Raw genomic sequence first — 57,671 nt, 5'->3', positions numbered from 1 at the left:
GGCCGCCGACGGCACCTTGTGCCGCTTGCGCTCCTGCCGCTTGACGTCCCGGCCGGTCTTCATGTCGGCGATCTCCCGGCGGAGCTTCGCCATCTTCTCGCGGATGCGCCGCCGGTCCGTCTCGATCTTCGTCTCACCGGGACCGCGGGTGGCCATGCCGCCGCCCGCCGAGCCCGAGCCGCCGCCGCCCATCTGCCGGGACAGCGACTGACCCCAGCCGCGCAGCCGCGGCAGCATGTACTGCATCTGCGCGAGCGCGACCTGCGCCTTGCCCTCGCGGGACTTGGCGTGCTGGGCGAAGATGTCGAGGATCAGCGCGGTGCGGTCCACGACCTTGACCTTGACGACGTCTTCGAGGTGGATGAGCTGGCCGGGGCTCAGCTCACCGTCGCAGACGACCGTGTCGGCCGCGGTCTCGACCACGATGTCGCGCAGCTCCAGCGCCTTGCCGGAGCCGATGTACGTCGCGGGGTCGGGCTTGTCGCGGCGCTGCACCACGCCGTCGAGCACGACCGCACCGGCCGTCTCGGCGAGCGCGGCCAGCTCCGCCAGCGAGTTCTCGGCCTCCCGGGCCGTACCGGAGGTCCACACGCCGACGAGCACGACCCGCTCCAGTCGGAGCTGCCGGTACTCGACCTCGGTGACGTCCTCCAGCTCGGTCGACAGACCGGCGACGCGGCGCAGCGCTGCACGGTCCTCGCGGTCGAACTGATCGCCGTCGCGATCGGCGTCGGATCCGGGACTCCACGCGGCTTCGGCTTCCATGAGGGCGTCGGCACGCAGGCCTTCCGGGAGACGCTGATCGTCCTGGGGAAGGTGGGTGGGAGAAGTCATCGGATCCTTGTCTGTGAGATCGGTTCTCTGCCTCTACGACAACGCCCCGCACACCGGGAGGATTCCCCGCACGGCGGGCGTCGTGGCATCCACGATGGTCGCACGCTGCCGCACGGGCGTCACCCGCTTTACCGCCCGCGGGGCCCGCCGGAACGCCCCGGCGGGCCCCGCGGGTCCTGCGGCTCAGCGCGCCGGCTCGGCGGCCTTCCCGGGCTCGGCGGGCTTGGCGGGCGCGGCTGCCTTCCCGGCCTTCCCGGCCTTCCCGGCCTTCCCGGGCTTCCAGCCTGGGCGGCCCGGCATCGGCGGGGTGCGCTCGTCGTACAGCCAGGCGTGCAGGAAGCCCTCCAGGTCCCGGCCGGCGACCTCGGAGGCGAGCGCGACGAAGTCGGCGGTGCCGGCGGTGCCGTCCCGGTGGCGCGTCACCCACGCCCGCTCCAGCTCCTCGAAGGCCGGCGCACCGATCTCCTGGCGCAGCGCGTACAGCACCAGCGCGCTGCCGTCGTAGACGACCGGGCGGAACAGCTCCAGTTGGCCGCCGTCCGCGGGCCGCCGCGGCGCGGCCGGCGGGCCGCCTGCCCGCCGCCACCCGTCGGACTGCTCGTACGCCGTGCGCATCCGGCGCACCAGGCTGCCGCGGTCGTGCAGCTCGTCGGTGAACAGCGCCTCGTACCAGGTGGCGTGGCCCTCGTTCAGCCACAGATCCGACCACCTCCGCGGCGTCACGCTGTTGCCGAACCACTGGTGCGCCAGCTCGTGCACGAGGACGCCCTCGGCGCGCTTCGGGTACTGGGCGACGGCGCGCAGGAAATCCCGGCCGAAGACCGACAGGGTCTGCGTCTCCAGCGCGAAGTTCAGCGGCGCGTCCACGGACAGCACGCCGTACGACTCCAGCGGGAAGCGGCCCACGTGCCGCTCCATCCAGGCGATCTGCGCGGGCGTGCGGTCGACGACGGGGCGGGCGGTGCGCCGGTCGCGCTGGGGGACGACGTGGCGCAGCGGCAGCCCGTGCGGTCCGGTGCCGTGCAGCACCGCGGAGCGGCCGATGGAGACCTGTGCCAGCTCGGTGGCCATGGGGTGCGCGGTGCGGTACGTCCACGTGGTGCGCGCGCCGGCGCGCACGCGGGCCTGGCGCAGGCCGTTGGCGACGACCGTGAGGTCCTTGGGCGCGGTGACGCGGAAGGTGAAGCGGGCCTTGTCCGCGGGGTGGTCGTTGCCGGGGAAGACGCGGTGGGCGGCGTCGGCCTGGTTGGCCATCGCCAGCCCGTCCTTCGTACGGATCCAGCCGCCGCCGTGGCCGCGGGGGTCGCTGGTGTGCCGTACGGCGATGCGCAGCCGCTCACCGGGGTACAGCGTGCGCTCGGGGGTGACGACGAGGTCCTCGCCCGCGCGCGCGTGGGCGGCGGGGCGGCCGTTGACGGTGACGTCGCGGACGGTGCCGTGGGAGAAGTCGAGGTTGATGCGGGGCAGCCGCCCGGTGACGCGGGCCGTGATCTCGGTACGGGCGGTCAGAGGGGCGTCGTTGCGGCCGGGGTAGGTGAGGGCGATGTCGTAGCCGAGGACGTCGTAGCCGGGGTTGCCGAGGTGCGGGAAGAGCGGGTCGCCGATGCCGGCGGGGCGGGGCCGCGGGGCGTCCTGCGCGGTGGAGGCGGCCGGTACGGCGGGGGTCGCCGGGGCGGCGGCCAGGGTGGCGAGGACGGCGGCGGCGAGCACGGCGTGGCGCAGCGGACGGCGCGGGCGGGCGGAGCGGAGCATGCGCTACCGCTATCAGCGGGCGGCCCCCGCGTGCCGCCGGCGCGGCAGCGGTGCACTCTAACGAGTGCGGGCGCCCGGCCCGGGTGACTGCCCGTCCGCGCCCGCGGGGTGCTGGGCGCGGGAGACGTCGTACACCCCGGGCACCTTGCGCATCGCGCGCATCAGCCCCGGCAGCTCCGCCGGGTCGGGGAGCTGCAGCGTGTACGTGTGCCGGACGCGCTGCTCGTGCGGCGGCTCGACGTCGGCGGCGACGATGGCGACGCCCTCGGCGGCGATGGCCTCGGTGAGGTCGGCGAGCAGATGGGCCCGTACGAACGCCTCCGCCTTGAGCGTCACCCGCAGGTCGGCGGGCGGTGCGCCCTCGCCCGTACGCCAGTGGACCCGCAGCTCGCGGCGGCCGGCGGCGGCCATCCGGGCCACGGTGGCGCACTGCGCCCGGTGCACGGCGACGACGGTCCCGCCGCGGATGACGAAGCCGGTGACGGCGTCGGGGGGTACGGGCGTACAGCAGCGGGCGAGGCGTGGCGTGGCGTCCGGCAGCTCCGCCACGGCGGGCTCGGCGGCGCGCGGGATGCCGTCGGCCGGGGCGTCGCCGGCGGGTACCTCGCCCGCGGATACCTCGCCCGCGGGTACGTCGTCCGCCGGTACGCCGGCGGGGGTGTCGGCATCGTCGGCGGCAAGAGAGGCGGGGGCGGCCGGGACGTAGTCGGCCGGGAGGGGGATCGCCGCGTCGGCGGGCTGCGCCGCCGGGTGGTCCCCCAGCCAGCGGGTGATCGCGATGCGCGCCGCCGGCGTCTGCGCGTGGTCCAGCCACTCCGGCGCGGGCCCCGACGCCTCCGGCGCCAGCAGCAGCGTCACCGCGTCACCGTCCCGCAGCCGGGTCCCGAGGCCGGCGAGGCGCCCGTTGACGCGCGCGCCCACCAGCGTGTGCGCCGTCTCCCCGTGGCGCGCGTACGCCGCGTCCACGCAACTGGCGCCCGCGGGCAGCACCAACGGCCCGCCCGGGTCGCAGAAGACCGTGATCTCCTGGTCGGGGGCGAGGTCTTCGCGTAAGGCGGACCAGAAGGCGTCGGGGTCGGGCGTCGCGCGCTGCCACTCCAGCAGCCGCTTCAGCCAGTCGCCCACCTGCCCGGCCGCGGGCCGCGCCAGCGGGCTGGCCAGCGCCACCACCCCGGCCTCGGCGACGCGGTGCATCTGCCGGCTGCGTACCAGCGTCTCGACGATGTACCCGCGCTGGTCGGCGACGGCCGTGTGCAGCGACTGGTACAGGTTGAACTTCGGTACCGCGATGAAGTCCTTGAACTCCGCGGGCACCGGCTTGAAACACGTGTGCAACTCGCCCAGCACCGCATAGCAGTCGGCCGCCTCCGGCACCATCACCAGCAGCCGGCCGAAGTCCGTCCCGCGCAGCTCGCCGCGCTTCTGCAGCACCCGGTGCACCGAGACGATGTGCCGCGGCCGGATGGCGACTTCAGCGGTGATGCCGGCGGCGTGCAGGACGTCGCGCATCTCGGCCGCGGTCTCCTCCAGCGGGTCCGGCCGCCCCGCGTTCGCGAGCAGCAACTCACGGCTGCGCGCGTAGTCCTCGGGGTGCAGGACCGCGAAGACGAGATCCTCCAGCTCGGTCTTGATCGCCTGCACGCCGAGCCGTTCGGCGAGCGGGATCAGCACGTCGTGCGTCACGCGCGCGATGCGCACCTGTTTCTCCCGGCGCATCACGCCCAGCGTGCGCATGTTGTGCAGCCGGTCCGCGAGTTTGATCGACATCACCCGCACGTCGCTGCCGGTCGCCACCAGCATCTTGCGGAACGTCTCGGGCTCCGCGGCGGCCCCGTAGTCGACCTTCTCCAGCTTGGTGACACCGTCCACGAGGTACGCCACCTCCTCGCCGAAACCCGACCGCACCTGATCGAGCGTCACCTCAGTGTCCTCGACCGTGTCGTGGAGCAGCGAGGCCGTCAACGTCGTGGTCTCGGCGCCGAGTTCGGCCAGGATCAGGGTGACGGCCAGCGGATGCGTGATGTACGGGTCGCCGCTCTTGCGCATCTGTCCCCGGTGCGCGTCCTCGGCGAGCAGATAGGCCGTACGCAGCGTGGGGATGTCGGCGTCGGGATAGAACCCGCGGTGCGCCTTGGCCACATGCTCCAGGGCGTGCGGCAGACCGTCCCGCGAGGAGGTGCCGCCCAGCAGGGCCACCCGGCCGAGCCGGCGGAGATCGAGGCGGGCCCTGCCGCGTCGGCGGGGGCCGCCCGCCGGATTGCCCGGACTGTGGACCTCTGCGCTCAATCGGCACCTCCGGCAGCTCACCGGCTCCCGTGCCGGTACTTGATGCTACCGAGCCCATCACGCAGTGCCGTACGGCTCTCGCCCAGCGTGGTCCAGATCACCCATTCGAGCGATCGGACCTTGCGGTGGCGTCGATCGCGGCCAGCGAACGACGTACCTGGTTGCGGTCGGTCGTATACCAGAAGTCCGGCATGGAGGCGCGGAGATAGCTGCCGTAACGGGCCGTCGCCAGCCGCGGGTCGAGCACCGCGACGACGCCGCGGTCGCCCGTGGCGCGTACGAGCCGGCCTGCGCCCTGCGCCATGAGCAGGGCCGCGTGCGTCGCCGCGACGGCCATGAAGCCGTTGCCGCCGTTCTTCTCCACCGCCTCCTGCCGCGCGGTGGCCAGCGGGTCGTCGGGGCGCGGGAAGGGGATGCGGTCCATCACCACCAACTGGCAGCCGGCGCCCGGGACATCGACGCCCTGCCACAGCGACAGACTGCCGAACAGGCACGTCGCCTCGTCCGCCGCGAAGCGCTTGATCAGCTCGCCGAGCGTCTCCTCGCCCTGCAGCAGCACCGGGACGTCGAGCCGGCCGCGCAGCTCCGTGGCCGCCGCCTCGGCGGCCCGCTTCGAGGAGAACAGGCCCAGCGTGCGCCCGCCGGCCGCCTCCACCAGCTCCGTCAGCTCGTCGAGCATGTCCTTGCGCGTGCCGTCCCGGCCCGGCCGCTCCAGATGCTTGGCGACGTAGAGGATGCCCTGCTTGCGGTACTCGAAGGGGGAGCCGACGTCGAGCCCCTTCCAGACCGGGGCGCCCTCGTCGCTGCTGCCCTCCGGCGGCAGCCCCAGCGAGGCGCCGATCCCCGCGAAGTCGCCGCCCAGCTTGAGCGTCGCCGACGTGAGCGTCACCGACCGGTCGCTGAACACCTTCTCGCGCACCAGCCCCGACACCGACAGCGGCGCCACCCGCAGCGACGCCCCGAACCTGTCGTGCCGCTCGAACCACACCACGTCGAACTCCGAGCCCTGCGTGATCCGCTCGGCGACCTCCTGCACGTTCTCCACCGAGGCGAGCGCGAGCCGGCGCACCACGTCCTCGTCCTGCACGGAGGAGTCCCGGGTCCTGCCCAGCGCAGAGATGACCGTACGGGAGGCGTCCCGCAGCGCCAGCAGCGCGTACCCCAGGTCCTCGGGGACCGGCTCCAGGCGGCCCGGCAGCGCCAGCTCCATCAGCCGCTCGAAGCTCTCCGCGGCCGTCTGCAGGGCGTCCGCCACCTTCTCGTCGACGAGCTTCGCCGACAGCCGCACCGCGCGGTTGACCCGCCCCGGCGTCAGCTCGCCGGTGGCCACGCCGGTCACCCGGGAGACCAGCTCGTGCGCCTCGTCGACGATCAGCACCTCGTGCGACGGGAGCACCGGGGCGCCCTCCAGGGCGTCGATGGCCAGCAGCGCGTGGTTCGTGACCACCACCTCCGCCAGCTTCGCCCGCTCCCGCGCCGCCTCCGCGAAGCACTCAGGGCCGTACGCGCAGCGCGCCGCGCCCAGGCACTCCCGGGCCGACACCGACACCTGCGACCAGGCGCGGTCCGAGACGCCCGGCGTCAGGGAGTCCCGGTCGCCGCTCTCCGTCTCGTCCGCCCAGTCGCGCAGCCGCAGCAGATCATGGCCGAGCTTGCTCGACGGCTGCGACGACGCGCTCTCGAACGGGTCGAAGAGCCCGGCGCCCAGGTCGGGGTCGTCCTGCGGCACACCCTCGTGCACCCGGTGCAGACAGAGGTAGTTCGACCGCCCCTTCAGCGTGGCGAACTCGGGGCGGCGGCGCAGCCGCGGGTGCAGCGCGTCCACCGTCCGCGGCAGATCGCGCTCGACGAGCTGGCGCTGGAGCGCCAGCGTCGCCGTCGCGATCACGACCCGCTCGCCGTGCGCCAGGGCCGGCACCAGATAGCCCAGCGACTTGCCCGTCCCCGTCCCGGCCTGCGCCAGCAGGTGCGAGCCGTCCGCGATGGCCTCCGCGACCGCCTCGGCCATCGCCACCTGGCCCTCCCGCTCGACGCCGCCGACCGCGGCCACGGCCGCATGGAGCAGTTCACGCAGCTCGCTGCGGTCGTCGGAGCCGTCGTGCGTGGGGGAGCCGGCGCCTTCGTCGGGCGCGAGGACGTTCTGGTCTGCCATGGCACGCAACCCTAAGGGGCAGCACTGACAGTGACGGCCGTCACGTCGAGTGAAGAGGGTTGGGTACGGTGCCGTCGACGGCGGCGTGCGGGCGCCGGGCCCGGTCGCGGTAGCCGTCGAGGTAGAGCCGGTTCCGGTTCAGGCAGAGCCGGTCGATGCGCGGCGCCAGCAGGTCGAAGAGCGCGAAGCGCTCCTTCAGCTCCGGGAACCGCCGCTGGTAGCGCAGGATCTCCGCCCGTACGAGGCCGAAGAACTCCGCTTCCGGCACGCCCAGTTCGTCCGCGCACAGCGGCGCCAGATAGCGGAAGACGCCGACGAAGAGACCGGAGTGGATGAACTGCGGCAGGAACTCCGGCGGCTCCGTCAGCAGCGTGCGGCGCACGTCGCCCGGCATCCCGGCGTGCTCCGGCAGCGGCTTGGAGCTGACGTTGACGTCGTCGACGAAGTCCTTCACCGCCAGCCGCACCGGCACGTCCGCGCCGTCGAAGACCACGACGGCGTTCTCGCCGTGCGGCGAGAAGACGGTGCCGTAGCGGTACAGGAAGTGCAGCAGCGGCGGCAGCAGGGCGGCGAAGAGCCGCGCCAGCCACGCCCGGGGTGCGAGCCCCGAGCGGCGTACCAGCTCGGCCGTCAGCGAACGCCCGTCGGCGTCCGTCCACAGCAGGGCCGCCAGCGTCCTGGCCCGCTCCCCGGGGTCCAGCAGCGGGCCGACGGGCTCCCGCCAGATGCAGCCCAGCAGCTCGCGGTACTGGTACGGGACGCCCGGCAGGGAGTCGTAGAGCGGATGGCGCACCGTCACGCTCGCGGTCTCGCCGAGCAGCACGACGCGCGTCTCCTCGGCGAGGAAGGGGTCGGCGTCCCGCATGCCGTGCACCCAGCGGGTGACGGCGGGGGCGGCCAGGGTGCGCTCGGTGGGCAGGCCGCGCCAGACCAGGGTGTTGAGCACGGACAGCGGCAGCTTGACGGAACGTGCCTGCGGGCGGGTGAGGTTGAGGAACGTACGCACCGACTGCTGCGGCAGCCACATGTCGGCGGGGCCGGCGTCCGGCGGCAGCGGGATCACGAGCCCGGCGGCGACCTGCGGCGCGTAGAGCGTGGCGACGGTCTCGTCCCACTGCCACGGGTGCACGGGCAGCCACAGGTACGCGTCCGGGTCCCGGCCGGCCGCGGCGACCGCGGCGGCGAACCCCGCGCGCGTGCTGTCACCCAGCTCCTGCGCGTACAGGTCCTCGGGGCGGGCGAGGGCGGGCACGCCGCGGTACTCGGCGAGCGAGCGGTGCACCGCCAGCCACGGCAACCGCCGCGGGAGGCGGGCCTCCGGGGCGTACGCGGCGGCGTCGGCGGCGGAGAAGCCGATGCGTCCCTTGTTGGCCACCAGCCACGGGTGGCCGGTCTGGTGGCCCTCCAGCTCGGCGTACCCGAGGTCGGCGAGGCGGGCGGCGGACGGGGCGCCGCGGGCGAGGCGGACGTCGGCGGCGAGGGTGGCGGTCAGCTCGCGGATCAGGTGGCCGGTGGTGTCGCCGGCGAGCCGCAGGAGGCCGTCGTGCGCCTGCGCGAGGAAGCGCAGCGGGTCGCCGTCGGGGGTCAGGGAGCCGGGGTCGACGCGCCAGTGGCCGTACGGGCCGCGGCGGGCGGTGAAGTGGTAGGTCACCTCGTCGGTGACGGGGAGGCGGTAGGGGTACCGGCCGTCGTCGGTGTGGCCGGGACGGGGCCCGGGGCCGGATGCGGGCGCCGGGTCGGGCTCCGGGGCGACTATGCCCTCGTAGGCGAACTCGCCGAGCATCTTGGCGAGCAGCCGGCGGGCGGCCAGGTCCCAGTCGGTTCTGTGGGTGATGTTCGCGGCGTCGGACAAGGGCGTTGGCTCCTCTCCGTCCTACGGCAGGTCGGGCCGGGGCGGCCCGGGCGGGCTCGGGGGCGGGCCGGGGCGCGGTGCGGGGCCGGCGCCGGTCGCGCCGTCGCCGGCCCCGCCGCCATGGCTGTCGGTGTCGCGCAGCGCGCGCTCCCGCACCATCAGCGCAGCCCGCTTGTCGGGCAGTGCCAGCTCCTCCCGGAAGTGGAAACCGGCGTTCAGAAAGGCGGCGACCGACGGCACGTTGTGCACGTCCGGTTCCGCGAGCACCCGCTCGCACCGCGCGTCGTTGTCGAACACGAGGTCGCTGACCGCGCGGATCAGCAGGGAACCGAGTCCCCGGCCGCGGTCGGCGGGGCCGCCGAGGAGCAGATGGACCCCCGTGTCGTACGGGCGCGCGCGGTAGTACCGGGCGAGCGGGTCGCGGTCCGCGCGGTAGACCTCCCAGTAGCTCATCCGCACGCCGTCCAGGACGCCGAAGCAGGGCACGCTGTGCCCCGCTTCCCACTGCGCCCGCACATGCCGCGCGGTGACCTCGACGGGGCCCGCGAGCTTCCAGAAGGCCGCCACCGACGGATCGTTCATCCAGTGGTGCAGCAGCGCCAGGCCGTGCTCCGGCCCGACCGGGTCGACGGGCTCCAGACGGAACGGGCCGGCGGGGGTGCCGGCGGGCGTCCAGCAATTGATGTCGTACGGGACGGGTGACACGGCGGCGTCCCTGAGGAGCCGGGCGAGGCCGACGCCGAAGTCGATGGTGTCGTCGGGGAGCAGCTCCGGGTGCCTGGTGGGGGCCGGGGGATCGGGTGACACGGTGCCTCTTCTCGTCGTACGGAAGGGAGCCGAGGGGCGGTCAGGAGAGCAGCGGGTTGGGGACGGTGACGTACACGGACTGCGTGTCCACCGGGCCGACCAGCTCGTCCAGGCCGTGCACCCTGGTCAGCAGATTGGCCTTGCAGCGCAGCGTCCCGCCGCCCAGCAGCCGTTCGGCCAGCGCGCAGCGGCCCCCGCCGGCGGCGGTCTGCTCCAGGAAGCGGCGGAACGCGGCGAGCAGCACGCGCTCGTCGACCAGTTCCGCCGCGCCGAAGGCACCGACCAGGCCGAGGACGTTGTTGACGCCCACGTAGTAGGCGAAGCGCTCGTCGGTCACGTCGTCCGGTACGAACGTGTCGCTGGCGGCACCCAGGCCCGGTAGCCGGCGCTCCAGCTCGGCGCGGCGGGACTCGCGGAAGTAGTAGCCCTGGTTGTCCCGGTACCGGCCGCCGGCCGGCCAGCCGTCCGCGTCGAGGAGCAGCACGGTGTTCTGCTGGTGCGCTTCGAGCGCCACGCCTGCCTCGGTGTCCAGCCACATCACGGGCCGGACGACGACCTCCAGGTAGCGCAGGAACCACTCCGCGGCCACCGCCGCCGTCCCCTGCCCCGTACGGTCGGCCAACTGCCCGACGACCTCCTGGAGACGCGAGCGCATCGTCCCCTTCGGCGACCGCGGCACCGGGGACGTCAGCGCCGCGATGCACAGCGCGTCGTCCTGCGCGGCGAACGGCTGGTGCCGTACGACCGCGTCCAGACCCGCGACCGGCTCGCCGGAGGGAGTGTCGACGGCCAGCCACGCCGGATCCCGTACGACATCGAAGCCCGGCGCGCCCGGGAAGCCGCCGGGGAACGACGCCTGCCACTCCTTGCCGAGCCCTGCACGCAGCAGCCGGTGGACCTCCGTGCCGCGGTGCAACTCCTTGCGGAGGTTCTCGCGGCGGGAGTTGGTGATGCGCACGCCGAGGGAGAGCTTCAGCATCGCGGGCGCGCCGGGGCGGTACAGCGTCCTCACCGACGCGGTCGGGTGCCAGGGGTCGCCGTGCGGACCGAGATCCCGCAGCAGACCGGCGTCGAACAGGGCGGCGACGCCGGGGCGCTCGCGGACCTCGCGGGCCTGCCACGGGTGTACGGGCAGCGGCGTGCAGCCCGGCGGCACCTGCAGCCCGGGACCCGCCAGCCGGGCGGCCAGCTCACGCGCGGGCACGCCCTTGCCGCGCTCGGTCCACGCCGAGTCGCAGGCGAGGACGCTGTCGTGGACGGCGAGCCAGTGCAGCGGGAAACTGCCGCGCAGCTCGGGGGAGTAGCGCCGGGCCTCGGCCTCCGAAATCCCCTCGCGGCTCTTGGGCGTCGGGTGCAGGGGGTGGCCGAGGAGCAGGGACTGCTCGCCGGTCAGGAACGGGTCCGCGGTCGCGGGCGGGGAGCCGGCGCGGCGGGCGGCGAGGAACACCGCGGTGTGGCGTACGGAGTCGGCGACGCGGCCGGCGAGGTCGGCGCCGCCGGCCGGCTCGGGCGCCGTACGTGCCCCGCCGCCGGCGGCGTCCGCGGCCTGTGCGGCGGCGTACGCGGCCTCCCGGCTCAGCAGCGACGCCAGGGCCACCGCGTCCACCGGCGGCGCGTCCTTGGGGGCACCGTGCAGCACGGGCCGCCCGAAGCGGTGCCACCCGGCCGCCGACCAGTACCGCACCGGGACGCGCAGGCACGCACCGCTGGCGGGCAGCAGCAGCCGCAGCGTGCCGTTCTCCGGCTCCGCCAGGCCCTGTTCGCGCACCCAGCAGCGCAGCAGGTTCTCGGCGGCGGCCGCGTCCGCGGCGGTCCCGGCGTCCGGGTGCTCCAGCGGGTCGGGCTCGGGCTGCCCGCCGCCCTCGGCGCCGCGCCGGTACTGGCGGGGCACCGCGGGCTCGATGAGCCGGGCCAGCCGCCGGCGCACCGGGGGCCGGCCGCTGCCGGCGGGGAGTTCGTCGCCGGCGGGCTTCGCGTTCACAGACGTGCACCTCGGGATGGGTCGCGTACGGGATCGAGCGTCCCCTGGCCGCACGGAGGGGCCGGGGAGGAGGGACGAAGAACCCGGCACGGGGGGCGCGGCGGGGGTGTGGCGTGTGCGGCAGACGCGCGCGTGCACGTCCGCTGCGCGAAACGCGGGCACAGCCCCACCCCCTCGCACCGGATACGGGTCCGCATCCCCCGCCCTACCAACGACGCACCCGCCGCCGGAACACGGCCCGCCGCCAAGATCCTTGGACCCGGTGGAACCACGGGGCCAGATGCGGCCGTCCCCAACGGCACCGGCATAGTGGGGGCTCGTGTCCCGCCGGGGCACCTGTGCAGAGAAACTGGGGGATTCGATTCATGCCCGCCAACGGGAAACGTCGTATACCGAGGAAGGCGCTGGCCGCGGCGGCCCTCGCGGTCACGCTGGCACTGACAGCCGGTGCCTGCGAGGACGGCGACGGTGACAGCGGCGCCGACGACAAGCAGCAACAGCAGGAGTCGCAGGCGCCCGAGAAGGACCTGGCGCTCCCCGAGGGGATCCCGGACGCCCTGAAGAACCTCGACCTCGACAAGTGGAGGGACGGCGGCTGGGAGGACTGGGCCAAGGAGGACTGGCTGCGCGACGCGCGCGAGTTCATCAACCCGATCATCGAGGACCTCTGGGATCCCGACCGGATGTGGGACGCCGAGCAGCCGCCCAACCGGGTCGACGAGGACGACGTGTCCGAGGACCAGGGCGTCACCGACCCGGAGCCGGCGCCCGTCGAGGCCGTCGAGGCGGCCACGCCGTACGACGAGTCGCAGCCCGCCGCCGGGAAGATCTTCTTCGACACCCCCGAGGGCCCCATGGTCTGCTCCGGCACCGTGGTCGCCGACCCGGCCAACCCGGGCAAGTCCAACCTGGTGGCCACCGCCGGCCACTGCGTGCACAAGGGCTCGGAAGGCGGCTGGTGGCGCAACATCATCTTCGTGCCCTCCTTCAACCCCGAGGGCAAGACCGTCGCCGAGCTGGAGGCCGAGCAGGCGACCGAGGCCGACATCGCGCCGAAGGGCACGTTCTGGGCCGAGGAGGCCCGTACGACCGACGAGTGGATCTCCGGGGGCATGTCGCAGGGCGGCGTGGGCGCCCCGTACGACTTCGCCGTGATGAAGGTCCAGCCGAAGGACGGCGGCGGGCAGTCCCTGGAGGAGACCGTGGGCGCCGCGGTGCCCGTCTGGTTCGACGCCCCGGCCGTGAAGGACGTCGGTGACATCACCGCCACCGGCTACCCGGCGGCGGCGCCGTACGACGGCGGGCGGCTGTACTCCTGCACCGACGCGCCGGGCCGGCTGTCGATCCAGGCGTCGCAGCCCACGATGTACCGCATCGGCTGCACCATGACCGCCGGCGCCTCCGGCGGCGGCTGGACCGCCTCGAACGACGGCGAGGAGCAGCTCGTCTCCGTCACGTCCATCGGCCCGCTGCAGGCCACCTGGCTCGCCGGGCCGCGGCTGGACAAGGAGGCCCAGGCGGTCTTCGACGAGGTGAGCGGCGGCTAGCCCGCCCGTACCGTACGGCCCCGCGCTCCGGCGCAGGGCCGTAATCCTGCCCGACAGCGCGCCGGGCTCCCACCGGGAGTCCGGCGCGCTGGCCGTGCGGGGCCCCCGTTTGGCAGGATCGCCGCGTGGTCCCCTTCATCCCGCGCCGCCTCGGCAGGCGCCGAGCACTGCAGGCCGCCGTGGCGACGGCGGCCGTGCTCGGGCTGCTCCTGTGGTGGCTGCTCCCGCTGGGCGGCGGCGGCAGCCCGGCGGGGAAGGTGGTCTTCGCGACGGGGGTGCGCTCCGGGGTCTACGCGGAGTACGGGCGGCTGCTGCGCGAAGGACTCGCCAGGGACGAGCCGGACCTCGACGTACGCCTGCACACCAGCCAGGGCTCCATCGACAACCTGCGCAAGGTCACCGCGGGCCGCGCCGACTTCGCCGTAGCCACCGCCGACTCCGTGGCCACGTACCGCCGCGACCGGCTGCCCGGCTGGCAGGGGCTGCGCGCGGTGGCCCGGCTCTACGACGACTACATGCAGCTCGTCGTGCTGCGCGACTCGCCCGTCCGGCACACCGCCGACCTGCGCGGCCTCAAGGTCGGCGTCGGCGAGGACGGCTCCGGCGTCCAACTGATCACCCGGCGGCTCCTGTCGGCGGCCGGGCTCGACTTCGACGAGGACGTGACGGCGGTACGCGAGGGCCTCGACACGATGCCGGAACTCCTGCGCGACCGGGAGATCGACGCCTTCTTCTGGTCCGGCGGCCTGCCCACGGACGCCGTCGAGCGGCTGGCGCGGCAGACCGAGATCGAACTCGTACCCCTCGGCGACCTCCTCGGCCCCCTCCACGCCCAGGGCGAACTGGCCCGCTACTACCGCGCCGCGGTCATGCCGCCCGACGCCTACCCCACGGTCCAGCGCGACACCGCCGTGCCGACGCTCGCGGTGGCGAACCTGCTGGTCACCACCGACCGGGAGGACCCCCGGCTGACGGAGAGCGTGACCAGCACGGTGATACGGGACCGGGACCGGATCGGCCGCGTGGTGCACGCCGCCCAGCGGGTCGACCTGCGCACGGCGGTCTTCACCGACCCGCTGGAGCTGCACGAGGGCGCGGCCCGCTACTACCGGCAGGAGAAGCCCTAGGCCGGAGCCGTCCTGGGCCGATGAGATCCGTGGGCGACGGGCGTCCGCCGGTCACGGACGCCGGGCCAGGAACACGAACTCCCTTCCCGGCCGGTCGGGCGCGTCCCGGACGTCCTCCACCGCGTAGCCGTGGGCGGCCAGGTCCTGCTCGACCTCCTCCCGCTCGCGGAAGCGCAGCGTCGAGTCCGAGGTCAGCACCTGGCCGTCGGCGGCGAACTCGTATGTCCAGCGGAAGGTCACCAGCGGCAGGTCCACCTCGATCAGCTCGACCCGGCTCGCGACGGAGCCGATGCCCGGGATCTCCGTCACGCGCGAGGAGCGCTCGCGGGTCCACTCCTCCCAGGCGCGCCGGGCCGGGTCCCGGGTCTCGAAGACCAGGTGCCCGCCGGGCCGCAGGGCTGCGTGAGCCCCGCGCAGGGTCCCGCTCCACGCCTGCGGATCGGCGATCGCCTGGGCGACGTTCGCCGTCATCGTCGCGAGGTCGGCCCGCAGCGGCGGGAGGGCGGTCGCGTCACCGCAGATCCAGCGGACTCGCCCGCCGTCCGGTTTGGCCCGGGCGACGTCGACGGACGCCCGGGCGGGATCGACGCCGACGACATCGATCCCGCGGGCGGCTAGGAGGAGCGCGAACACCCCCGTGCCGCAGCCGATGTCCAGCACCCGGCGGGCGCCGAACTCGTCCGTGAGCCGCAGGTACGTGTCGAGATCGGCGCGGTCGGGGTGGAGCGGGTCGTAGATCGCGGCGAGCCGTGGATGCGCGAAACAGTCGTCGGCCATGCGGCCGAACCTATGCGGCGCCGGGCCGGGGCGGCCACGGCGTTTCGATGCGGCGGGACCGCGCAGGACACGGGAAACGCACGGGGCGGACGGGTCCGGCGGTGCGGGTTGACAGCTAAATCGAACATGGGTTCCCATGGGGGTTCGGCCCGGGTTCTCCCCAGGCCGGGCCGACGCGAGGCGCGTTGTCAGTGGCAGGCGCTAGCGTCGTGGACGTGAAGCGATCGACTCAGACATCCCGGGTGGAACCCATGGCAGCGACTGACCGCGAGAAGGCGCTCGACGCCGCACTCGCCCAGATTGAACGGCAATTCGGCAAGGGCGCCGTGATGCGTCTCGGCGAGCGGCCGAACGAGCCCGTGGAAGTCATCCCCACCGGGTCGACCGCGCTGGACGTGGCCCTCGGTGTGGGCGGCCTGCCGCGCGGCCGCGTGGTGGAGGTGTACGGGCCGGAGTCCTCCGGCAAGACGACCCTGACGCTGCACGCGGTGGCCAACGCGCAGCGGGCCGGCGGCACGGTCGCGTTCGTCGACGCGGAGCACGCCCTCGACCCGGAGTACGCGAAGAAGCTCGGCGTCGACATCGACTCCCTCATCCTCTCCCAGCCCGACAACGGCGAACAGGCGCTGGAGATCGTGGACATGCTCGTCCGCTCCGGCGCGCTCGACCTGATCGTCATCGACTCGGTCGCGGCCCTCGTGCCGCGCGCGGAGATCGAGGGCGAGATGGGCGACTCCCACGTCGGCCTCCAGGCCCGGCTGATGAGCCAGGCCCTGCGGAAGATCACCAGCGCGCTGAACCAGTCGAAGACCACCGCGATCTTCATCAACCAGTTGCGCGAGAAGATCGGCGTGATGTTCGGCTCGCCCGAGACCACCACCGGCGGCAAGGCGCTGAAGTTCTACGCCTCGGTGCGGCTGGACATCCGGCGCATCGAGACGCTCAAGGACGGCACGGAGCCCGTCGGCAACCGCACGCGGGTGAAGGTCGTGAAGAACAAGGTCGCGCCGCCCTTCAAGCAGGCCGAGTTCGACATCCTCTACGGGCAGGGCATCAGCCGCGAGGGCGGCCTGATCGACATGGGCGTGGAGCACGGCTTCATCCGCAAGTCCGGCGCCTGGTACACGCACGAGGGCGACCAGCTCGGCCAGGGCAAGGAGAACGCGCGGACGTTCCTGAAGGACAACCCCGACCTGGCCGACGAGATCGAGAGGCGGATCAAGGCGAAGCTGGGTATCGGCCCGAAGCAGGAGGACCCGGAGGGCGAGCCGGGTGCGGACGCGGCGGCCGGTCCCGCGGACGCTGCGGCCTCCGCGGACCCTGCCGCCCCCGCGGCCAAGAAGACGGTGCCGGCGCCGGCCAAGACCGCGAAGGCGGCCAAGGCCGCGGCCAAGAGCTGACCCGTGGTCCGACGCACCGACTGGCCGCTCCCGCCCCCGGACGACGGCCGCCCGCCGTTCGGGGGCGGCCCGGAGGACGGCGCCGCCCCGCCGGGCGGGCGCCGGCGGTGGGGCGGGCACGGCCCGGCGGCGTACGGCGAAGGGACCGGGCCCGAAGGTGCCAGGACTGAGGACGGGGGGTACGGGCCAGAGGACGAGGACCCGGACGGCTACGGCGGACCGGGGTCCCCGGGCCGGTCCGGGCGCGGCGGGGCCTCCCGGCGGGGGCGCTCGCGGGGCCGGCGGGAGCCGTCCGAGGACCGGGTGCGGGAGACGTCGCTCAGCCCGGAGGAACGGGCGCGGGCGATCTGCCTGCGCCTGCTCACCGGGTCGCCGCGCACCCGCAAGCAGCTCGCGGACGCGCTGGCCAAGCGTGACGTCGACGCCGAGGCCGCGGAAGCCGTGCTCGACCGCCTCGAAGCGGCCGGGCTGATCGACGACGCGGCGTTCGCCGGCGCCTGGGTGGAGTCCCGGCACCACGGCCGGGGTCTCGCCCGCCGCGCGCTCGCGCGCGAACTGCGCACCCGGGGCGTGGCGGCCCCGGTGGTCGACGAGGCGGTGGGCCGGCTCGACGCGGACACCGAGGAGGAGACGGCCCGCGAGCTGGTCGCCCGTAAGCTCCGCGCCACCCGCGGCCTGGACCGCGACAAGCGCATCCGTCGCCTCGCGGGCATGCTGGCCCGCCGGGGGTACGGGGAGGGGCTGGCGATCCGGGTCGTCCGCGAGGCGCTGGAGGCGGAGGGCGAGGACGCCGAGGACCTGCTGGCGGACTGAGCGGCGAAGGACCGAAGACGCCCGTGGCTGCCCCGGCCGGGCGTCGGAAACGGCCCTTGGGCGGGCCGAGTTGCCCCGGCGTGGCAGCGCCGGACGGGCAGGGGGTGGCTCTGTGCTGCCGTGATGTGCCTGGCCCGGCAGACCTGAGCGGTCCGGAGTCGTACGGACCCGTGTGCGGGCCGGGGGCGGTGTCCTCGCCACCCGTTCCCGCCGCGCGTACCGGTGTCGTACGCGAGGCCGTGCCTCCGCCGTGCGCGCGTGTCCGGCCGCCGCCGCGGCCGGTTCGCGACACTCCGCGCCGCGCGAGGCGACGGCCCGGGGGCCAGGTCCCGGGCCGGATATGCCGTGCCGGGTGTCAGACCCGGCGGAGGACCGCGACGACCTTGCCGAGGATCGTCGCCTCGTCGCCGGGAATCGGCTGGTACGCCGCGTTGTGAGGGAGCAGCCACACGTGGCCGTCCTCGCGCTTGAACCGCTTGACCGTGGCCTCGCCGTCCAGCATCGCGGCGACGATGTCGCCGTTCTCGGCGACCGGCTGGCGGCGCACCGCGACCCAGTCGCCGTCGCAGATCGCCGCGTCGATCATCGAGTCACCGACGACCTTCAGCACGAACAGCTCGCCGTCGCCGACGAGCTGCCGCGGCAGCGGGAACACGTCCTCGACCGATTCCTCGGCGAGGATCGGGCCACCGGCGGCGATCCGGCCGACGAGCGGCACGTACGACGCGGCGGGCTTGCCGGTGGTGTCGGTGGCGGCCTGGGTGGTGGGGGTGTCCGCGCCGCGCACCTCGTACGCCCGCGGCCGGTGCGGATCCCGGCGCAGGAAGCCCTTGCGCTCCAGGGCCATGAGCTGGTGCGCCACCGACGAGGTGGACGAGAGGCCGACGGCCTGCCCGATCTCGCGCATCGACGGCGGGTAGCCACGGCGCTGCACCGAGTCGCGAATGACCTCGATGACCCGGCGCTGCCGCTCGGTCAGGCCCGAGCTGTCGGCCCTGATGCCCGGGGGGCGCCCGGGCATGGAGCGCTTGGGTGGCTGCGCCTCGCCCTCACGCCCGTCCCCGGAAGGCGGCGCGAGCTGCGGCTCTGCTGCCTGCTGGGGCCGTTCGTGGGCGGCGATGGCTGTGGTGTCTGCGGTAGTGGTCACGTCGGCGGGCCCCTCTCGAGACGGGTCTCTCTCTCGTAGGACCAACGGTAGTTGCTTTCGAAAGGTTGCGCCAAACACACGTTCGAGTGAAAAATTTCGGTTTCACTTCCGTGGTCCATCAACTGGGTGTAAAGCGCTGGCTGATGGCTGAGGGCCGCGACCGCCCGCCCTGTACCGGCCCGTCGCCGCGGGGTGCCGTGTGCCGGCCCGTCCCGCGGGGCTGCCGTCCAGCTTGTCACCCATGCCCCTCCCGTGTCGCGGTCCGCGCGCTCACGTAGGCTGCCGATGTCCCGCGCGGTGCCCCCTCCCGCGCCCCGCCCGGTCTCGTGGCGCGGCAACACGCTCTCGGCTCTCAATGGCAGCCAAACCCCAGATCTAGTGGTTAGATGGGTGTCAGCAGCCCACAAGTTGTGGTCCCCTTCCTCTCAGCGGAAGGGCATCCCATATGATTGCGGTCTGCTCCGGCGGGCCGCGGGGGGCCGCCGGACCGACGTGCCGTGCGCGAGAAGGGGAGGGTGGAGAGCGATGCACTGCCCCTTCTGCAGGCACCCCGACAGCCGGGTCGTCGACAGCCGCACCACCGACGACGGCGCAGCAATCCGCCGCCGCCGGCAGTGCCCCGACTGCTCGCGCCGCTTCACCACGGTGGAGACCGCGTCCCTCATGGTCATCAAGCGCAGCGGGGTCACCGAGCCCTTCAGCCGCGCCAAGGTGATCACGGGCGTCCGCAAGGCCTGCCAGGGCCGCCCCGTCACCGAAGACGCGCTGGCCCAGCTCGGCCAGCGGGTCGAGGAGGCGATCCGGGCCACCGGCAGTGCCGAGGTCTCCAGCCACGACGTCGGGCTCGCCATGCTGGGCCCGCTGCAGGATCTCGATCTCGTCGCCTACCTGCGCTTCGCCTCCGTCTACCGCGCCTTCGACTCCCTCGAGGACTTCGACGACGCCATCACGCAGTTGCGGACCGCGGACAGGCCCCCCGCCGACAGCGGCGGCCCAGACGGACAGGACGACCAGGCCCCACCTCCCGCGCCGGGCGACCCCGGCGCGCCCGGCCCCGGCCGCAGTCCGGGCCGCGGCGAGGCCCCCGGAGTCCCGTCACCCGGCAGAGCGGCCGGCTGACGCCCACCGCGGGCCACCCGTCATCCACACCCGGCCGGTGCGCGGCGCAGCGCGCCGTCCGCCTGCGGAACAAGCAGATCAAGAACAGGAACCGTGCCCGGGAAGATGCGGGCACATCAGGGCGTTCACGCCCGTATAGGGAGGCGGCATGACAGAGACGACGAGCGGCCCGGCGCGCAGTACCCGAAAGGGCGGCGCCAAGGGGAACAAGGGCCTGCGCATCGAGCGGATCCACACCACCCCCGGTACGCACCCGTACGACGAGGTGGAGTGGGCTCGCCGTGACGTCGTCATGACCAACTGGCGCGACGGTTCGGTCAACTTCGAGCAGCGCGGCGTGGAGTTTCCCGAGTTCTGGGAGGCCAACGCCGTCAACATCGTCACGAGCAAGTACTTCCGCGGTGCGGTGGGCACCCCCAAGCGGGAGACCAGCCTCAAGCAGGTCGTCGACCGGATCGTGAAGACGTACCGCAAGGCCGGCGAGGACCACAGGTACTTCGCCTCGCCCGCGGACGCCGAGATCTTCGAGCACGAGCTGACCTACGCTCTGCTGCACCAGATCTTCAGCTTCAACTCGCCCGTGTGGTTCAACGTCGGCACCCCGCAGCCCCAGCAGGTCAGCGCCTGCTTCATCCTCTCCGTCGACGACTCCATGGAGTCGATCCTCGACTGGTACAAGGAAGAGGGGATGATCTTCAAGGGCGGTTCGGGCGCGGGCCTCAACCTCTCCCGTATCCGCTCCAGCAAGGAGCTGCTCTCCTCCGGCGGCAACGCCTCGGGACCGGTCTCCTTCATGCGCGGCGCGGACGCCTCCGCCGGCACCATCAAGTCCGGCGGCGCCACCCGGCGCGCGGCGAAGATGGTCGTGCTCGACGTCGACCACCCCGACATCGAGGCGTTCATCGAGACCAAGGTCAAGGAAGAGGAGAAGATCCGCGCCTTGCGCGACGCGGGCTTCGACATGGACCTCGGCGGCGACGACATCACCTCCGTGCAGTACCAGAACGCCAACAACTCCGTGCGTGTCACCGACGACTTCATGAAGGCCGTCGAGAACGACGAGCAGTTCGGCCTGCGCGCCCGGATGACCGGCGAGGTCATCGAGGAGATCGGCGCGAAGAAGCTGTTCCGGCAACTGGCCGAGGCCGCGTGGGCCTGCGCCGACCCCGGCATCCAGTACGACGACACCATCAACCACTGGCACACCGCGCCGGAGTCGGGCCGTATCACCGCCTCCAACCCGTGCAGCGAGTACATGCACCTGGACAACACCTCGTGCAACCTCGCCTCGCTGAACCTGATGAAGTTCCTCAAGCAGGACGCCGACGGCCGGCAGAGCTTCGAGGTCGAGCGCTTCGCCAAGGTCGTCGAGCTCGTCATCACGGCGATGGACATCTCCATCTCCTTCGCCGACTTCCCCACCCAGAAGATCGCCGAGAACACCCGCGCCTTCCGCCAGCTCGGCATCGGCTACGCCAACCTGGGCGCCCTGCTCATGGCCACCGGCCACGCCTACGACTCCGACGGCGGCCGCGCCCTCGCCGGTGCCATCACCTCCCTGATGACCGGCACCGCGTACAAGCGCTCCGCGCACCTCGCCGCCGCGGTCGGCGCGTACGACGGCTACGCCCGCAACGCCACCGCCCACAAGCGCGTCATGCAGCAGCACGCGGACGCCAACGGCACGGCCAAGCGCATGGACGACCTGGACACCCCCGTCTGGGCCGCCGCCACCGAAGCCTGGCAGGACGTGGTCCGCCTCGGCGACAAGCACGGCTACCGCAACGCCCAGGCGTCGGTGCTGGCCCCGACCGGGACCATCGGCCTGGCGATGTCGTGCGACACGACGGGCATCGAGCCGGACCTGGCGCTGGTGAAGTTCAAGAAGCTGGTCGGCGGCGGCTCCATGCAGATCGTCAACCAGACGGTGCCGATGGCGCTGAAGCGGCTGGGGTACCAGGAGGAGCAGATCGAGGCGATCGTGGCGCACATCGCCGAGCACGGGAGCGTCATCGACGCCCCCGGGCTGCGGCTGGAGCACTACGAGATCTTCGACTGCGCCATGGGCGACCGGGCCATCTCCCCGATGGGCCACGTCCGGATGATGGCCGCCGCTCAGCCGTTCCTCTCGGGTGCCATCTCCAAGACGGTGAACATGCCGGAGAAGGCCACGGTCGAAGAGATCGAAGAGGTCTACTACGAGGGCTGGAAGCTGGGGCTCAAGGCACTCGCCATCTACCGTGACAACTGCAAGGTCGGCCAGCCGCTGTCGGCGAAGAAGAAGGAGGCCGACAAGGCCGCCGACAAGGCGGAGGAGACCATCCGCGAGGCCGTGGAGAAGGTCGTCGAGTACCGTCCGGTGCGCCGCCGCCTCCCCAAGGGCCGCCCGGGCATCACCACGTCCTTCACGGTCGGCGGCGCCGAGGGCTACATGACCGCCAACTCCTACCCGGACGACGGGCTGGGCGAGGTGTTCCTGAAGATGTCGAAGCAGGGCTCGACCCTCGCGGGCATGATGGACGCCTTCTCGATCGCGGTCTCGGTGGGCCTGCAGTACGGGGTGCCGCTGGAGACGTACGTCTCGAAGTTCACGAACATGCGCTTCGAGCCCGCGGGCATGACGGACGACCCGGACGTGCGGATGGCGCAGTCGATCGTCGACTACATCTTCCGCCGCCTGGCGCTGGACTTCCTGCCGTTCGAGACCCGCTCGGCGCTGGGCATCCACTCGGCGGAGGAGCGCGAGCGGCACCTGGAGACGGGTTCGTACGAGCCGACGGACGAGGAGCTGGACGTCGAGGGCCTGGCCCAGTCCGCCCCCCGCGAGCCGGCGCCGCTGCCGACCCCGCCGGTGACGATGGAGCAGGCCAAGCCGGCCCCGCAGGAGGCGCACACCTCGGCGGAGCTGGTGGAGATGCAGCTCGGCATCCAGGCGGACGCGCCGCTGTGCTTCTCCTGCGGCACGAAGATGCAGCGGGCGGGAAGCTGCTACATCTGCGAGGGCTGCGGCTCGACCAGCGGCTGCAGCTAACCCGGCCGGGTCCCACGCCGGGCGGATGCCCGGCGTGACCCGCCTGGCAAGCTGACCGCACGTCCCGGAGGGGACCGGCCACCGGCCGGTCCCCTCCGGCGATTTCCGGGGCATGCCGGACGTACGTTCCGGTGAACTACGGGGTGAGAGGCCCTTCCCGCCGGCGGTCCGGCGGGTTTCAGGTCCTTGTCGCGGCGGCTGCCCGGTGCAGGTACGGGAGGAAGCCCCTGACCGACGGGGGGCCGGTGGTGCGGGGGGTGGCTGTGTGGACCGTGCGGGTGGGGGCGTCCTCGGGGTGGAGGGGGGCGAGGATCACGCCCGGGGGGAGGGCTTCGGCGGCGAGGGCGGGGACGAGGGTGAGGCCCAGGCCGGCCGCGACGAAGCCGAACTTCGCCGTCCACTCGCGGGCCACGTAGTCGATACGCGGCCGGAAGCCCTGCCGCAGGCAGGCGCTGATCAGCGTCTCCTCCGGCGCCTGGCTGCCCGCGACCCAGCTCTCGCCGGCCAGGTCCGCGAGCCGCAGCGGGCGGGTGGTCCCGGCCAGCCGGTGGCCGGTGGGCAGCGCGACGAGTACCGGGTCGTCGAGCAGGTGCGTCAGTTCCACCCCTTCGTACGCCGCCACCTGCTCCGGGTAGCCCGACACCAGCGCCAGGTCCAGCCCGCCGGCCGCCAGCGCGGCGACGTGATCGCGGCTGTAGCCCTCGACGTGCGTCACGCGTACGCCCGGGTGGTCGGCGGCGAAGGCGGCCAGCGCGCGGGGTACGAGGGCGGCGTCCGCGGTGGCGAAGGAGCCGAGCCGCAGCCGCCCGGCCGCCAGCCGGTCGAGGGCGGCGAGGTCGCGGCGGGCGTCGGCGAGACGGTCGAGGGCGGCCCCGGCGTGGCCGAGGGCGTGGCGGCCCTGCTCGGTGAGCCGTACGCCGCGGGGCAGCCGGTCGAAGAGCGGCGCGCCGAACTCCGCTTCCAGCGAGGCGATCTGCCGGGACACCGCGGACTGAGTGAAGCCCAGTTCGGTGCCCGCGGCGGTGAAGGAGCCGTGGCGGGCGACGGCGCGGAAGACCTCCAGCCAGACGGTGTCCATACAACGGCTCCCGGGGTCGGACAAGGCATGCGGTCTCCGCATCGTATGCATGCGAGACATTCGTTGGTCAGATGAGTAGCCGCCCGCCTAGCGTTCCGGCACATGACGCTGCAGAAGACCTTCGACAACCCCGCCGCCGTCCCGCCGCCCGCGGGCAACTTCTCCCACGTCGTACGCCTCGGTCTCGGCGGCGACGACGCCCTGCTCTTCGTCTCCGGGCAGGTCGCGCTGGACGCCGACGGGCGGGTCGTCGGCCCCGGGGACATGCGCGCGCAGGCCCGGCACGTGATGGAGAGCCTGGCGGCGATCCTCGCCGCCCACGGCGGCACCCTCGCGGACGTCGTGAACATCCGCTCGTTCGTCACCGATATGGGCCTGCTCGCCGAGTACGCCGAAGTGCGGCGCGGGTACTTCTCCGGCCCGCCGCCGTCCAGCACCACCGTCGAGGTCTCCCGCCTCTTCCGGGACGGCGCGCTGCTGGAAGTGGAGATCGTCGCGGCGGTGACCGGCGGCCAGGGGGCGTGAACTGGCGCTCGCACGCCGGTGATCGCCGCTGAACCAGGCCATAAGATAGCGCGGTGCTGGTCAAGTGGATTCGCTGCACCGTGGTGGACCGCCGGGGTTTCGAGCGGGGGCAGCGGAAGTGGGCGGGGCTGCCCGGCGAACCGGGCTTCCTCGGGCAGGGCGGGGGCTGGAGCCGGGCGCGTGAGGGTGTGGTGCACCTCATTGCCTTCTGGGAGAGCCGCGCGCTGTACGACTCCTTCATGGCCCGCTCCCACGACCGGCTCGCCGCGGCCCAGCTCGGCACGTTCCGCGACATGCGGGTGCGGCTCTTCGAGTACCGGATGGACGTGAAGACGGGCTTCGAGCCCCGGTTCGAGGGCGCCGACGTGATGCGGCTCGCGCACTGCCGGGTGCACGAGGAGCGGGTGGAGCACTTCACGCTGATGCAGGAGAAGGTGTGGAACCCGGCGATGGCCGGGTCGCCGGGGATGCTGCGGGGGGTGCTGGGGCAGTCGGGGGAGGCCGAGTTCCTGGTGCTGTCGCTGTGGTGGGCGAAGGCGGAGCACGGCAAGTACCGCGAGGAGCGGGTGGAGCGCCTGGCGCTGCGCGCGCAGACCGCTGCGGACGTGGCGGCGCTGGCGGGGGACGTGGTCGATCTCGTGGAGTCCTGGACCGTGTGACCGGATGCCCGGCCGCTACGCTGTGCCCGAGATGACACCGGACCCCGCTTCCGCCCCGCCGCCGGACCCGTCCCCGGACCCGTCCGCGGCTCCGGGCACCGCCCCGGATCCGGCCCGGGACACGGCCGCGGCGGCCGGCCCCGGCCGGGGCGCTCGCGCGCCGGAAGGCCCGGGCGCGCGGGAGCCCGACGCGCGCCTCGTACGCGCCCTCGCGAGCCTGCGCGGGCTGGCCGTCGGCGACGCCCTCGGCGCCCGCTACTCCGAGCCCGGCAGCTTCCCGCTCCTGGCCCGCCGTGAGCTGCCGCCCGCGCCGTGGCGGTGGACCGACGACACGGAGATGGCGGCGTCGGTGGTGGCGGTGCTCGCCGCGCACGGCCGCGTCGAACAGGACGCGCTGGCGGCCTCGTTCGCCGGCCGGCAGAACGCCGGCGGCCCCCGCGGCTACGGGCGCACGGTGAACCGGATCCTCGGGCAGGTGCGTGAAGGGGAGGACTGGCGGCGGCTCGCCGCCGCCCTCTTCGACGGCCAGGGTTCGTGGGGCAACGGCGCGGCGATGCGGGTGGCGCCGCTGGGCGCCTGGTACGCGGGGGATGTCCAGGAGGCGGTACGGCAGGCGGAGGTCTCCGCGTACGTCACCCACCAGCACCGCGAAGCCGTCACCGGCTGCATGGCGGTGGCCGCGGCCGCCGCGCTGGCCGCCGATCGGCCCGGTGGTACCGCGGCGGGCCCGGCGGACGGCACCTCGGGCCCCGACGGTGCCGCCCTGCTCGACCAGGTGATCGCGCTCGTGCCGCGCAGCGCCGTCGCCCAAGGGCTGCGCCGGGCGCGGGACATGCTCGACTACGACGACGTCGCCACCGTCGCCGCCGTGCTGGGCAACGGCCGCCGCACCACCGCGCACGACACCGTGCCGTTCGCCCTGTGGTCGGCCGCCCGGCACCTCGGTGACTTCACGGGTGCCTTCTGGGCCACGGTGCAGGCCGGCGGGGATGTGGACACCACGTGCGCGATCGTCGGCGGCGTGCTCGCGGGCGCGTCCGCCGGAGCGCCCCCGGCGGCGTGGGTAAGGCACGTGGAGCCGCTGCCGGAGTGGGTTCCCCGGGAGCGCCGTATCCGGTGACCCCGCCCCGCCACTGACGGGGCCACCGGCGTCCGGAAGCGCCGCGTCAGCCCGCGCCCGGTCCGGCCATGCCGGACAGCGCCTCGATCTCCGCCTTGCGCACCTTGATGGCCACCACGGCGATGATCACGGCGAACACCACCATGACCGTGGCGGCGACGAACGCCTGGGACATGCCCACCGTGAGCACCTCCTTGCTCCACGGCGGCGGCAGCTCGCCGGACTTCTCGAAGCCCGCTATCTGCTCCGGCGACGCCTTGTCCATGAACGCCGGTATCTGCTTCTCCGCCTCGTCCCTGCTGGCCGTGCCGTACACGGTGGTCAGGATGGCCAGGCCGAGCGAACCGCCCACCTGCTGCGTGGCGTTGAGCAGACCGGAGGCGGCGCCCGCCTGGTCCTGCGCGACGCCGGAGACGGCGGTGATGGTGAGGGTCACGAAGTTCATGCCCATGCCGAAGCCGAAGACGACCTCGGGTCCGAACACCCCGCCCAGGAACGAGCTGTCGGTGTCCAGCAGCACCATCCAGGCCAGCGCGACCGCGGTCATGGACGAGCCGCCGATCACGAACGGCTTGGGCCCGAGCACCGGCAGGAACTTCTGCACGAGCCCGGCGCTGGCGACGATGGCCACCGAGATCGGCAGGAACGCCACGCCCGCCTTGATCGGGCTGTACTCCAGGACGTTCTGCACGAACAGCACCAGGTAGAAGAAGATGCCGAACAGGGCGGCCGCCAGGCTCAGCATGATCACGTACGAACCGGAGCGGTTGCGGTCGGCGAACATCTTCAGCGGCGTGATGGGGTCCTTGGCGCGGCTCTCCACGAAGACGAACGTCACGAGCAGGATCGCGGCCGCCGCGAACGAGCCGATCGACAGACTGTCCCGCCAGCCCTCCTCGGCGGCGCGGATGAACCCGTAGACGAGCGCCGCCATGCCGGCGGTGGACGTCAGTGCGCCGGAGATGTCGAAGCGTCCCGCGTGCCGCTCGGATTCGTTGATGTACAGCGGGACGGCGAGGATGATCAGCAGGCCGATGGGCACGTTGACGAAGAGCACCCAGCGCCAGTTGAGCCACTCGGTGAGCATGCCGCCGGCCAGCAGGCCGATCGCGCCGCCGGCCGCGGAGACCGCCGCGAACACGCCGAACGCCCGGTTCCGCTCGGGGCCTTCGGGGAACGTGGTGGTGACGAGCGCCAGCGAGGTGGGGGAGGCGATGGCGGCGCCCGCGCCCTGCACGGCGCGCGCCACGAGCAGGTGCCACGGCTCCTGCGCGAAGCCGCCGAGCAGCGAGGCCGCGATGAAGATCGCGATGCCGAAGACGAGCACGCGGCGGCGGCCGAGGATGTCCCCGGCCCGGCCGCCGAGGAGGAGCAGGCCGCCGAAGGTGAGTGTGTACGCGCTGACGACCCAGGTCAGGCCCGTGGTGGAGAAGTCGAGGGAGTTCTGGATGTGCGGAAGCGCGATGTTCACGACCGACACATCGAGCACGACCATGAGCTGGCAGGCCGCGATCACGAACAGCGCCATGTTGCGCTGGTCGGCGCGCGGAGCCTTGCCCTTTCCCTGCTCGTTCGCTAATTGGGAGGCAGTCACCGTGTTCCCCATGCGTGTGAGAGAGTGAACGGTGGCGTTCACTGGATGAGTTGAGCGTAAGAGCCCTCGCGAAGGAACGCAAGCGTTCACTATGGCCGCTTACGGAGAGACCGATATGGGTAGTTCGCGCCGGACCGCTCCCGGAGCGTGCACCGAAACCGGCCGGAGCCAGGGCATGCGCCGCCGAGGCGACGTACTCGAGCGCGCCATCCTGGACGCCGCGCTCGAGCAACTGGGTGTCGCCGGCTGGAAAGGACTGACGATCGAGGGCGTCGCCGCCCGCGCGCAGACCGGGAAGGCGGCCGTCTACCGGCGCTGGGCGTCGAAGTCGGAGCTCGTCCAGGACGCGCTACGGGCCGGGGTGCCGCCCCTGGAGACGCAGCCCGACCGGGGCAGCCTGCGGGCCGACCTCACCGAGTTCTGCCGGGCGCTGCGCGACCGGATGTACTCCAGCGGCGGGCAGGCGCTGCGTGCGGTGCTCGACGAGTGCGACCGCGAGCAGGCCGAGCAGTTCCACGAGGTGATCATGGGGCAGATCATCGACCCCGGCAAGGAGCTCATCGCGGAACTGCTGCGCCGCGGGGTCGAGCGCGGGGACGTGCGGCCCGAGGTGAACGGGGACCTGGTGCTCGACGTGCTGCCGGCGATGATGATGTACCGGCACAAGACCACCGGCCGGGACCTCAGCGACAAGGACATGGACGAACTGGTCGACCAGGTGATGGTCCCGCTGCTGCAAGGGCAGTGAGCGCGGCGGGCCGCCCCGCTGCCGGGGAACCGCGCGGCCGCCGGCACCCCCGCGCGGGTGCGCGCCGGCCGGGCCGGGGCCGGGTCGTAAGCTGACCTTGTGAGTCCCTACGAGCCGCCCACCCACCGCGTCGAGCGCTCCCTGCGCGCCACCACCGGCGCCAAGGTCGTCGCGGGCGTCGACGAGGTCGGCAGGGGTGCGTGGGCAGGCCCCGTCACCGTGTGCGCGGCCGTCACCGGCCTGCGCCGCGCGCCCGAAGGGCTCACCGACTCCAAGCTGTTGACGGTCAAGCGGCGCGAGGAACTGGCCGCCGAGCTGAAGGGGTGGGTCACCGCGCACGCGCTGGGCCACGCCTCGTCGCGGGAGATCGACGAGCTTGGCATGACGGCGTGCCTGCGGCTCGCCGCGGGCCGGGCGCTGGACGCGCTGCCCGTACGGCCGGACGCGGTGATCCTGGACGGCAAGCACGACTATCTCGGGGCGCCCTGGCGGGTCCGTACGGTGATCAAGGGCGACCAGTCGTGCGTCGCCGTCGCCGCCGCGTCCGTGCTGGCCAAGGTCCACCGCGACGCGCGTATGGCCGAACTGGGCGCCGCGCGGGCCGGGTACGAGCCGTACGCGTTCGGGGACAACGCCGGCTACCCCTCGCCCGTGCACCGGACCGCCCTCCAGGAGTACGGGCCCACCGATCTGCACCGGCTCTCCTGGGCGTACATGGACGGGCTCGACAAGTGGCAGCACCTGAAGCGCCCGCGCATCGCGCCCGAGGCCGCGGAGCTGGAAGCGGCCGGGCAGTTGGGGCTGGACATCTGACGTCCGGGGCCCGCGGCCGGGGCCGCGGTGCCTCCCGCGGGGGCGGCCGGGTGCGAGCGCCAGTTCGCTTCAGTTGCCCACCCGCTGATGTGCTTGTCACAGCCATTTGATAGACATGCGCCCATGCCTCTCCCTGCCGAGGACTCTCCCACCCACGAGAGCGTCCCGGGCCGCAGCGCGCCCCCTCGTCCCATCCCAGGCCCCCGACCCGTACGGCCGCGTGGCGGCTCCCGTTCCGGCCCCGGCGGCCGCGCCCCCGGTGCCACCGCGCCCGGCGCCCGTCCCGCACCCGCCGGCGGCCAGGGCAGGCCCGCCGCCGGTCCGCAGCTCCAACTGATCCCCGCGACGCCCGACGGTGCCGTCGACGCCGCCGACGAAGCCGTCGACCTGCTGCTGGAGTCCGGCCGCGCGCCGGCCGAGATCCTCGTCCTCACCACCGGCGAACCGCACCCGTGGGCGGCGCACGAGTTGTCGTTCGGCGAGGACGGCTACTGGGCGCAGGAGGCCGCGGGGGACGACGTCTTCTACGCCTCCGCCGCAGCCTCCGAGCGGCTGGCCCGGCGGCCGGTGGTCGTCGTCGCCGTCAACGGCGGCGGAGACGACGCGACGGCCGCGGCGCTGCCGGCGGCGATGACGCGCGCCGCGGCGCTGCTGATCCTCTGCGGCGACGCGGACTACATCAACGGCGTCCTGGGCGTCTCGGCCTGAACGCCGCGCTCCGCCCGCGGGCGGAGCGCGGGCGGCTCAGACCGCCCACGAGATGGTCGGTTCCGCGTCCGCCTCCCGCTGCGCCGCCTCCGGCGGCTGCAGCGCCCGCGGGCCCGGGGCCGTGCCGATCTCGCGGGCGGGGGCGTCCGCGGTGAACTCCCCGTCCACCGGCGGCCCGTCCGCGTACGGGCGGCGGCCACCCCGGCCCTCGCCCAGCACCTGCCAGCCGCCGCCGGTGAGCGTGATGTACGCCCCGCAGCGCAGCCCGTGCAGCGTGCAGGCGTCCCGCAGCCCCCACATCCACGCGCCGTCCTCCTCCGTCCAGCCGGCGTCCCCGGCGCGGCAGTACAGCAGCACCGCCGTACGGACCGGGAAGCGGCGGCGCAGGTCGTGCGGGATGACCCGGCGGAGCCGGGCCAGCAGCGCGTTGCGCAGGTCCCAGCCGTCGGGCGCGGCCTCCGGGCGGCCCGCGTCGCGGCGCGCCAGCGACGCGCTCGCACGCAGCCGCTCGTCGGGGTCGAGCACGGCGATCACCGCCGTCTGCGGCGATGGCCGGTGGCGGGTGTGCAGGCCGGTGACGATCTCGCGGGGGTTGCGCAGCAGCGGAATGCCGGCCGCGGCCCACTCGGCAGGTTCGAGGATGCGGCCGGACGGGCCGGTGTCGCCGGTGGCGGGGCCGAAGACCAAGGGCCCTCCCTGGGGGCTGCGGGCGTACGGAACGCACGGCGGGGGCGAACGGGCGTGGGCGCGCAGCGTCGAGCAGCCCGGGGGACCGGGCCGGCGCTGGGAGCGAACCTCAATTCTCCCCGCCGAACTGGCCTGCGGCAATGCGGCATTGTCGACAGGTCCATCTTCTCCGGCCGCCGGCGGGCCGCGGAACAGGCTGCTTTGCGGCCGTCGGCGAGCCGGTTTCCGACCGCTGTCCAACCGCTGACCGACTGCGTAACAGCAGCAATGACCGTGCGTGAGGTGGCTGACTGTCGGTGCCATCGGGTTGCATGGGGGCATGGACGATCAGGAGCTGCGCGCCGAAGCCGACGCCGTTCTCGCCGGGCTCGTCGGCGACCCCGGCGGCACGGCCCGGCTGCGGGAGGACCAGTGGCAGGCCGTGGACGCCCTCGTGCGCGAGCGCCGCCGCGCGCTGGTGGTGCAGCGCACCGGCTGGGGCAAGTCGGCGGTGTATTTCGTCGCCACGGCGCTGCTGCGCCGCCGCGGCGGCGGCCCCACGGTGATCGTGTCGCCGCTGCTGGCGCTGATGCGCAACCAGGTCGAGGCCGCGGCGCGGGCCGGCATCCGGGCCCGTACGATCAACTCGGCCAACCCCGAGGAGTGGGGCGCCATCCACGAGGAGGTCGAGCGCGGGGAGACCGACGTGCTCCTCGTCAGCCCCGAGCGGCTGAACTCCGTGGACTTCCGCGACCGGCTGCTGCCCGAGCTGGCCGCGACGACCGGCCTCCTCGTCGTCGACGAGGCGCACTGCATCTCCGACTGGGGCCACGACTTCCGCCCCGACTACCGGCGGCTGCGCGCCATGCTCGCCGACCTGCCCCAGGGCGTGCCCGTGCTGGCGACCACCGCGACGGCGAACGCGCGCGTGACCGCCGACGTCGCCGAGCAGCTCGGCACCGGCGGCGGCGAGGCGCTGGTGCTGCGCGGGCCGCTGGACCGGGAGAGCCTGCGGCTCGGCGTGGTCCGGCTGCCCGACGCGGCGCACCGCCTCGCCTGGCTCGCCGAGCACCTGGGCGAGCTGCCGGGCTCCGGGATCGTCTACGCGCTGACCGTCGCCGCCGCCGAGGAGGCCGCCGCCTTCCTGCGGCAGCGCGGCTTCCCCGTGGCCTCGTACACCGGGCGCACGGAGAACGCCGACCGGCTGCAGGCCGAGGAGGACCTGCTGGCGAACCGGGTCAAGGCGCTGGTCGCGACGTCCGCACTGGGCATGGGGTTCGACAAGCCGGACCTCGGCTTCGTCGTGCACCTCGGCTCGCCGTCCTCGCCGATCGCGTACTACCAGCAGGTGGGCCGCGCCGGCCGCGGCGTCGACCACGCCGACGTACTGCTGCTGCCCGGCCGGGAGGACGAGGCCATCTGGCGCTACTTCGCCGACACCGCCTTCCCGCCCGAAGCGCAGGTCCGCCAGACCATCGCCGCGCTCGCCGACGCCGGCCGCCCGCTGTCCGTCCCGGCCCTGGAGGCGGCCGTCGACCTCAGACGGACGCGGCTGGAGACGATGCTCAAGGTGCTCGACGTCGACGGGGCGGTCCGGCGGGTCAAGGGCGGCTGGACGGCCACCGGCCGCGAGTGGGAGTACGACGCCGAGCGGTACGCGTGGGTGGCGCGGCAGCGCGCCGCCGAACAGCAGGCCATGCGGGACTACCTGAGCACGCCGGGCTGCCGCATGGAGTTCCTGCGCGCGCAGTTGGACGACGAGGGGGCGGCACCGTGCGGGCGGTGCGACAACTGCGCGGGCCCGTGGATCGACGCGCGTGTCTCGGGGGAAGCGCTGACGGGCGCCGAGAAGGAGCTGGACCGGCCGGGGACCGAGGTCGAGCCGCGTCGCATGTGGCCGACGGGCATGGCCGCGCTGGGGATCGACCTCAAGGGCCGTATCCCGGCCGGCGAGCAGGGCGCCTCCGGGCGGGCGCTGGGACGCCTCTCCGACATCGGCTGGGGCAACAGGCTGCGGCCGCTGCTCGCGCCGGACACCCCCGACGCACCCGTGCCGGACGACGTGCTGCGGGCCGCGGTCGACGTCCTCGCCGACTGGGCGCGCTCGCCCGGCGGCTGGGCGGCAGGCGGGGCGGACGCCCCGGCGCGGCCGGTGGGCGTCGTCGCCGTGGCGTCCACGACCCGGCCGCTGCTGGTCGACTCGCTCGCCCGGGGCATCGCCGCCGTCGGGCGGCTGCCGTACCTCGGCACGCTGGAGTACGCGGACCCGGACGGCGGCCACGCCGTGCGCCGTAGCAACTCCGCGCAGCGGCTCGCCACCCTGAGCGGCACCTTCACCGTCGCCGGCGAACTGGCCGCCGCCCTGGCGGACAACCCGGGCCCCGTGCTGCTCGTCGACGACTACACCGACTCCGGCTGGACCCTCGCCGTCGCGTCCCGGCTGCTGCGCCGGGCGGGCGCCGAGGCGGTCCTGCCCCTGGTCCTCGCGGCGAGCGGCTGAGCGAGCGCGGCGATGACGCCGGGCAGCCGCACCGCACCGGCCGCGCGCCGGGCTACGGCTTGCGCAGCAGGTAGAGGAAGTAGCCGAGGTGGTCGCGGACGAAGGTGCGGAACAGCGGGATCGAGGCGTCCATCGCCGCGGTCGTCTCCAGCCCGTAGCGCTCCCGGATCTCGTCGTGGTGGTCCCGGTAGAGGACGGTCATGACCTCGGCGTTCATGATGACGTCGTGGGTCTGGTTCTCCAGCCGCACGAGCTCGAAGCCCGCCTCGTACGCCAGCCGCAGCCCCTCCGCCAGCGGCAGCGGCGGCGGCGACGTCCAGACCTGCCGGAAGGTGTCCAACTGCGCGCGCGACGGTTCGCCGCGGCGGGTGAACTCCGTCATCAGGAACCGCCCGCCGCGCGGCAGCACGCGCCACGCCTGGCGCAGTCCGCGCAGCCGGTCGGCGATGTGGGCGAAGGAGTCGATGGCCCAGGCGGCGTCGAACGAGGCGTCCTCGTAGGGGAGTTCCAGCGCGTCGTTGAGGGCGAACGTCACGCGGTCCGTGAGCGACGCGGCGGCGGCCCGCTCCCGGGAGCGGGCGACCTGCGTCTCGCTGACGGTGATCCCCGTGACGCGCGCGCCCGTGCGCTCCGCAAGCCGCACGGCGGGACCGCCCGTGCCGCTGCCGATGTCGAGCACGTGGTCGCTCTCACCGGGCGCCAGGGCGTCGATGTAGTAGTCGGTCTGCCGGTTCATCGCCTGGTCGGCAAGCTTCCCCAGCGAGGTAGCGGGCTGGCCGGCGCCGTCGGCCGACCACCGGCCGACGTGGATGGCGGAGGTGCCCTGCGTCAGGTCGTACAGCGGGCCGAACCGGTCGTACGCGGAACCGACCTCCTCGGGCGACGGGGGAGCGAGGTTGCTGTCGTGCGCGTCGGATGCCATGGCGCGTTGCCCCTTCGTGTCGGCGTACGTCGCCTTCCTCGCGTCACCGTAGGGGTCGCCTCGGCCGGGAGCCCGAACCGAACCGGCCAACCCGCGGGTTGGCCGGAATCCCCAGGTCCGGGAGGGTGATGGCATGACCGTGCCAGGGGTTATCCACAGGGGTCGCGGATCTCGCGGAGACACGAAACCCTCAAGCCATGACAACGCACAACGAAACGCAGGTCGTGCTGCGCAGCCCGGCCGAGCTGGCGGATGCCCTGCCGTACCTGATGGGTTTCCATCCGGACGACAGCGTCGTCCTCGCCGCGCTGCACGGCGAGCAGGGACGGTTCGGCGGCCGGCTGCGGCTCGGCATTCCGCCGGACCGGGACGGCTGGCGGGACGTGGCCGCGCAGCTCGCGGAGTGCCTCATCGAGAGCAGCGCGAAGCGGCGCGACAAGCCGGACGGCATCGTCGTCTTCCTCTGCCAGGACCCCGGCGTGGGCGAGCGGCCCCACGAGGTCATGGAGCGGCTCCGCCCGCTCGCCCAGCGGCTCCGCCTGGCCTGCGGGCGGCTGGAGGTGCCGGTCGTCGAGGCGTTGTGCATCTCCGCCGGGCGCTTCTGGTCCTACCTCTGCCCGGACGAGAGCTGCTGCCCGCCGGAGGGCACGGAGCTCGTCCCGCCCGGCAGCTCCGCCATGGCCGCCGCCGCGGCCTACGCGGGCCTGCGGCGGCCCGGGTCGCTGCGCGCCCTGGAGGGCAGGATCGCGCCCCGCCACCCGGACGTCGACCGGCAGACGCGGGCGCTCGACGCCGCCGGCGGCTCGCTCGTGCCGCGGATCCTGGAGCAGGCCGGCCGCGAGACCGTGCGCGCCGAGACCCTGGCGCTGACGGACCGGCTGATCGCCCGGCTCACCGACGCTCCGCCGCCCGCGGGGGAGGCGGCGGCGGACAGCGATGAGCGGGACGACAGGCTGCTCACCGACGACGAGTGCGCGGCCCTCGTCGTCGGGCTCCAGGACCGGCTCACCCGCGACCGCGCCGCCGAGCGGATGGAGGGCGAGGAGGCGGCGGGCGCGCTGCGGCTGTGGCGGGCGCTGTCCCGCCGCTGCATCGGAGCGTATGTGGAGCATGCCGCGGCGCCGCTGACGCTCGCCGGCTGGGTGGCGTGGTCCAGCGGCGACGAGGCGGCGGCCCGGGTCGCCCTCGGCTGCGCCCTGGCATCCGACCCGGAATACCTGTTCGCCCGGCTGCTCCATCAGGCGATCAACGAGGGCCTGGATCCTGAGCCGTTGCGTCGCTCCCTGCGCCGCCAGCGCCGCGCCCAGGAGGCCGCCTCGCCGGTACCGGCGGAGCCGCGCTCCCAGTCGACCACGGCGGCGCCGTCCCGCCCGCGGGCCCGGCCGCTGTGCCTGCCGCCGGCCCAGCCGCCGAACCGCGGGTCCCGCCGCCCGCCCGGCCGCCGCACGCCGCGCCGCACCGCCCGGCGCCGCGACGTGCGGAGCAAGGAGGAGCGATGACGGCATGACAGAGCGGTGCGGGGCGGCCGGAGTGCCGTCGGCGTGACCTGGAGGGGCTTGCGGGCGTTCTCACGGCGGCGGCCGGTCGCCGCCTCGTCCGTCCACGGCTTCCCGAGAGGACTGCCGCGTGTCTCCCAGCCCCCACCCCCCGCGCCAGCGGCCACCCGTGCCCGGCCCCGCGCACGACGCGCTCGTCTGCGTCGCCATGCCGGCGTTCGCCGTCTCCGCCCGCCACGGCCAGCTCGACGGCCACGGACTCGAAGGGTTCTACCGGGCGGGCCGCCGGCTGGTCGGACGGCTACGGCTGCGGGTGGGCGGCATCGAGCCGATGCCGGTGCAGGGGCGCCGGGCGGGCGCGGACCGGGTGCGCTTCGTGGGCACGGTGCGCACCGGCGCCGAGTCGGGGCCGGATCCCGCCGTGGTCGTGGAGCGGGTCCGGCACGCCGCCGGGGTCGAGCGGATCACGCTGCACAGCAGTGCCACCCGCGTGCTGCGCCTGACGCTGGAGGCCGAGCTGGGCACGGACCTCGCCGAGCTGAGCGCGGTCGCCGCCGGACACGAGCGCCGCGAAGTCCCGGCCAGCGTCCACGAGTCGGGCCTGCGCTGGCGCCCGCTCCCGGCCCTCGCGGACCCCGGCCGCGAGCCGGACGCCGCACCCGCGGAAGCCGGGGGAGCCGGCAGCGCAGGGGCACGTGCCGCGGACCCGGCGCGGACCGGCACCGCGCACGGCGGTAGTGCACCCGGAGCAGGTGCACAGGGTGGCGCCGAGACGAACCGCGGTGCCGCGCGCGGCGGCGGCGCGCGCGGCGGCACCGGGCGTGGAGACGGCGTGCGCGTCGGCACGGCCCACGGAAACGGCGCCCGTGGTGCCGTGGCAGCACCCGGCGGCGCGACGCGGGTCGCCGAAGGAAACGGCGGAGGGGGAGGGGGTGGGGGTGGGGCCCCCGGGGTGGGGGCCCTGGTGACCGCGGAGCCGCCGCCCGACGATGTGATCGCCGCGGCCGGGTTGCTGCGGTGGCAACTGGAGTTGGCGCCGGGCGGGTCCCGAACGCTGGAGTTGCGGATCGGTACGGATCAGGCGGGCCCGCGGGAGCTGCCGCCGGTGCCGTGGTCGCCGGCCGCCGCCGCGGCGGGCGACGATCCGGGGGTCGCCCCGTTGCTGGGCACCGCGCTCGACGACCTGCGGACGCTGCTGCTCCGCGATCCCGCCGAGCCGGCCGACGTGCACCTCGTCGCCGGGGTGCCGTGGCGTTGCGCGCTCGCTCCCGCGGACGCGCTCTGGGCCGCCCGCATGCTTCTGCCGCTGGGTACGCGCCTGGCCGCCGGCACCCTGCGCGCCGTCGCCCGCACGTGGCCGGCCGCCCCCGCCGCCGGCGCTCCCGAGCCGGCGCGGCTGCCCGGCACCCTCCGGGACTCGGGCCCGCATCTGCCCCCGGCAGCCACCGGCGTCGAGGCCACCCTCCTCTTTCCCGCCGTGCTCGCCGAGGCCCGCCGCTGGGGGCTGCCGGAGCGCGATCTCGACGGGCTCCTGCCCACCGCCGAGCGCTGCCTCGCGTGGCTGCGCGCCGCCGCGGACGACCGCGGCTTCGTCCCCGACCCGGCCCCCGGCGGCCCGTACCGCTGCGAGACCCAGGCCCACGCCCACCGCGCCGCCCTCCTCGGCGCCGAACTCCTCGACGCCTGCGGCCGTCCCGGCGCCGCCGAGTGGCGCCAGTGGGCGGCGGCCCTGCGTGAGCGGTTCCGTGCAGCCTTCTGGACCGAGGACGTCGCCGGCGGCAGGCCCGCGGCGGCCCTCGCCCCCGACCGCCGTCCGCTCACCCACCTCGGCAGCCCCGCCGCCCACCTCCTGCCGACCGCGGCCGACGCCCTCGTCCGCGCCCAGGCCCACGGCGACGCCCCCGTCGGCCCCGCCGCGTCCGCCTCCGCCGACGGCGGCAACGGCCTCCCCGTCGCCGACAGCGCACCCGGCCTCCTCGACAAGGCGCAGACCGGTCAGCTCGCCCGCCTCCTCGGCGGCCCCGCCCTCGACTCCGGCTGGGGCCTGCGCAGCCTCGGCGCCGCCGAGCCCGGCTTCAACCCCTTCGGCCACCGCGCCGGCGCCGTGCACGTCCACGAGACCGCCGTCGCCGTCGCCGGACTCTTCACCGCCGGCTACGACAAGGAGGCCGGCGCCCTCCTCCGCGGACTCCTCGACGCCGCGGGCCACTTCGGCCACCACCTCCCCGAGATGTACGCGGGCGACCAGCGCACCGCGGGCGGCGCCCCGCTCCCGCACCCGGCCGCGTGCCGCCCGTCCGCCGTCGCGGCCGCCGCCGCGGTGCACGTCCTCACCGCGCTCGCCGGTGTCGCCCCCGACGTCCCCGCCGGCACCGTCGCCGCCCGTCCGCCGGCCACCGCCCCGCTGGGCGCGGTGCAGCTCACCGGCTGGCGGCTGGCAGGCGAGCCGTTCGCCGTACGGGTCAGCCGCCTCGGTCTCGCCGTCGTCGAAGAGGCCGCCCCCGGCCTCCAGCTCGGCTCCTGAAGACCCGCCCGCCCGTCCGGCCCGTCTCCCGGGAAGTCCTGATTATCGTCAAGCAGACGACTAAGATCCCCGCCATGCCCCCCTACGAGCCGTCCGCCTACCCGCCGTTCGCCGTGACCGTCGACCTGGTGGTGCTCACCGTGCGCCGGCACGCGCTGAGCGCCCTGATCGTCCGCCGCGGTGAGGCGCCCTTTCAGGGCCGGTGGGCGCTGCCCGGCGGTTTCGTACGCGAGGAGGAGGACCTGGGCGAGGCGGCGGCGCGCGAACTCGCGGAGGAGACCGGCCTGCACGCGCACGGCCCGGTGGAGGAGGACACCCCCGCGCACGCCGCGCACCTCGAACAGCTCGCCACCTACGGCGATCCGAAGCGGGACCCGCGGATGCGCGTGGTGAGCGTCGCCCACCTGGTGCTGGCGCCGGACCTCCCCGCGCCGCGCCCCGGCGGCGACGTCGGCGGCGCCCGGTGGGCGCCGGTCCAGACCCTCGTCGGCCCCGCCGACGACGAGGAGCACCCGCCGCTGGCCTTCGACCACCGTCGGATCCTGGCCGACGGCGTGGAGCGGGCCCGGTCGAAGATCGAGTATTCGTCGCTGGCCACGGCCTTCTGTCCGCAGGAGTTCACGGTCGGGGAGCTGCGCCGGGTGTACGAGGCGGTGTGGGGCGTCGCCCTGGATCCGCGCAACTTCCACCGCAAGGTCACCGGCACCCCCGGCTTCCTGCTGCCCACCGGCGGCACCACCACCCGTCAGGGCGGCCGGCCCGCGCAGCTCTTCCAGGCCGGCGGCGCCACGATCCTCAACCCCCCGATGCTGCGTCCCGAGGTCTGAGGACCGGCAAGCAGCACGCACCCTTCCCCGCCGCGCATCCGCGCGGCCCACCCGGGCAGGCCCGGGCCGCACGCCCCGGACGGCCCCGCACGGCCCGTCCCCGGCCGACGGACTTCCGGATGACGCCCCTCCGGACATACGAGTCGTACGAGCACACATCCGCGACGCCGCACCGCGCTCCGGAGTGAAATCCCGGTCCCGGCACGCCTCCTGCGCAATCATCCCTATATGTCGGATATCAACCGATTTTGGGAGGTGCGGTGATCCAGGCCATCGGACTCACCAGCAGGCCCCGCGGCGGCCGCCCGCCGGCCGTGCGCGACCTCACGTTCGAGGCCGAGGCGGGCACCGTCACCGCGCTGCTCGGCGAGCCCGGCGCCGGCAAGACCGCCGCGCTGCGCCTCATGCTCCAGTTGGACAGCGGCCGCGGCATCGCGCTGTACGACGGCCGCCCGCTGAGCCGGCTCCCCGCCCCCGCCCGCGAGGTCGGCGCCGTGCTCGGCGACGTCGCGGGCCACCCCGCCCGCACCGTGCTCAGCCACCTGCGCATGCTCGCCGCCGCCGTGGGCGTCCCCGCGGCCCGCGCCGACGCCCTGCTCACCCACGTCGGCCTCGACGCGCTCGCCGACGACCGGCTCGACGCCCTCTCCCTCAGCATGGACCGCCGCCTCGGCCTCGCCACCGCGCTCCTCGGCCAGCCGCACTCCCTGCTGCTCGACGACCCCGTACGCGATCTGCCGCGCCGCGAGGCGGCGTTCTACTACGCCCTCCTGCGCGAGCTGGCCGCCGCCGGCGTCTGCGTCGTGCTCGCCACCGCCCAGCCGCGCGTCGCCGCCCGCTTCGCCGACCGGGTGCTGACGCTGCGGGCCGGCCGGCTCGTCGCCGACGAGGAGGCCGACGACTTCGCCCGGCTGCGGCTGCGCCCCTGCGTCCTCATCAGGACGCCGCAGTCCGAGCGGTTCGCCAGCTATCTGACGCGGCAGGCGAGCACGCCGGAACGGCGCATCGAGGTGGTACGCCGCGACGGCGGCGCCCTGGCCGTCTACGGGACCGACAGCGCGGCCGTCGGCGAACTCGCGTACCGCAACGGCATCCTGCTCCATCAACTCACCGACTCCTCCCACGAGTCCGTCCTCACCGCCATCCCCGAAACCACCGCGCCCGCGGCCGCCGCCCCCACGGCCACCCGCACCGCCACCGCCACGGCCACCCTAGAACCCGGCACTGACACCGACGCCGGCGCCGGCGCCGAGCCCACGGCCGCAGGCGACACCCCGCCCGCCGGCACGTTCATCCCCGCCCCCGTGGCCGGCCCCGACGACGCCCCCCTCGCGGGCCCGCTGCGCCGCCGCTGGCTCCCCGGCCCCGCCCACCCCCTGCGCTACGAGCTGCGCCGCGCCGGCTCCGGCTCCCGGCTGCCCCGCGTCGCCGCCGCCGGCACCCTCGCCGCCTCCGTCGCCGGCGCCGCCCTCCTCGCGCACTCCGCGGGCGGCTCCGCCGTCTCCGACGCCCCCGCCGTCCGCATGCTCACCGGCTGGGCGCCGGTCTTCCCGCTGCCGCCCGCCGCGATCGGCGCCGGGCTGCTCGGCGCGCACGCCTTCGGTCAGGAGTTCAGCTTCCCCTCGCTCACCCCGGCCGTCGGCGCCGTGCCGCGCCGCCTCGGCCTGCTCTTCGCCAAGCTCGCCGTGAGCACGGCCGTGGCGCTGCTGCTCTTCGTCGCTGTGCTGCTCGCGGACGCGACGGCGCTGCTGGTGCTCTTCGGCGACGTCGTGGACATGCCCGCCGACGGCGGCCTGCAACTGCTGAGCTGGGCGGGCGTGACGGTGGGCTGCGCCTGGACCGGGGTGCTGGCCGCCGGGCTGTTCACCTCGGCGTCGCTGGGTCTCGCCGCCGTGCTCACCGTGCCCGTCGCCGTCGCCCCCGGCATCCACGCACTCGCCGACACCGGCGCCGTGCGCCGCCTCGGGGAACTTCCGGTGCAGCTCATGCGCGTGCTGCACATCCCCAGGCCAGGCAGCGGACTGCACCTCGGCGGCGTGTTCGGCGTGCCCGCCCAACCCTTCGGGCACGCGCTGGTGTTGTCGCTGGGGGCCCTCCTCGGGGCGTACGTCCTGACCGCGGGCCGGGCCCGGTCCCTGGGTCGCGCGCTGGAGCGGAGCGGGTGTCCGAGTTTCGTACGGAGGGTTTTCAACTCGCCTGGTGAATAGCCGGTTTCCCACCGGTTTGAGGTCGCCGCGGCGTCAATGGAGGGGCGCTGGGCGATCACCCTTTCGTGTGCTTTTCACCAAAGCCCTCAAGGCGGCCTGGGCGTCCGCCGACAAAGGTTTCGTGAGTACCCTTGCGCAGACCATGATGACGGCCCGTTCCTCCGAGTCCGGCTTCGCCGGCCACGGGGATCTGGACCGCTACCCGTACCCCGACGGCCCCGCGGCCGCCGCCCCCGCCGCTCCGGTCCCCCCGGCCGCCGCCCCCGGTCCCGCCGTACCGCCCGCCGCCCCCGCCCCGCCCGCGTGGGACGCGGGCGAGCCGGAGATCGGCCGCGTCGGCCGCCGCGCGGCGACCAGCCGGGGCCGCGGCCTCCACGGCCAACTCGTCCAGCAGCTCGGCCAGATGATCGTCTCCGGCGATCTGGGTGCCGACCGCCCGCTCGTGCCCGAGGAGATCGGGCAGCGCTTCGAGGTCTCCCGCACCGTGGTGCGCGAGTCCCTGCGCGTGCTGGAGGCCAAGGGCCTCGTCAGCGCCCGCCCCAACGTCGGCACCCGGGTCCGCCCGGTCAGCGACTGGAACCTGCTCGACCCGGACATCATCGAGTGGCGGGCCTTCGGCCCGCAGCGCGAGGACCAGCGCCGGGAGCTGTGCGAGCTGCGCTGGACGATCGAGCCGCTGGCCGCCAGGCTCGCGGCGGGCCACGGCCGCGGCGCCGTCCAGCAGCGGCTGACGGACATGGCCGAGATCATGAGCCACGCGCTGGTGCAGGGCGACACGGTCACGTTCGCCCGCGCCGACGCCGAGTTCCACGCGCTGGTCCTCCAGGTCGCGGGGAACCGGATGCTGGAGCACCTGGCCGGCGTGGTCGCCTCGGCGCTGCAGGTCTCCGGCGGCCCCGCCGGCGGCTGCGACCGCCCGAGCGAGCAGGCCGTCACCCACCACGTGCACATCGTGGAGGCACTGGGCAGCGGCGACGGCGCCGCGGCCGAGTCGGCGATGCGGCAGTTGCTGGGCGTGCACACCGAGGTCGGCGCGGGCGACCGCGTCGTGCCGGCGCCGCGCGAGCACTGACGGCGGGGTACGGCCGCGAGGCCCCGGCCCCGACCCCCCGTACGCGCACCGGCACCGCCGCCGGCCCCCGCCGGGGGACGGCGGCGCAGCACTCCGGCAGCACCGGCCCACCGCGTGGCGCTCCCGGACATCCGGGCCCACCGCCCGGCGGCGGCCCGGGCACCCGAGCCGCCCGCCGGCCGGGCCCGGTCGCACCGGCCGGTCGCAGGGCGGCCCCGGGACACTCCACACCGCAGGGGCGGCCCGGGAGACCCCCGGACGCCCTGGACGACGCGTCCGGGCGGCCGCCCGGGCACGTACCGCGGCGCCCGCGCCCGGCCCGTACGGGACCAGCCCCCGGAGACGGCCCGGGCACCCGCCCCGGACATCCGCGGGACACCCCCCGGAGACCCCGGAAAGCCGCCGGACCACCCGCCCGGGCACCCACCCGGCCGTACCCGGCCCCACCAGCCCCGCGCGCCCCGCGCCCCCCGGCGCACAACCGCCGGACGGCGGGCGCACGCCGCGCTCCGCCCGGGCGTCCGCACGCCCTCGGGGCGCCCGGACGGGCGGGCGCCCGCCGGGCGGCTTTCGTGCCGCCGCGCCGGTGGCGGTAGATTGTGACCTGGGCCACGTGGATTGGGCGTAACGCTGTGCGGGAAGGCGCGATGACCTAAGAGGTGGTGGCGCACGTATCGCGGTTCCGCCTCTACGCCGGTGGTCCATCCCCGCCACCGGTCGTTCCCATCGTTTCGAGAGGTTGTTCGTGTCGGCCAGCACATCCCGTACGCTCCCGCCGGAGATCGCCGAAGCTGAGTCCGTGATGGCACTCATCGAGCGGGGGAAGGCCGAAGGGCAGATCGCCGGTGATGACGTGCGTCGTGCCTTCGAGGTTGACCAGATTCCGCCCACCCAGTGGAAGAGTGTCCTGCGCAGCCTCAATCAGATCCTCGAAGAGGAGGGTGTGACACTGATGGTCAGTGCCGCAGAGGCGCCCAAGCGCACCCGCAAGAGCGTGCCGGCGAAGACCCCGGCGAAACGGACCGCCACCAAGGCGGTCGCCAAGCAAGCCGTCCCCGCCAAGACCGCGACGAAGAAGCCGACGGCCACGGCCACGGCGCACGCGGTCCAGGAGGCCCCCATGGACGATCCGGTGCCCGCGGGCCTGGGCGACCCGGCGGACGAGCCGGAGAAGAAGGCCGCCGCCAAGAAGAGCACCGCCAAGAAAGCGGCCGCCAAGAAGACCGCGGCGAAGAAGGCCACGGCCAAGAAGACGGCCGGCAAGAAGGGCGCGGCCAAGGACGGCGAGTCCGGCTCCGACGGCCCGGAGGACGGCTCCCTGGAGAAGGAGGAGCCGCCGGCCGAGGCCGAGGCGGAGGGCTTCGTGCTCTCCGACGAGGACGAGGACGACGCCCCCGCGCAGCAGGTCGCCGCGGCCGGCGCCACCGCCGACCCGGTCAAGGACTATCTGAAGCAGATCGGCAAGGTCCCCCTGCTCAACGCCGAGCAGGAGGTGGAGCTCGCCAAGCGGATCGAGGCCGGCCTCTTCGCCGAGGACAAGCTCGCCGCCGCCGACAAACTGGCGCCGAAGCTCCGCCGCGAGCTGGAGATCATCGCCGAGGACGGCCGGCGCGCGAAGAACCACCTGCTGGAGGCCAACCTCCGCCTCGTGGTCTCCCTCGCCAAGCGCTACACGGGCCGCGGCATGCTCTTCCTGGACCTCATCCAGGAGGGCAACCTGGGTCTGATCCGTGCCGTCGAGAAGTTCGACTACACCAAGGGCTACAAGTTCTCCACGTACGCCACCTGGTGGATCCGGCAGGCGATCACCCGCGCGATGGCCGACCAGGCCCGTACCATCCGCATCCCGGTGCACATGGTCGAGGTCATCAACAAGCTGGCCCGCGTGCAGCGCCAGATGCTCCAGGACCTGGGCCGCGAGCCCACCCCGGAGGAACTGGCCAAGGAGCTGGACATGACCCCGGAGAAGGTCATCGAGGTCCAGAAGTACGGCCGCGAGCCGATCTCCCTGCACACCCCGCTGGGCGAGGACGGCGACAGCGAGTTCGGCGACCTCATCGAGGACTCCGAGGCGGTCGTGCCGGCCGACGCGGTCAGCTTCACCCTGCTGCAGGAGCAACTGCACTCCGTCCTCGACACGCTCTCCGAGCGCGAGGCGGGCGTGGTCTCCATGCGCTTCGGGCTCACCGACGGCCAGCCCAAGACCCTGGACGAGATCGGCAAGGTGTACGGCGTCACGCGCGAGCGCATCCGCCAGATCGAGTCCAAGACCATGTCGAAGCTGCGGCACCCGTCGCGCTCCCAGGTGCTGCGCGACTATCTCGACTGAGCCGAGCGGCCTCCAGCGCCCCTGACCTGCCCTGCCGCGGATCGGGGGCGTTTTCCTTCGCGGACGGCGCGGCGCGGGCCGCCGGGGTCGCGATAGGCGCGTAAGACGGTACGAATTCGTGAACTCTCCGGGAATTGACGCCACTTGCCGGGCGTGACAATCTCGGATGCTCAGGGAGGACATGACTCATGAGTGGTGCCATGCCGTGGCACGCGGACCATCCTGTGCTGACTGCCTTACGCCGTCGCCGGGAAAAGGGACATACGCACGACAAGCCCGTGGACGACCTCAAGATCGGGCTTGCCGTCGAGGGGGGCGGCATCCGCGGCGTCGTCTCGGCGGCCATGCTCTGCGCCCTCGAGGACAGCGGGCTCAACCAGGCGTTCGACACCATATATTCCGCTTCTTCCGGTGCCATCAACAGCGCCTACTTCCTCAACGGCGAGACCTGGTATCCGCTTTCGATCTACTACGACGACCTCGCCACCCGGACGTTCGTCGACTTCCGGCGCGTGCTGCGCGGCCGCATCATGGACCTGGACTACGCGTTCGAGGTCGTGGACAACGTCAAGCCCCTCGGGTACGAGCAGGTCATCGCCTCCCCGACGCGGCTGCACGTCGCCGTCACGCTCGTCGACGACATCCGCACCGAAGCCGTCACCGACTTCACCTCGCGCGCCGACCTGCGCGCGGCCCTCGTCGCGAGCGCCTGGCTCCCCGTCGCGCTGCGCGGCACCGCGGACTTCCGCGGCTCCCGGGCCGTCGACGGCGGCGTCCTCACCCCGCACCCGTACAAGCTGGCGCTGGCGGACGGCTGCACGCACGTGCTGTCCCTGAGCACCCGGCCCATCCAGCCGCCCGCGCAGAAGCTGTCCGTCTCGCAGCGCTGGGCCATCCGCCATCTCGACCGCATCCGCGACGGCCTCGGCCGGGGCTACGGCGAGGCCATCGAGCGCTACCGGGACGAGCGCGTCATGCTGCAGCGGCGGATGACGGAGCCGGGTGACGCCCCGTACGTGCTCGACATCGCGCCCCTGTCGTGGATGCCGCAGGTCAAGCGGCACGAGCTGGATCCCGGCCGGATTCTCGGCGGTGCCCGCGGCGGGTACGAGGTGATGTACTGCGCCGTGGAGGGCAAAGACCCGGCGCTGATAAAGAACGGCCGCATTCGTGCCGTACCCCAACTGACCATCGTGACGAAGGACGATGCCAACAACCGGCAGCGCGCGTAATCTCCGCGCGATCATCCGCGCCTTATCCGATACTTCACCCGCACCGGGCGGTGCCGCGACCCCGGCGGAGAACGAGTTATGCGAGTGGGGCCGGGAGGACTGGAGTCGGGTCCTTTTCGGCCTGCCGTTCGAGGCGCACAGCTTTAGCGGCGAGTTCGAGCAGTCGTGGGAATCGGTCATCGAGCAGGTGACCCGCTGGCGTACGGAATTCGCCACCCGCCCGGAGCCGTTTCGCACCGAGTTCCGGGCGGTCGGCGGATATCTCGGCCTGCTCCTGCTCACCCTGGTGTCGCTGGCGCACTCCTACCAGCGCCGCTACGACCAGGGCGAGCGGACGCCGCACGACTGCGCGGCCTTGTGCGTGCCGGCGGTCGCGGACCCGGCCGTACGGGAGGCGATACGGACGCTGTACGCGCCGGACGTCGAGATTCCGGACGTGGAGGGCAGCGCGGACGAGGACGCCGTGACGCTCGACGCGTGGCGCGAAGTCGACATCGGCACGCTGCGGTTCCACCGCCACGGCACGACGTCGTTCATCCTGACCGGCCTCCCGCTGCGCCAGGCGCACGGCAGGCGCATCCCGTTCGCCCTCAAGTGCATCGTCTACCCGTACCTGAGGGTGCCGACCATCGTCCGGGCCACCCGCGACTACCGCGCCTCCTACGGCGACGTGCGCGCGGGCGAGGAGGCGGCGACCGAGGCGCTGCCGCTGGCCCGCGCGTGGGCGAGCAGCGGGCGCTGGATCCTCATGGACTTCGTGCCCGGCGAGACGCTGGCCGAGTATCTGAGCCGGCAGCCGGACAGCACGCGCATCCGGCTCGATCTCCTGCGCGACCTCGGGCCCCGGCTGCTGGGGGTGCTGGACGAGCTGGACCGGTGCGGTCTGCGCCACGGCGACCTGTCGCCGTCCAACATCATCCTCAGCGGTTCGGGTTCGGGACCCGGCGGCGGTACGGGCGCGGGGGACCGCCGCTTCGTCCTCATCGACCTCGGCGTCAACTACCTCTACTCCCACACCGTCCCGGGCTCCGGCGGACCGGACGCGGCGTTCGTGGCGCCCGAGGTGCGCAGCGAGACGATGGTGGTCGACCCCCGGCAGGCGGACCTGTACTCCGTCGGGCAGCTCCTCATCGCCCTCGGCAGCGAGCACCGGGAGACCGCCGGATCGGGCGCGCGCGCCGTGACCGTACCCGACGCCTTCTACGCCGAGACGCCGCTGCTGGCGCGGTTCATCGAGGACCTCACGGACCCCGTCCCGGAGAACCGGCTGCTGCTGTTCCGGCCGGTGCCGGGGGAGCGGCTCTATCCGCAGTTGCTCCACTTCTACGCGGAGGAGCTGGCGGCCGTCGAGGCGACCCGGGCGCAGAGCGCCGGCACCCGCTTCGTCCGGCTGTACACGCCGCTCGCGGGGGCGCCGCGGCAGCAGCTCCAGATGTGGCGGATCCGGCGCACCCAGTCGCTCTACCACGACCCGCACCGCGGGATGCACGTGCGCTGGCTGCTCTTCTTCTCCTGGCTGTCGGCCGCGGCCTGGTACGTCGCGGCGAGCATCGTCATCACGTACTGGCTGCGCGACCTCAACTGGAGCTGGGGCAACAACTACATCACTCTGCTGCAGCGCACCAACAGCGCGGGCGAGGAGGAGCTTCCGCTGCTCGACGGGCTGCGGCTGGACGGCTACACCATCCCCGACCACGCGGCCAACGCGCCGGTGCGGCTGGTCGGCATGAGCTTCCTGCTGGCAGGTGCCCGGTACTACCAGAACCTCTTCGCCGGCCTCACCCCGCTGGTCGCCGGCCGGGAGCAGGGGCGGCTGAGCCGGCGGGCGGTCCTGGCCGAGGTGGCGATGCGGCTGTTCACCCTGATCCCCGCCGTGCTGGTGCTGTCGACCACGCTGTTCCACCGCGACTGGTGGCCCATCTGCACGGCCATCGGCATCCTCTCCACCGCGCTGTGCAACGCCGCCTGCCTGGTCTTCGCCCGCGCCGCCGTCGCCGAGGCCCGCGGCAGGCAACTGGGCACCGTGCCGCAGGGCCGGATCGCCGGCCTCGACGCTCTCTACAGTTGGACGCTGACGGCCGGCTTCTACAGCGTTGCCTGCTGGGGCATCGGGCTCTCGATCTACGTGGGTACGGCGAAGGACATCTACATCTACGCCGGGTCCGTGGCCGCCATCAACGTCGTGATCTTCTACCTCGCCCGGTGCAGCGGCAGCGCCGCCGACGAGGTACGCACCATCCTGACCCGCGCCTGTCTCGCCTCCGAACGGCTGCGCCACCTGCCGGCCCCGGCGGCGACGGCGGCACCCGCGGTGACGCCCTCCGCGGCCGCGGCACCGGCAGCTCCCTGACCGCGGCCCGCGGGCACCGCCCCGGGGCCGCGGGTCGTTCGGATGCCACGCCCCCGCCGGACCCGCGTCGTCGCAGGTCGCGCGGGCTGCCCGGGGTCCCGCGGGCGGCGCGACTGACGTGCGGCCCGCGCCCTGCTGAATGAGGCTGTAGTGCACGACCGCCCGAGCCTCACCCCGTCAGGGAGACCCCATGCACCCGCGTCTTCGCTCGATCGCCGCCGCCGTCGCCGTGCTGCTGCCCCCGGCGGTGCTCGGGCAGGCGCCGCCGGCGGCGGCGGACGGCGTCGTGGTGGGCGGGCATCCGGTACGTATCGGCGACAGCCCCTGGACGGTCGCGCTGACCAGCCGGAAGCTCTTCGGCGACGAGCGGTCGGGGCAGTTCTGCGCGGGTGTGCTGGTGTCCCCGAAGGTGGTGCTCACGGCCGCGCACTGCCTCGCCGAGGAGACCCTGGGCGAGCACTGGAGCAAGGTCGCCGATCTGGCCGTCGTGGCCGGCCGCGGTGACCTCGCGGGCACCGAGGGCAAGGAGTTCGCCCTCGAGAAGGTGTGGGTCAACCCAGACTACGACGCCTGGACCAACGCCGGTGACCTCGCCGTGCTGCGCCTGAAGCAGCCGGCCGAGGCCGCGGCCTTCCTGAAGCTGGCGGAGAAGCCGGACGACCCCGCCTACGAGCCCGGCTCACCGGCGCGGGTCTACGGGTGGGGGGACACCGAGGGGAACGCCAGCTACCCCACGCGGCTGCACGCCGCGGACGTCGAGGTGCTGCCGGACACGGTCTGCGAGCGCGCGTACCCGGGGAGTCCCGACGGCCGCTACCTCGCCGCGTCGATGGTCTGCGCAGGGCTGATGCGCGGCGGCCCGGACGCCTGCCAGGGCGACAGCGGCGGCCCGCTGGTCGTGAAGGGCCGGCTGGTGGGGCTGGTCTCGTGGGGGGAGGGCTGTGGCGAGAAGGGCCGCCCCGGCGTCTATACGCGGATCTCGGCGGCCGTGGAGACCGTCATGGCACACAGGCCCGTCAAGGCCCCCTGAGGACCGCAGACGCCCCTCAGGGCCCTTCTGCCGGGTCGTTGCCCTCGGCTTGCTGCGCGCCGCGCCGCCCGCTGCCGTTCGCGCCCGTACCGCCCCGGAAACCGACGAGGCGGCCACCCCCCGATGTGGGAATGACCGCCATGTCCGGCCCGGGGGCCGCACGAGGCTCGTCGGGCTGACGTCGGCGCGTCAGCGTTCGTCGGCGCCTGCCGACCCGGGAGTGGCCTGGAGCCGCTCCGTCTCGTCCTGTATCTCGGCAGCGATCTTCTTGAGCTCCGGCTCGAACTTACGGCCGTGGTGCGCACAGAAGAGCAGGTCGCCGCCGCTCGTCAGGACAACACGCAGGTAAGCCTGGGCGCCACAGCGGTCGCACCGGTCGGCGGCCGTCAGCGGGCTTGCGGGAGTCAGAACAGTAGTCACGTCGCCTCTTCTCTAGCTCGACGAGCTGTCGTACCAGGGTCAACATCCAACCAGGCCGAAAACGTTCCCGCTCGTGGGTCGGGATCGGGAAAGCGTTCCTGACCAGGCCCGATGTCGCCAGGTGGCGGCGGATGAGCCGTAATGCTTGTCGTGCTTGTGCCGTTTTGAGCGTCTTTGGGCCTTTTTGACCTCCCCGGCTGGGTTGCCGGTTGTTGATGAGGACGTGCCCGGAGCCTAAATGGTTCATGCGCGTAAGGGAACGTGATAAACGAATCACCCCTCCGAGGGATCGAACATGCACTCGAAGCGGGACTAGTATCGAGTCACATGCGGGTGGCTGCGTACCGGCTCTATAGAGCCTCGGTACCCTCTGACCGGCAGATGAGGCCCGCCACCGCCACCCGGGCCCGAATTCAGCGAGGAGCGAACTGAGTGACCGCCGACACGTCCGTGCCGTCCGTGCTGGCCGCCGCCGAGCGCGACGGGTCCAACTACACCGCGCGGCACCTGCTCGTTCTGGAGGGTCTGGAGGCCGTTCGCAAGCGGCCCGGCATGTACATCGGCTCCACCGACAGCCGCGGCCTCATGCACTGTCTGTGGGAGATCATCGACAACTCCGTCGACGAAGCCCTGGGGGGGTACTGCCGGAACATCGACGTGCTGCTCGCCGCCGACGGCTCCGTGCAGGTCGACGACGACGGCCGCGGCATCCCCGTCGACGTCGAGCCGAAGACCGGGCTGTCCGGCGTCGAGGTGGTCATGACCAAGCTGCACGCCGGCGGCAAGTTCGGCGGCGGCGCGTACGCGGCCTCCGGTGGCCTGCACGGCGTCGGCGCCTCCGTGGTCAACGCGCTGTCCGCCCGGCTCGACGTCGAGGTCGACCTGTCGAGCAGGACGCACTCGATGAGCTTCCGCCGCGGCGTCCCCGGCCGGTTCTCGGGCAAGGGCGCCGACGCCTCCTTCGAGCCCGCCAGCGGCATGACCAAGGGCAAGAAGATCCCCAAGACCAGGACCGGCACCCGCATCCGCTTCTGGCCGGACCGGCAGATCTTCCTCAAGGACGCCGCGCTCTCGCTCGACGACCTGCACGCGCGCGCCCGGCAGACCGCCTTCCTGGTGCCCGGCCTCACGCTCACCGTGCGCGACGAGCGCTCCGCCGACAAGGCCGACCACACCGCGGAGACCTTCCGCTACGACGGCGGGATCAGCGAGTTCTGCGAGTTCCTCGCCCCCGACCGCCCCGTCTGCGACGTGCTGCGGCTCTCCGGGCAGGGGACGTTCAAGGAGACCGTCCCGGTGCTCGACGACCGCGGGCACATGACGCCCACCGAGGTCACCCGCGACCTCGGCGTCGACATCGCGCTGCGCTGGGGCACCGGGTACGACACCACGGTCCGGTCGTTCGTCAACATCATCGCCACTCCCAAGGGCGGCACCCACGTCACCGGCTTCGAGCGCTCGCTGACCCGTACGGTCAACGACGCCCTGCGGAGTATGAAGCTGCTGCGCGTGGCCGAAGACGACGTCGTCAAGGACGACGCCCTTGAGGGCCTGACCGCCGTGGTCACCGTCCGGCTCGCCGAGCCGCAGTTCGAGGGCCAGACCAAGGAGGTGCTGGGCACCTCGGCGGCCTCCCGGATCGTCGCCCAGGTCGTCACCAAGGAGCTGAAGGCGTTCCTGACCTCCACCAAGAGGGACGCCAAGCAGCAGGCGCGGGCCGTGCTGGAGAAGGCCGTGGCCGCGGCCCGTACCCGTATCGCCGCACGGCAGCACAAGGAGGCGCAGCGCCGCAAGACGGCGCTGGAGTCCTCCTCGCTGCCCGCCAAGCTCGCGGACTGCCGCAGTGACGACGTGGAGCGCTCCGAGCTGTTCATCGTCGAGGGCGACTCGGCGCTGGGCACGGCCAAGCTCGCGCGCAACTCGGAGTTCCAGGCCCTGCTGCCGATCCGCGGCAAGATCCTCAACGTGCAGAAGGCGTCCGTCGCGGACATGCTGAAGAACGCCGAGTGCAGCGCGATCATCCAGGTGATAGGAGCCGGCTCGGGGCGGACGTTCGACATCGACCAGGCGCGCTACGGCAAGGTGATCTTCCTCGCCGACGCCGACGTCGACGGCGCGCACATCCGCACCCTGCTGCTCACCCTCTTCCAGCGCTACATGCGCCCGATGGTCGAGGAGGGCCGGGTCTTCTCCGCGGTGCCGCCGCTGCACCGCATCGAGCTGGTCCAGCCCAAGAGGGGCCAGGACAAGTACATCTACACGTACTCGGACACCGAGCTGCGCGAGACCCTGCTCGACCTGCAGCGCAAGGGCACGCGCTTCAAGGACTCCATCCAGCGCTACAAGGGCCTCGGCGAGATGGACGCCGACCAGCTCGCGGAGACCACGATGGACCCGCGGTACCGCACGCTGCGGCGGATCAACATCAGCGACCTGGAGGCCGCCGAGCAGGTGTTCAACCTGCTGATGGGCAACGAGGTCGCCCCCCGCAAGGAGTTCATCACCAACTCGGCGGCCACCCTGGACCGTTCGCGGATCGACACCTGAGCCCCGGGCCGGCGGGAGCCGGCCGGGGCCCAGGCCCGTCCAGGGCCCGTCTCAGCCCCGGCCGGACGCCGCCTCGAACTCGGTGACCCAGTGCCGGGTCCGGTCCAGGTAGGCGGTCTCGGCCGCCGCGCCCGTACGCCCGTAGGCGCCGTCGTAGGTGACGTAGACCGGCTGCGGCGGCGCCGCGGCGGCCGGCTCCAACTGGCTGCCCTCGTGCCATTCGTTGAACGACGTGAGCGTCACCCAGTCCGCCGGACCGCCCTTCGCCGGGTCCAGCACGTAGCCCCAACTGCGGTCGTACACGGCGCCGTCCGCGCGGTCCACGGTCGGCGAGGTGTTGCCCGGCACGGCGCGGTCGTCGAGGTAGCCGGGGCCGATGGACGGCGCCCACACGTACCCGTTCTGCCGGCACCAGGCCGCGACGCCGCCCCAGTCCGGGTCGTTCGCGCCCGCGATGGCGTCGTACGTGTAGATGCCGCCGAAGTGCGTGACGCGGGAGACGTCCGTGGTCTGCGCCATCACCAGCGCGCTGTCCCGGATCGCCGCGATCGGCGCCCAGTCGGTGACGTTCAGGCTGTTGAAGACGTAGTACGCGCACCGCCCGCCCCGGTCCGCCGCCCGGTGGTAGGCGGGGTGGGAGCCGTAGTTCCGCTCCAGGTACGCCACGTCGTCGACGACGGACGCCGCGCTGCGCCCCGAGTAGGGCTCGATGTGCCAGGCGATCTGCAGCCCCTCGGCCGCCGCCGCGTCCAGCACCCCGGCCGCGAGCCGGTCCTCGTAGCCGCCGCGGCCCCACCAGCTATAGGCGAGTACGCCGATGCCGGCCTGCCGCGCCCACGCCATGTGCTGCGCGACGGCGCCGTCGTAGTCGCCGGAGTCGTACGCGCCCAGCGCGGGGTAGAAGTCGGCGCCGATGTCGTCGGGCGGGGTGTGCCCGCCCTGCTGCCAGTGCACCCACGAGCCGTGGTGGTCGGGGTTTCCGTACCAGGAGTAGTAGAAGGCGTGCACGTACGGGGACGGCTCGGGGGCGCCGGCCGCGCGGGTCCCGGCGGCGGGGGCCGCGGCGGCGGACGGCAGGCCGCCCGCCGCGGCGAGTCCGGCGCCCGCGGCGCCGGCGAGGAAGGCTCTTCGGGTGGTCACGGTGGTGCTCCTCTCATGGGGGACGGGCTCCCGGCCCGTGGGGGTGAACCGGGAGCCCGGACGAGTGGACCGCTGTGCCGTGAAAGCTGTGCCGTGGTGCGCTGTGCGGGAGCGCTGTGCCGTAGGGGAGCGGGTCAGTCCTGGCCGGGCCAGGCGGAGCAGTCCTGCCACGTGCCGTCCCAGCCGGAGTTGCCGCCTCCGTCGGTCAGTGTGAACGTGCCGCTGCCCTGGGGGTACGGGCAGTTGTAGACGCCGGTCACGCCGACGTCCGTCGCGGTGACGTCGCCGGCGGTCACCGCACCCTGCGTCTCGGCCTGCACGACGACGCTGCCGACGCCGGACACGGTGGCGCCGTCGACGGTGACGTTCTGCACTGCCTTGCCCGTACCGCCGCCGGAGACGAACTGGAAGGCGCTCCACGGGCTGTCGGTGACGACCGTGTCGGTGATCCTGACCTCCGCCTCGATGGCGCTGTCGTAGGAGTCGACGCGCAGCGCGCCCATCGGGTGGTTCCAGTTGGGGTTCATCGCGCCGGTACGCACCAGTTCGTTCCCCGCGACGGTGATCGTGCCGGCCAGCGGGTGGAACGGGTCCAGGAACTTCTGGTTGGAGATCGCGATGCCGCTGCCGAGCGCGTTGGTGTCGAGGATGCGGTTGTTCTCGACGGTGATGTCCGTACCGCCGTAGATCGCGATGCCGTTGGCCAGGTTGGGCTGCGAGATGGTGTTGTCCGCGAAGACGCAGTCCACGTCGGGTGCGTTGAGGGACCACATGGCCAGGGCGTCGTCGCCGGTGTTGCGCAGGAAGTTGTCGCGCACCCGGACGCCCCTGGCGTTGCCGTTGAGGTTCAGGCCGTCGGCGGTCATGTCGAGGAAGCGGTTGTTCTCCACCACGAGGCCGTCGTTGGTTCCGGTCAGCCAGAGCCCGACCTTCAGGTGCTGGAGCCACATCCCGGAGACCGTGGACCCGGCGCCGAGGCTGCCGTTGACGAAGTTGTCCGGGTTGCCGTCGACGCGCTCGGTGACCTCGCCGATGACGGCGAAGTCGGCGAGGTGCGCGTTGCCCGCGGAGCCCGACTGGTTGACGAAGCGGGAGCTGTGCACCACGGAGTGCCAGGCGCCGGCGCCCTTGAGCGTGACGTTCTCGACGCCGGACAGCTCGGAGCCGACCGTGAAGTCGCCCGGCGGGATCCACACCGTACCGCCGCCCTTCGCCTCGGCGATGGCGCTGCGGAACGCCTCGGTGGAGTCCGCCGCGCCGGTCGGGTCGGCGCCCTTGTCGACGACGGAGACGGCACCGGCCGGGGGCTCCGCGGGCGCGGCGACCTGCTCGAAGTCGGCGACGTCGACGGTGTACGGGCCGCCGCCGAGGTCGTCGGCCTGCAGCCGCACGGTGTCGCCGGCCCGCAGGTCCTGCCCCAGCTCGACCCGGGCGTTGTCCAGCAGGTGGTGGGTCTTGGCGCCGGGGATCCAGGGGGTGTCGACGTAGGAGTACTTGGAGGTGACGGCGAGCGACGCGTCGAGCTTCGCGCCGTTGGCGTAGACGGCGAGGCTGCCGGACTTGCCGTCCGGGACGCTGTACGCGACGTTCACGGCGTTCGCCGGCGCGGTGAGCGTGAACTCGACGTACTCGCCCTGGGCGTCGAGCCGCACCGCCTGCCGCCCCGACGACTCCGAGGCAAGCGTGCCCTGGCTGTAGTCGGGGCCGACGAGGCTGCCGTCGGTGTCCGCCGCCTCCGCCTCGATCGAGACGAACGGCAGGTCGGCGCCCGCCTCCGGCGCGCCGTGGGCGCCGCCGGGCACGGCGACGAGCACCGCGGCGGCGGCCACGGACGCGGCCAGCATGATCCTTCCTGTGCGTGCCTTGCGCATGGCATACCTTCCCGTGGGGGGTGGGTGGGGGTTACGGGCCGGCGGTCCGGCCACGCGGCGCAGCGGTCCTAGATGCGCAGCCAGACCGCCGTGTCCCGCGGCAGCCGCCCGTCGTCCAGGGGGCCGCTGCCGATCAGGACGTCTCGGTGGGCCGGGAGCGGCGCGGGCTCCGCGGCGAGGTTGACGACGCAGACGAAGTCGTCGGAGCGGGCGAAGGACAGCACGCCCGCGGGGGCGTCGAGCCAGCGCATCGGCCCGTCGCCGAGTCCCGGCTCGCCGCGGCGCAGCCGCAGCGCGTCGCGGTAGAGGCGCAGCATCGAGCGCGGGTCGCCCTCCTGGCGCTCCACGGCGTACGTGCCCCAGCCCGCAGGCTGCGGCAGCCACGGCTCGGCCTGCCCGTCGCCGGTGCCCGTGCCGCCGTCGCCGCCGCCGTCCGCCGGCGTACCGCCGTCGCCCGCGCCCGCCGGGTCGCTGAACCCGTACGCCGGTCCGCCGGGACGCCACGGCAGCGGCACCCGGCAGCCGTCCCGGCCCGGGTCGCGGCCCTCGGAGCGGAAGTGCATCGGGTCGACGATCCGGTCCCGGGGTATCTCCGCCTCCGGCAGGCCCAGTTCCTCGCCCTGGTAGAGGTAGACGGAGCCGGGCAGGGCGAGCGAGAGCAGCGCCGCGGCGCGCGCCCTGCGGGTGCCGCGCACCGGGTCGGTCGGGGTGCCGAAGCGCTTGGCGGCGAAGTCGAAGCCGGTGCCGGGACCGGCGTCGTCGCGGCCGTAGCGGGTGACGGTGCGGGTCACGTCGTGGTTGCACAGCACCCAGGTCGCGGGCGCGCCGACCGGGGCGTGGTATTCGAGCGTGGTGTCGATGGACGCGCGCAGCTCGGCGGCGTCCCAGGGGCGGGCCAGGAAGTCGAAGTTGAACGCGGTGTGCAGCTCGTCCGGGCGCAGATAGCGGGAGAAGCGCTCCGGCTCCGGCACCCACAGCTCCCCGATGAGCACGCCGTCGTACTCGTCGGCGATGGCCCGCCAGGAGCGGTAGATGTCGTGCAGCTCGTCGCGGTCGACGTACGGGCTGGGCTCGCCGCGCGGGTCGTCCTCGTCCCAGTCGGGCAGCTCGGGGTCCTTGGCGAGCAGGGCGGCGGAGTCGATGCGTACGCCCGCGGCGCCCCGCTCGAACCAGAAGCGCAGCACGTCCTCGTGCTCCCGACGCACCGCCGGGTGGGCCCAGTTGAGGTCCGGCTGCCGCTCCGAGAACAGGTGCAGGTACCAGTCGCCGTCGGCGTGCCGGGTCCAGCACTCGCCGTTGAACTGGGAGGGCCAGTTGTTCGGCGGCAGGTCGCCGTCCGGACCGCGGCCCGGACGGAAGTGGAACAGCTCGCGCTCCGGGCTGCCGGGCCCGGCGGCCAGCGCGGCGCGGAACCAGGGGTGGGCGTCGGAGACGTGGTTGGGCACGACGTCGACGATCGTGCGGATGCCGAGGGCGCGGGCCTCGGCGATCAGCTTCTCGGCCTCGTCCAGGGTGCCGAACGCCGGGTCGACCGCCCGGTAGTCGGCGACGTCGTAGCCGCCGTCGGCCATCGGCGAGACGTACCACGGGGTGAACCAGATGGCGTCCACGCCCAGCTCGGCGAGGTACGGCAGCCGGGCGCGGACGCCGGCGAGGTCGCCGGTGCCGTCGCCGTCGCCGTCGGCGAAGCTGCGTACGTAGACCTGGTAGATGGCGGCGTCGCGCCACCAGCTCGTATCCGACACTGAATCCCTCACAGGAAATCCCTACTGGTTCAGGAAGAGGGCCCTTACCGTCAGCCCTTGAGGCTGCCGGCGGTCAGGCCGTGCATGATGTTGCGCTGGAAGACGAGGAAGATCACCAACGTGGGCACCGAGGCGATCGCGAGGGCCGCGATGAGCTGGTTCTCCGGCACGCTCGTGCCCAGCGAGTAGATGCCGACGTTGAGGGTCTGCTTCGACGGGTCGGGCAGGGTGAGCATCGGCCAGAGGAAGTCCTTCCACACGGCGACGACCGCGAAGATCGAGACGACGCCGAGGATCGGCCGGGACATCGGCAGGACGATGGACCGCAGGGTGCGCATCGGCGATGCGCCGTCCATGGCGGCGGCGTCCATCAGCTCCCGGGGGATGGAGTCGAAGAAGCGCTTGAGCAGGAAGATGTTGAAGGCGTTGGTGACCGACGGGAGCCAGATCACCCACGGCGAGTTGATGAGGTTGCGGTCCACCACCGGCACGTCGAGTACCGTGAGGTACTGCGGTACGACGAGCACCGTGGCCGGGATCATCAGCGTCGCGAGCATCGCGCCGAGGATGACCTTGCCCAGCACGGGGCGGAGCTTGGACAGGGAGTACGCCGCGGCCACGTCGAAGACGAGCTGGAAGGCCAGCGCGCCGAAGGCGTACACGCACGTGTTGAGCAGCAGTCGGGACAGGTCCAGCACGCTCCACGCCTCGGAGTAGTTCTCCGGCTGCGCCTCGCCGGGCACCAGCGTCGGCGGGGTCTGGGCGAACTCCTGCGAGGACTTCAGCCCGCTGGTCACCATCCAGTACAGCGGCCCGATGAACGCCAGCGTGAAGACCACCATGACCAGCGCGAAGGCGGTCCAGTACAGGGCTTTTCCGCGCGGCCTGGCGAGCACCGCCGGCGAGATCAGCGTCCTTTGTGA

41 protein-coding genes (2 of these 41 running past the window's edge) are annotated in these 57,671 nt (G+C 73.7%); 23 read left to right on the top strand and 18 right to left on the bottom strand.

What is annotated here, in order from left to right; genetic code table 11:
* From hflX to ACFYVJ_RS26030, 7 genes are all read right to left on the bottom strand, one after another.
* Positions 1-834 carry the 5' portion of a GTPase HflX gene (gene hflX / locus ACFYVJ_RS26060; RefSeq protein WP_388895994.1) on the bottom strand. The gene continues 663 nt to the left of window position 1, outside the view, so the window shows 834 of its 1,497 coding nt (coding positions 1-834); the start codon lies at positions 832-834; its stop codon lies off the left edge, out of view.
* A 183-nt stretch (positions 835-1,017) separates the two neighbouring features.
* Positions 1,018-2,586, bottom strand: a complete 1,569-nt coding sequence (locus ACFYVJ_RS26055; RefSeq protein WP_388895992.1) for a M1 family metallopeptidase — start codon at positions 2,584-2,586, stop codon at positions 1,018-1,020.
* Between the two features lie 57 nt (positions 2,587-2,643).
* Positions 2,644-4,872 carry a RelA/SpoT family protein gene (locus ACFYVJ_RS26050; RefSeq protein WP_388895989.1) on the bottom strand — a complete coding sequence of 743 codons (2,229 nt, stop codon included), beginning with the start codon at positions 4,870-4,872 and terminating at the stop codon, positions 2,644-2,646.
* Between the two features lie 97 nt (positions 4,873-4,969).
* On the bottom strand, positions 4,970-7,024 hold the full coding sequence (locus tag ACFYVJ_RS26045; RefSeq protein WP_388895986.1) for an ATP-dependent DNA helicase: 2,055 nt from the start codon (positions 7,022-7,024) through the stop codon (positions 4,970-4,972).
* Positions 7,025-7,064: 40 nt separating this feature from the next.
* On the bottom strand, positions 7,065-8,876 hold the full coding sequence (locus ACFYVJ_RS26040) for an IucA/IucC family protein (protein WP_388895984.1): 1,812 nt from the start codon (positions 8,874-8,876) through the stop codon (positions 7,065-7,067).
* A 21-nt stretch (positions 8,877-8,897) separates the two neighbouring features.
* Positions 8,898-9,683, bottom strand: coding sequence for a GNAT family N-acetyltransferase (locus ACFYVJ_RS26035; RefSeq protein WP_388895982.1), 786 nt, complete (start codon positions 9,681-9,683; stop codon positions 8,898-8,900).
* A gap of 40 nt (positions 9,684-9,723) precedes the next feature.
* Positions 9,724-11,664 (bottom strand): IucA/IucC family protein, encoded by a 1,941-nt coding sequence (locus tag ACFYVJ_RS26030; protein WP_388895980.1) that lies wholly within the window; start codon positions 11,662-11,664, stop codon positions 9,724-9,726.
* A gap of 365 nt (positions 11,665-12,029) precedes the next feature.
* On the opposite strand from ACFYVJ_RS26030, the gene ACFYVJ_RS26025 reads away from it, so the two are divergent.
* Complete coding sequence (locus tag ACFYVJ_RS26025) at positions 12,030-13,211, top strand: trypsin-like serine peptidase (protein ID WP_388895977.1); 1,182 nt, start codon at positions 12,030-12,032, stop codon at positions 13,209-13,211.
* 125 nt (positions 13,212-13,336) lie between these two features.
* Entirely contained in the window at positions 13,337-14,338 is a 1,002-nt protein-coding gene (locus ACFYVJ_RS26020; protein WP_388895974.1) for a TAXI family TRAP transporter solute-binding subunit, read from the top strand.
* A 51-nt stretch (positions 14,339-14,389) separates the two neighbouring features.
* On the opposite strand, the gene ACFYVJ_RS26015 is transcribed toward ACFYVJ_RS26020, so the two are convergent.
* The gene (locus tag ACFYVJ_RS26015) at positions 14,390-15,115 is read right to left on the bottom strand and encodes a class I SAM-dependent methyltransferase (RefSeq protein ID WP_388895971.1); all 726 of its coding nucleotides are present in this window, start codon (positions 15,113-15,115) and stop codon (positions 14,390-14,392) included.
* A gap of 251 nt (positions 15,116-15,366) precedes the next feature.
* Between ACFYVJ_RS26015 and recA the strand changes: the two genes are divergently transcribed.
* Both recA and recX read left to right on the top strand, forming a co-directional pair.
* Entirely contained in the window at positions 15,367-16,515 is a 1,149-nt protein-coding gene (gene recA / locus ACFYVJ_RS26010; RefSeq protein WP_388895968.1) for a recombinase RecA, read from the top strand.
* A gap of 3 nt (positions 16,516-16,518) precedes the next feature.
* Complete coding sequence (gene recX / locus ACFYVJ_RS26005) at positions 16,519-17,328, top strand: recombination regulator RecX (RefSeq protein ID WP_388895965.1); 810 nt, start codon at positions 16,519-16,521, stop codon at positions 17,326-17,328.
* Positions 17,329-17,683: 355 nt separating this feature from the next.
* On the opposite strand, the gene lexA is transcribed toward recX, so the two are convergent.
* Positions 17,684-18,475, bottom strand: coding sequence for a transcriptional repressor LexA (gene lexA, locus ACFYVJ_RS26000; RefSeq protein WP_388895962.1), 792 nt, complete (start codon positions 18,473-18,475; stop codon positions 17,684-17,686).
* Positions 18,476-19,000: 525 nt separating this feature from the next.
* On the opposite strand from lexA, the gene nrdR reads away from it, so the two are divergent.
* Positions 19,001-19,594, top strand: a complete 594-nt coding sequence (nrdR, locus tag ACFYVJ_RS25995; protein ID WP_388895959.1) for a transcriptional regulator NrdR — start codon at positions 19,001-19,003, stop codon at positions 19,592-19,594.
* 148 nt (positions 19,595-19,742) lie between these two features.
* Positions 19,743-22,625, top strand: a complete 2,883-nt coding sequence (locus ACFYVJ_RS25990) for a vitamin B12-dependent ribonucleotide reductase (protein ID WP_388895956.1) — start codon at positions 19,743-19,745, stop codon at positions 22,623-22,625.
* A 178-nt stretch (positions 22,626-22,803) separates the two neighbouring features.
* Here the strand turns inward: ACFYVJ_RS25990 and ACFYVJ_RS25985 are convergent, their stop codons facing one another.
* The gene (locus ACFYVJ_RS25985; RefSeq protein ID WP_388895954.1) at positions 22,804-23,703 is read right to left on the bottom strand and encodes a LysR family transcriptional regulator; all 900 of its coding nucleotides are present in this window, start codon (positions 23,701-23,703) and stop codon (positions 22,804-22,806) included.
* Between the two features lie 102 nt (positions 23,704-23,805).
* On the opposite strand from ACFYVJ_RS25985, the gene ACFYVJ_RS25980 reads away from it, so the two are divergent.
* Genes ACFYVJ_RS25980 through ACFYVJ_RS25970 form a run of 3 tightly spaced genes read left to right on the top strand, consistent with a single transcriptional unit; the run spans position 23,806 to position 26,007 of the window.
* Positions 23,806-24,228 carry a RidA family protein gene (locus ACFYVJ_RS25980; RefSeq protein WP_326798905.1) on the top strand — a complete coding sequence of 141 codons (423 nt, stop codon included), beginning with the start codon at positions 23,806-23,808 and terminating at the stop codon, positions 24,226-24,228.
* A gap of 53 nt (positions 24,229-24,281) precedes the next feature.
* Positions 24,282-24,887: a YdbC family protein gene (locus tag ACFYVJ_RS25975; protein WP_388895951.1), complete on the top strand. Its 606-nt coding sequence runs from the start codon at positions 24,282-24,284 to the stop codon at positions 24,885-24,887.
* A gap of 31 nt (positions 24,888-24,918) precedes the next feature.
* Positions 24,919-26,007 (top strand): ADP-ribosylglycohydrolase family protein, encoded by a 1,089-nt coding sequence (locus tag ACFYVJ_RS25970; RefSeq protein WP_388895949.1) that lies wholly within the window; start codon positions 24,919-24,921, stop codon positions 26,005-26,007.
* A 46-nt stretch (positions 26,008-26,053) separates the two neighbouring features.
* Here the strand turns inward: ACFYVJ_RS25970 and ACFYVJ_RS25965 are convergent, their stop codons facing one another.
* Positions 26,054-27,601, bottom strand: a complete 1,548-nt coding sequence (locus ACFYVJ_RS25965; protein WP_388895947.1) for an MFS transporter — start codon at positions 27,599-27,601, stop codon at positions 26,054-26,056.
* 115 nt (positions 27,602-27,716) lie between these two features.
* Here ACFYVJ_RS25965 and ACFYVJ_RS25960 point away from each other — a divergent pair, with 115 nt between their 5' ends.
* The 3 genes from ACFYVJ_RS25960 to ACFYVJ_RS25950 all read left to right on the top strand — a co-directional run bounded on the left by ACFYVJ_RS25960 (position 27,717) and on the right by ACFYVJ_RS25950 (position 29,870).
* Complete coding sequence (locus ACFYVJ_RS25960; protein ID WP_388895944.1) at positions 27,717-28,349, top strand: TetR/AcrR family transcriptional regulator; 633 nt, start codon at positions 27,717-27,719, stop codon at positions 28,347-28,349.
* A 99-nt stretch (positions 28,350-28,448) separates the two neighbouring features.
* Positions 28,449-29,162: a ribonuclease HII gene (locus tag ACFYVJ_RS25955; RefSeq protein WP_388895941.1), complete on the top strand. Its 714-nt coding sequence runs from the start codon at positions 28,449-28,451 to the stop codon at positions 29,160-29,162.
* Positions 29,163-29,285: 123 nt separating this feature from the next.
* On the top strand, positions 29,286-29,870 hold the full coding sequence (locus ACFYVJ_RS25950) for a hypothetical protein (RefSeq protein ID WP_388895939.1): 585 nt from the start codon (positions 29,286-29,288) through the stop codon (positions 29,868-29,870).
* Between the two features lie 36 nt (positions 29,871-29,906).
* On the opposite strand, the gene ACFYVJ_RS25945 is transcribed toward ACFYVJ_RS25950, so the two are convergent.
* On the bottom strand, positions 29,907-30,557 hold the full coding sequence (locus ACFYVJ_RS25945; protein WP_388895936.1) for a hypothetical protein: 651 nt from the start codon (positions 30,555-30,557) through the stop codon (positions 29,907-29,909).
* 319 nt (positions 30,558-30,876) lie between these two features.
* On the opposite strand from ACFYVJ_RS25945, the gene ACFYVJ_RS25940 reads away from it, so the two are divergent.
* Complete coding sequence (locus ACFYVJ_RS25940) at positions 30,877-33,036, top strand: RecQ family ATP-dependent DNA helicase (RefSeq protein WP_388895933.1); 2,160 nt, start codon at positions 30,877-30,879, stop codon at positions 33,034-33,036.
* A 52-nt stretch (positions 33,037-33,088) separates the two neighbouring features.
* Here the strand turns inward: ACFYVJ_RS25940 and ACFYVJ_RS25935 are convergent, their stop codons facing one another.
* A complete protein-coding gene (locus ACFYVJ_RS25935) occupies positions 33,089-33,958 on the bottom strand; it encodes an SAM-dependent methyltransferase (protein WP_388895930.1) in 870 nt (289 codons plus the stop codon).
* Positions 33,959-34,155: 197 nt separating this feature from the next.
* On the opposite strand from ACFYVJ_RS25935, the gene ACFYVJ_RS25930 reads away from it, so the two are divergent.
* The 9 genes from ACFYVJ_RS25930 (at position 34,156) to ACFYVJ_RS25890 (ending at position 49,025) form a co-directional block, all read left to right on the top strand.
* The gene (locus ACFYVJ_RS25930; RefSeq protein ID WP_388895927.1) at positions 34,156-35,457 is read left to right on the top strand and encodes a DUF4192 domain-containing protein; all 1,302 of its coding nucleotides are present in this window, start codon (positions 34,156-34,158) and stop codon (positions 35,455-35,457) included.
* Between the two features lie 205 nt (positions 35,458-35,662).
* Positions 35,663-37,978, top strand: coding sequence for a glycogen debranching N-terminal domain-containing protein (locus tag ACFYVJ_RS25925; protein WP_388896065.1), 2,316 nt, complete (start codon positions 35,663-35,665; stop codon positions 37,976-37,978).
* A gap of 74 nt (positions 37,979-38,052) precedes the next feature.
* Entirely contained in the window at positions 38,053-38,805 is a 753-nt protein-coding gene (locus tag ACFYVJ_RS25920) for an NUDIX domain-containing protein (protein WP_388895924.1), read from the top strand.
* A 260-nt stretch (positions 38,806-39,065) separates the two neighbouring features.
* Positions 39,066-41,012 (top strand): ATP-binding cassette domain-containing protein, encoded by a 1,947-nt coding sequence (locus tag ACFYVJ_RS25915; protein ID WP_388895921.1) that lies wholly within the window; start codon positions 39,066-39,068, stop codon positions 41,010-41,012.
* Between the two features lie 67 nt (positions 41,013-41,079).
* A complete protein-coding gene (locus tag ACFYVJ_RS25910) occupies positions 41,080-42,084 on the top strand; it encodes a FadR/GntR family transcriptional regulator (protein WP_388895918.1) in 1,005 nt (334 codons plus the stop codon).
* A gap of 745 nt (positions 42,085-42,829) precedes the next feature.
* Positions 42,830-44,413, top strand: a complete 1,584-nt coding sequence (locus ACFYVJ_RS25905) for an RNA polymerase sigma factor (RefSeq protein ID WP_388895915.1) — start codon at positions 42,830-42,832, stop codon at positions 44,411-44,413.
* Between the two features lie 278 nt (positions 44,414-44,691).
* Positions 44,692-45,645 (top strand): patatin-like phospholipase family protein, encoded by a 954-nt coding sequence (locus ACFYVJ_RS25900; protein ID WP_388895912.1) that lies wholly within the window; start codon positions 44,692-44,694, stop codon positions 45,643-45,645.
* Positions 45,620-47,995 (top strand): hypothetical protein, encoded by a 2,376-nt coding sequence (locus ACFYVJ_RS25895; protein WP_388895909.1) that lies wholly within the window; start codon positions 45,620-45,622, stop codon positions 47,993-47,995. Before ACFYVJ_RS25900 ends, ACFYVJ_RS25895 begins: the two co-directional genes overlap by 26 nt.
* Positions 47,996-48,185: 190 nt before the next feature.
* A complete protein-coding gene (locus tag ACFYVJ_RS25890; protein ID WP_388895906.1) occupies positions 48,186-49,025 on the top strand; it encodes a S1 family peptidase in 840 nt (279 codons plus the stop codon).
* Positions 49,026-49,214: 189 nt separating this feature from the next.
* Here the strand turns inward: ACFYVJ_RS25890 and ACFYVJ_RS25885 are convergent, their stop codons facing one another.
* A complete protein-coding gene (locus tag ACFYVJ_RS25885) occupies positions 49,215-49,445 on the bottom strand; it encodes a hypothetical protein (protein ID WP_388895903.1) in 231 nt (76 codons plus the stop codon).
* Between the two features lie 432 nt (positions 49,446-49,877).
* Between ACFYVJ_RS25885 and ACFYVJ_RS25880 the strand changes: the two genes are divergently transcribed.
* Positions 49,878-51,992 carry a type IIA DNA topoisomerase subunit B gene (locus ACFYVJ_RS25880; protein WP_388895901.1) on the top strand — a complete coding sequence of 705 codons (2,115 nt, stop codon included), beginning with the start codon at positions 49,878-49,880 and terminating at the stop codon, positions 51,990-51,992.
* 51 nt (positions 51,993-52,043) lie between these two features.
* Here ACFYVJ_RS25880 and ACFYVJ_RS25875 read toward each other — a convergent pair whose 3' ends face one another.
* The 4 genes from ACFYVJ_RS25875 to ACFYVJ_RS25860 form a co-directional block, all read right to left on the bottom strand.
* Positions 52,044-53,132 carry an alpha-mannosidase gene (locus tag ACFYVJ_RS25875; RefSeq protein WP_388895898.1) on the bottom strand — a complete coding sequence of 363 codons (1,089 nt, stop codon included), beginning with the start codon at positions 53,130-53,132 and terminating at the stop codon, positions 52,044-52,046.
* Positions 53,133-53,266: 134 nt separating this feature from the next.
* Complete coding sequence (locus ACFYVJ_RS25870) at positions 53,267-54,976, bottom strand: glycosyl hydrolase family 28-related protein (protein ID WP_388895895.1); 1,710 nt, start codon at positions 54,974-54,976, stop codon at positions 53,267-53,269.
* A gap of 95 nt (positions 54,977-55,071) precedes the next feature.
* Positions 55,072-56,748 carry a glycoside hydrolase family 13 protein gene (locus tag ACFYVJ_RS25865; RefSeq protein WP_388896062.1) on the bottom strand — a complete coding sequence of 559 codons (1,677 nt, stop codon included), beginning with the start codon at positions 56,746-56,748 and terminating at the stop codon, positions 55,072-55,074.
* A 50-nt stretch (positions 56,749-56,798) separates the two neighbouring features.
* Positions 56,799-57,671, bottom strand: partial view of a carbohydrate ABC transporter permease gene (locus tag ACFYVJ_RS25860; RefSeq protein ID WP_388895892.1) — the 3' portion only. Its footprint extends 9 nt past the window's final position; 873 of the gene's 882 nt are visible here — the last part of the coding sequence; its start codon lies off the right edge, out of view; its stop codon occupies positions 56,799-56,801.

Origin of the sequence: Streptomyces sp. NPDC004134, assembly GCF_042874195.1 — a bacterium.
GTDB lineage: Bacteria > Actinomycetota > Actinomycetes > Streptomycetales > Streptomycetaceae > Streptomyces.
This window is presented reverse-complemented; position numbering and strand designations above follow the sequence as displayed.

Coding starts and splice junctions, on each gene's coding strand:
- ACFYVJ_RS25870 (WP_388895895.1), bottom strand. CDS start 54,976: ATGCTGGCCGCGTCCGTGGCCGCCGCCGCGGTGCTCGTCGCCGTGCCC.
- ACFYVJ_RS25980 (WP_326798905.1), top strand. CDS start 23,806: ATGACGCTGCAGAAGACCTTCGACAACCCCGCCGCCGTCCCGCCGCCC.
- ACFYVJ_RS25940 (WP_388895933.1), top strand. CDS start 30,877: ATGGACGATCAGGAGCTGCGCGCCGAAGCCGACGCCGTTCTCGCCGGG.
- ACFYVJ_RS25930 (WP_388895927.1), top strand. CDS start 34,156: ATGACAACGCACAACGAAACGCAGGTCGTGCTGCGCAGCCCGGCCGAG.
- ACFYVJ_RS25990 (WP_388895956.1), top strand. CDS start 19,743: ATGACAGAGACGACGAGCGGCCCGGCGCGCAGTACCCGAAAGGGCGGC.
- recA (WP_388895968.1), top strand. CDS start 15,367: ATGGCAGCGACTGACCGCGAGAAGGCGCTCGACGCCGCACTCGCCCAG.
- ACFYVJ_RS25950 (WP_388895939.1), top strand. CDS start 29,286: ATGCCTCTCCCTGCCGAGGACTCTCCCACCCACGAGAGCGTCCCGGGC.
- ACFYVJ_RS25960 (WP_388895944.1), top strand. CDS start 27,717: ATGGGTAGTTCGCGCCGGACCGCTCCCGGAGCGTGCACCGAAACCGGC.
- ACFYVJ_RS25920 (WP_388895924.1), top strand. CDS start 38,053: ATGCCCCCCTACGAGCCGTCCGCCTACCCGCCGTTCGCCGTGACCGTC.
- ACFYVJ_RS25935 (WP_388895930.1), bottom strand. CDS start 33,958: ATGGCATCCGACGCGCACGACAGCAACCTCGCTCCCCCGTCGCCCGAG.
- ACFYVJ_RS25985 (WP_388895954.1), bottom strand. CDS start 23,703: ATGGACACCGTCTGGCTGGAGGTCTTCCGCGCCGTCGCCCGCCACGGC.
- ACFYVJ_RS26025 (WP_388895977.1), top strand. CDS start 12,030: ATGCCCGCCAACGGGAAACGTCGTATACCGAGGAAGGCGCTGGCCGCG.
- ACFYVJ_RS26015 (WP_388895971.1), bottom strand. CDS start 15,115: ATGGCCGACGACTGTTTCGCGCATCCACGGCTCGCCGCGATCTACGAC.
- ACFYVJ_RS26045 (WP_388895986.1), bottom strand. CDS start 7,024: ATGGCAGACCAGAACGTCCTCGCGCCCGACGAAGGCGCCGGCTCCCCC.
- ACFYVJ_RS26055 (WP_388895992.1), bottom strand. CDS start 2,586: ATGCTCCGCTCCGCCCGCCCGCGCCGTCCGCTGCGCCACGCCGTGCTC.
- ACFYVJ_RS25970 (WP_388895949.1), top strand. CDS start 24,919: ATGACACCGGACCCCGCTTCCGCCCCGCCGCCGGACCCGTCCCCGGAC.
- ACFYVJ_RS25895 (WP_388895909.1), top strand. CDS start 45,620: ATGCCAACAACCGGCAGCGCGCGTAATCTCCGCGCGATCATCCGCGCC.
- nrdR (WP_388895959.1), top strand. CDS start 19,001: ATGCACTGCCCCTTCTGCAGGCACCCCGACAGCCGGGTCGTCGACAGC.
- ACFYVJ_RS25925 (WP_388896065.1), top strand. CDS start 35,663: ATGCCGGCGTTCGCCGTCTCCGCCCGCCACGGCCAGCTCGACGGCCAC.
- ACFYVJ_RS25890 (WP_388895906.1), top strand. CDS start 48,186: ATGCACCCGCGTCTTCGCTCGATCGCCGCCGCCGTCGCCGTGCTGCTG.